Source organism: Pseudomonas sp. W17 (assembly GCF_040268305.1).
Lineage (GTDB): Bacteria > Pseudomonadota > Gammaproteobacteria > Pseudomonadales > Pseudomonadaceae > Aquipseudomonas > Aquipseudomonas protegens.
Map to the genome: position 1 here is coordinate 2,488,883 of NZ_CP158490.1, position 57,671 is coordinate 2,546,553.

The window sequence follows — 57,671 nt, forward strand, 5'->3', positions numbered from 1 at the left end:
CAGCGCGCCAACCAGTTGGCCCATTACCTGCGCGAGCAGGGTGTGGGGCCGGATGTGCGAGTCGGGCTCTGCGTGCAGCGCAGCCCGGAACTGCTGATCGGCCTGTTGGGCATCCTCAAGGCCGGCGGTGCCTATGTGCCCCTGGACCCGGACTACCCGCTGGAGCGCCTGCGCTACCTGGTGCAGGACAGCCAGCCGCTGGCGGTGCTGGTGCACCAGCCGACCCGCGAGCTGCTGGGCCCGCTGCCCCTGTCGCTGGTCGACTTCGACCGCAGTGCCTGGGAGCAGGCGCCGCAGCATGATCCCGTGGTGGCAGGGCTGACGGTTTCGCACCTGGCCTACGTGATCTATACCTCGGGTTCCACCGGTACACCCAAGGGGGTGATGGTGGAGCACCGCGGCCTGGGCAACCTGATGCACTGGAGTTCGCAGCTGTGTGGCGAGCGGGCCCGGGGCACCCTGCTGCAAAAGGCGCCATTCAGTTTCGACGGCTCGGTCTGGGAGCTGTTCTGGCCGCTGGTCACGGGCATGCGCCTATTGCTGGCGCGGCCCGACGGCCAGCGCGATCCGTTGTATCTGGCGCAATTGGTGCGCGAGGAGCAGGTGAGCATGATCAAGTTCGTGCCGGCCATGCTCCTGCAATTTCTGCAGCTGGAAGAGGCCGGCCAGTGCCACAGCCTGACCGATGTGTTCTGCGGCGGCGGCGAGCTGACCGAGGCGATTGCCCGGCTGTTCCGCCAGCGCCTGCCCGGAGCCCGTTTGCACAACGTCTACGGCCCCACCGAGGCCACCGTGGACAGCAGCGCCTGGACCCTGGAGCCCGGGGCAGCGGTGCCGCCGGTACAACTGCCGATCGGCAAGGCCATCACCAACACCCGGCTGTATGTGCTGGATGCCCATGACCAGCCGGTGCCCCAGGGCGTCAGCGGCCAGCTGCACATTGGCGGGGTCGGGGTTGCCCGGGGTTACCTGGGCTTGCCGCAGTTGCAGGCCGAGCGCTTTATCGACAGCCCCTTCGTCGCTGGCGACCGGCTGTACCGCAGCGGTGACCGGGTGCGCTACAACGCTGACGGCGACCTGGAGTTCCTCGGGCGCAACGACTTCCAGGTCAAGCTGCGGGGCCTGCGCCTGGAGCTGGGGGAAATCGAGGCGCGGCTGGCCAGCCACCCGGCCCTGCGCGAGGTGGCGGTGCTGATGCGTGGCGAGCGCCTGGTGGCCTATTTCAGCCTGCACCCCGGGGTGGCGGCGCCGGGGATCGAGGCGCTGCGGGCCCATGTCCTGGAGCGTCTGCCGGAGTACATGGTGCCGGCAGCCTATGTGCAACTGGCGGCGCTGCCCCTGAGCGCCAACGGCAAGCTGGCGCGCGATGCACTGCCAGAGCCGGGCCTGGAAGCGGTGCTGAGCCGCGATTTCGAGCCGCCCCAGGGGCCGCTTGAAACCACCCTGGCGCGGCTCTGGGCCGAGGTGCTGCAAGTGGAGCGGGTAGGGCGCCACGACCACTTCTTCGAACTGGGCGGGCATTCCCTGCTGGCGGTCAGCCTGGTGGCGCGGATGCGCCAGGAAGGCCTGCACGCCGATGCCCGCCTGTTGTTCAGCCAGCCGACCCTGGCCGCGCTGGCGGCCCATACCCTGGGCCAGTTGCAGCGCCTGGAAATCCCCGCCACCACCATCCCCCAGCTCAAGCGCCAGCGGCGTCTCTGAGGCCGCTGCAAGTGCTTTTCCCCGCGCCGGCCCCAGGGCCGGCGCGGGCCGTGGTACCTCAGCGGGACAGGCCCCGCGCCATGTCCCGGCTTCCCATGTCAGCCCCGCTGCGGCGGATGTTTTAGCGTCTGCGAGCTGCCAGCAAGCCTGGCGGGCTCACTGTCCCTGGTGCTTTTTGCGCAACGGCGCGACAGCCCCGCGCGGTGCCTGGCAGCGGCGCTTGTCGCCCGTCCGGGCAGCGGGGCGCCGGTGAAAGGTTGCATCTGAAACAAGGACGTTCTCTTCAACCGTTTCCGAATTCTCAGGCAGGTTACAAGATGCAGTTCAGCGAATTGATGGCAGTGCTTTCGACCCTGGCGATCCGTCTTCAACGGGAACAGGAGGACCTGCTCGTCCAGGGCGATGACGAGGCGCTGGACGACGGGCTCTGGGACAGCCTGGTGCAGCACAAGGCCCGGCTCCTGGAACTGCTCGACGGCCAGGGCGGCAGCTGGCTGAGCCCGGCTTTCAGGATCACCCCGGACATGCTGCCCCTGGTGCAGCTGGACCCGCCCGCCATCGAGCGTATCGTCGCCGCAGTGCCCGGTGGCGCCGCCAACGTGCAGGACATCTACCCCCTGGCGCCGCTGCAGGAAGGCATGCTCTATCACCATTTGTCCGCCGCCCAGGGCGACCCCTATGTGCTGCAGGCGCGCTTCGCCTTTGCCAGTGCCGAGCGACGGCAAGCCTTCGCCGAAGCCTTGCAATGGGTCATCGAGCGCCACGACATCCTGCGTACCGCCATCGCCTGGGAAAGCCTGGATGAGCCGTTGCAGGTGGTCTGGCGCCAGGCGCCGCTGGTGATCGAGGCCGTGGCGCTGGACCCGGCCGACGGCGATGTGCTCGGCCAGTTGCAGGCCCGCTACGACTCCCGGCACTTTCGCCTGGACCTGCGTCAGGCGCCGCTGCTGCGCCTGGTGCACGCCGAGGACCCGGCCAACCAGCGCCAGGTGGCGCTGCTGCTGTTCCATCACCTGGCCCTGGACCACTCCGCGCTGGACCTGGTACGCCAGGAAATCCACGCCCGCCTGCAAGGGCACAGCGAGCGCCTGCCGGCCCCGGTACCGTTTCGCAACCATCTGGCCCAGGCCCTGGCAAGCCGCAGCGAGGCGGCCCACGAACGCTTCTTTTGCGAGATGCTCGGCGATATCGACGAGCCGACCCTGCCGTGCGGCCTGGGGGATGTGCAGGGCGCCGGGCGGGTGATCGAAGAGGCCCGGCTGACCCTGGACCGCGAGCTCAGCCAGCGCCTGCGGGCCCAGGCCCGGCAGCTGGGGGTGAGCAGCGCCAGCCTGATGCACCTGGCCCTGGCCCGGGTGCTGGGCCAGCTGTCGGGGCGCGAAACGGTGGTGTTCGGCACCGTGCTGCTGGGCCGCATGGAGGCCGGCGAAGGCGGCGAGCGGGCCCTGGGCATGTTCATCAACACCTTGCCGCTGCGGGTGGATGTCGGCGCCCAGGGCGTGCGCGCCGGGGTCCTGGCCACCCATCAGCGGCTCAGTGCCTTGCTCGCCCATGAGCATGCGTCCCTGGCCCTGGCCCAGCGCTGCAGCGGGGTCAGTGCGCCGACGCCGCTGTTCAGCGCCATGCTCAACTACCGCCACAGCCACGCCGCCGATGGCGCCCAGGTGCAGGAGGTGGCCGCGGGCATCCAGGTGCTGGGCGCCGAAGAACGCACCAACTACCCGCTGACCATCAACATCGATGACCTGGGAGAGGATTTTTGCATCACCGCCCTGGTGGATCGGCAACTGGGCGCCGAGCGCATCGCCGGCTACCTGCTGACCGCCCTGGAGAGCCTGGCCCTGGCCTTGCAGAGCACTCCGCAGGCACCGCTGTACAGCCTGGAGATGCTCCCGGCCAGCGAGCGCCGCTACCTGTTGCAGGGCCTGAACACGCCGCTGGGGCACTACCCGGACAGCCCGCTGATCCACCAGCAGGTGGAAGCCCAGGCCCGGGTCCAGCCCGAGGCCCCGGCGCTGCTGTTCGGCGAGCTGCGGTTGAGCTACGGCGAGCTCAACCGGCGCGCCAACCAGGTGGCCCACCGTTTGCTGGCGCTGAGCGTACGCCCGGACCAGCGTGTGGCGATCTGTGTCGAGCGCGGCGTGGAAATGATCGTCGGCCTGCTGGGCATCCTCAAGGCCGGCGGTGCCTACGTGCCCATCGACCCGGCCTACCCCCGCGAGCGCATCGCCTACACCCTGCAGGACAGCGACCCGGTGGCGCTGCTGGTGCAGGCCGGCACCCAGTCCCTGGTGGCCGACCTGCGGGTGCCGCTGATCGACCTCGACAGCCGCACCCTGGCCCATGAAGCCCAGGACGACCCCGAAGTGCCGGGGCTGACCCCGGCCCACCTGGCCTATGTGATCTACACCTCGGGCTCCACCGGCCTGCCCAAGGGGGTGATGGTGGAGCACCGCAACGTGGCCCGGCTGTTCAGCGCCACCCGCGACTGGTTCGACTTCAACTGGCGGGACGTGTGGGCGCTGTTCCACTCCTTCGCCTTCGATTTCTCGGTGTGGGAGATCTGGGGGGCGCTGGTGCATGGCGGCCAGTTGCTGGTGGTGCCCCAGGCCGTCAGCCGTTCGCCGGATGACTGCTACCGGCTGCTCTGCGAAGCCCGGGTGAGCATCCTCAACCAGACCCCCAGCGCCTTCCGTTCGCTGATCGCGGCCCAGGACCAGAGCCCCCTCAAGCACTCCCTGCGCCAGGTGATCTTCGGCGGCGAGGCCCTGGAACCGGGGATGCTCAAGCCCTGGTATGCCCACCTGGAAAACGTCGGCACCCAGCTGGTGAACATGTATGGCATCACCGAAACCACGGTGCACGTGACCTATCGCCCGTTGCAGGCGGCGGACGCCCAGCTGGTGGGCAGCAGCCCCATCGGCCGGCGCATTCCCGACCTGCAACTGTATGTGCTCGATGCCCACCGCGAGCCGCTGCCCAGCGGCGTGGAGGGTGAGTTGTATGTGGGCGGCGCCGGGGTTGCCCGGGGCTACCTCAACCGCGATCAGCTGACCGCCGAGCGCTTTATCGCCGACCCCTTCAGCCACGAGCCGGGGGCGCGGCTGTACAAGACCGGCGACCTGGCGCGCTGGCGCAGCGACGGCAGCCTGGAGTACCTGGGGCGCAACGATGACCAGGTGAAGATCCGCGGCTTTCGCATCGAGCTGGGGGAGATCGAGGCCCGCCTGGCGGCCTGCGACGGGGTGCGCGAAGCGGTAGTGATCGCCCGGGAAGACACCCCGGGGGACAAGCGCCTGGTGGCCTATGTGATCCCCCGGCTGGGGGCCGCTGCCAGCGCCGCGCAACTGCGCGAGCAACTGCAACAGAGCCTGGCCGAGCACATGCTGCCCAGCGCCTTCGTGACGTTGCAGGCCTGGCCCCTGACCCCCAACGGCAAGCTCGACCGCAAGGCCCTGCCGGCGCCGGACAGCCAGGCCCTGGCCCGGCGTGAATATGCAGCGCCCCAGGGCGAGGTGGAACAGGCCATCGCGACGATCTGGCAAGAGCTGCTGGGCTTGCCGCAGGTCGGGCGCCAGGACAACTTCTTCGAGCTGGGCGGGCACTCGCTGCTGGCGGTCAAGCTGATGGAGCGCATGCGCCAGGTGGACCTGTGCGCCGATGTGCGGGTGCTGTTCGGCCAGCCGACCCTGGCCGCCCTGGCGGCGACCGTGGGCGGGCAGCGCGAGGTGCAGGTGCCGGCCAACCGCATCGCCGCCGATTGCCACCAAATTACCCCGGACCTGCTGCCCCTGGCGGACCTCGATCAGGCCGCCATCGACCGGCTGCTGGCGCGGGTGCCCGGCGGCGCCGCCAACGTCCAGGATATCTATGCCCTGGCGCCCTTGCAGGCGGGGATCCTCTATCACCACCTGAGCAGCGCCGAGGGCGATCCCTATGTGCTCCAGGTGCAGTTCGAATTTGCCGGCGAAGACGCCCTGCAAACCTTCACCCTGGCCTTGCAGCAGGTCATCGCGCGCCACGACATCCTGCGCAGCAGCATGGCCTGGGAAGGCCTGGAACAGCCGGTGCAGGTGGTCTGGCGCCAGGCGCCCCTGGACATTCAGGTGGTCGAGGCGGACCCGGCCCAGGGCCCGGTGCTGGAGCAACTGCAGGCGCGTTTCGACCCCCGTCACTACCGCCTGGACCTGAGCCGGGCGCCGCTGCTGCAACTGGCCTGCGCCGCGGACCCGGGGCAGCAGCGCTGGCTGGGCCTGCTGTTGTTCCACCACCTGGCCCTGGACCACAGCTCCCTGGAGGTGTTGGTGGAGGAGATCAGCGCGGTGCTGCAGGGGACCGCCGGGCAGTTGCCGGCGCCGGCACCGTACCGCAACTATGTGGCCCAGGCGCGCCTGGGCCATGGCGAGGAGCAGCACCAGGCGTTCTTCCGCGAGATGCTGGCGGACATCGACGAGCCGACCCTGGCCTTCGGCCTGCAGGACGTGCAGCGCGACGGCAGCGGCATCCGGGAACGTCAACGGCGCCTCGACCCGGCGCTGTGCCGGCGCCTGCGAGAGCAGGCGCGGCACCTGGGAGTGAGCCTGGCCAGCCTGCTGCACCTGGCCTGGGGCCGGGTGCTGGGGCAACTGGCGGGTCGCGATGACGTGGTGTTCGGCACCGTGCTGCTGGGAAGGATGCAGGGCGGCGCCGGTGCCGACCGGGCCCTGGGCATGTTCATCAACACCTTGCCGTTGCGGGTCAGTGTCGGGGAACAGGGTGTGGCCGAGGCCTTGCGCGCCACCCACGCCCGGCTGGCCCGATTGCTGGGCCACGAGCACGCCTCCCTGGCCCTGGCCCAGCGCTGCAGCGGCGTGCCGGCATCGCTGCCCCTGTTCAACAGCCTGCTCAACTACCGTCACAGCGCTGCCGACACCGCGCAGCAGGGGCCGGCGAGCTGGGAGGGGATCCGCGTGCTCGACTCCCGGGAGCGCAGCAATTACCCCCTGGCGCTGAATATCGACGATGACGCCCAGGGCCTGCGCCTGACCGTGCAGGCCGTGGCGCAGGTGGACGGCGATCGGGTCTGTGGCTACCTGCAGTGCGTGCTGGAACACCTCGCCCAGGCTTTGGAGCAGACCCCGGCCCTGGCCCTGGAGGACATCCCGGTACTGCCGGCGGCCGAGCGCCGCCAGGTATTGCTGGAGTTCAATGCCAGCGCCCGCGACTACCAGCGCCAGCACACCGTGCACCGGCTGTTCGAGGCACAGGCCCAGGCCCACCCGCAGCGGGTGGCGGCGGTCGAAGGCCAGGCGCAGCTCAGCTACGGCGAGCTCAATACCCGGGCCAACCAGTTGGCCTGGCACCTGCTGGAGCTCGGGCTGCAGCCCGGCGACCGGGTGGCGATCCTGCTGCCCCGGTCCCTGGACCTGCTGGTGAGCCAACTGGCCGTCTGCAAATGCGCCGCGGCCTATGTGCCCCTGGATATCAACGCCCCGGCCCAGCGCCAGGCCTTCATGGTGCAAGACAGCGCCAGCGTGCTGCTGCTCAGCCGCAGCGACCAGGTGCTTGCGTGCCCGGCCAGAAGGGTCGACCTGGACCGCCTGCAACTGGCGCCATTGCCCGGGCACAACCCGGACCTGGCGCAGTCGTCCGAGGCCGTGGCCTACATCATGTACACCTCCGGCTCCACCGGCGTGCCCAAGGGCGTGCGGGTGCCGCACCGGGCCATCAACCGCCTGGTGCTCAACAACGGCTATGCCGACTTCAACCCCGAGGACCGGGTGGCCTTCGCCTCCAACCCAGCCTTCGACGCCAGCACCATGGATGTCTGGGGCGCCTTGCTCAATGGCGGCCGGGTGCTGGTGATCGATCACTACACCCTGCTGGAACCTGCGCGTTTCGGCCGGGCCCTGAGCACGGCCGGGGCCACGGTGCTGTTTGTCACCACGGCGCTGTTCAACCAGTACGTGCAACTGATTCCCGAGGCCCTCAAGGGCCTGCGGATTCTCCTCTGCGGCGGCGAGCGTGCCGACCCGGCGGCCTTTCGCCGCCTGCTGGCGCTGGCGCCGCGGCTGCGCCTGGTGCACTGCTACGGCCCCACCGAAACCACCACTTACGCCACCACCCATGAAGTCACCGCCCTGGCCGATGACGCCGAGCACGTGCCCATCGGCCGGCCGATCGGCAACACCCGGGTGTATGTCCTGGACGCCCAGCAGCGGCCGCTGCCCATCGGTGCCCCGGGGGAGATCGTGATCGGCGGCGACGGCGTGGCCCTGGGTTATCTCAACCGCCCCGAACTCAACGCCGAGAAATTTATCCGCGACCCTTTCAGCGAACAGCCCGAGGCCTTGCTGTACCGCACTGGGGACATTGGCCGCTGGTTGGGCAACGGCCTGCTCGAATGCCTGGGGCGCAACGACGATCAGGTGAAGATCCGTGGCCTGCGCATCGAGCTGGGGGAAATCGAGGCGCGCCTCACTGCCTGCGCCGGGGTCAAGGAGGCCGTGGTCCTGGCCCGGGAAGACGAGCCCGGGGACAAGCGCCTGGTGGCCTACTACACCCTGCAGGCGGACGCCGCGCCGCTGCCGGCCGAAGCCCTGCGCGCAGCCTTGCAGCAGCAACTGCCGGACTACATGGTGCCCCTGGCCTACGTGCAGTTGCAGGCCTTGCCCCTGACCAACAACGGCAAGCTGGACCGCAAGGCGCTGCCGGCGCCGGCCCCGTCGGCCCTGCTCAGCCGTGAATTCGTCGCGCCCCGGGGCGAGGTGGAAATCGCCCTGGCGCGGATCTGGAGCGAGCTGCTCAAGGTGGAGCAGGTGGGGCGCCACGACCACTTCTTCGAACTGGGCGGGCACTCGCTGCTGGCGGTGAGCCTGATCGAGCGCATGCGCCAGATCGGCCTGAGCGCCGATGTGCGGGTGCTGTTCAGCCAGCCGACCCTGGCCGCCCTGGCCGATGCCGTGGGCAGCGGCCGGGAAGTGCAGGTGCCGGCCAACCTCATCAGCGCTGATTGCCCGCGCATCACCCCGGACCTGCTGCCCCTGGTGGAACTGGACCAGGAGGCCATCGACCGAGTGCTGGCCAGCGTGCCGGGCGGTGTGGCCAATGTGCAGGACATCTACCCCCTGGCGCCGTTGCAGGAGGGCATTCTCTATCACCACCTGAGCGCCGGGCAGGGCGATCCCTACCTGCTGCAATCGCGCCTGGCCTTCGACAGCCTGGAGCGCCTGCAGCGTTTCGCCGGTGCCCTGCAGCAGGTCATCACGCGCCACGACATCCTGCGCACCGCGGTGCTCTGGGAAGGCCTGCCGCAACCGCTGCAAGTGGTCTGGCGCCATGCCGAGCTCCGGGTCGAGGAACAGCATCTGGACCCGGCCGGGGGCGACCTGCTGGCGCAGTTGCAGCAGCGCTTCGACGCCCGTCACTGGCGCCTGGACCTGGCCCAGGCGCCGCTGATCCGCCTGGTCTATGCGCGAGAGCCCGGGCAGCAGCGGGTGCCGGCGATCCTGCTGTTCCACCACCTGGCCCTGGATCATACCGCCATGGAGGTGATCGGCGAGGAAATGCGCGACCTGCTGTTCGACCGCGCGCAGCACCTGGGCACACCGGTGCCGTACCGCAACTATGTGGCTCAGGCACGCCTGGGTGCCGGGCAGGCGGAACACGAGGCGTTCTTTCGCGACATGCTCGGGGACATCGACGAGCCGACTCTGGCCTTCGGTGTAGAGGACGTACAGGGTGACGGCCTGGGTATCGAAGAGGCCGAGCTGGCGCTGCCCGAGGCCCTGAGCCGGCGCCTGCGGCAACAAGCGCGGCACCTGGGGGTGAGCGCCGCGGCCCTGATGCACCTGGCTTGGGGCCTGGTGCTGGGGCAGTTGGCCAACCGTCGCCAGGTGGTGTTCGGCACCGTGCTGATGGGCCGCATGCAGGGCGGCGCGGGCGCCGACCGCGCCCTGGGGGTGTTCATCAATACCCTGCCGCTGCGGGTCGATGTGCAGGGCAGCGTGCGTGCCGCGGTCAAGGCCACCCACGCCCGGCTCAGCGCCTTGCTCGGCCATGAGCACGCCTCTCTGGCCCTGGCCCAGCGCTGCAGCGCGGTGGCGGCTGGCGCGCCGCTGTTCAACGCCTTGCTCAACTACCGCCACAGCGTGCCGAACACGGCGGCGCCGGACGGCCTGGATATCTGGCAGGGCGTCGAACTGCTGGGGGGCGAGGAGCGCAGCAACTACCCCCTGAGCCTCAGCGTCGATGACCTGGGCGAAGGCTTCAGCCTGGCGCTGCTGGCCCAGGCCGGAATCGGTGCGCAGCGTGTCGGCGCTTATATGCAAGGTGCCCTGGAGCAACTGGCCCAGGCCCTGGAACACAACCCGCAGGCGGCCCTCGAACAGTGCTCGGTGCTGCCGCCACAAGAGCGCGAGCAACTGCTGGAGGGCTGCAATGCCAGCACCGCCGACTACCCCCGCGGGCAGACCCTGCACGGGCTGTTCGAGGCGCGAGCGGCAGAGGCTCCCGACGCCGTGGCGCTGGTGCAGGGGCCGTTGCGCCTGAGCTACCGCCAGCTCAACCAGCAGGCCAATCAGCTGGCCCGGCAACTGCTGGAGTTGGGCGTGCACCCAGACGATCGCGTGGCCCTGTGCCTGCAACGCGGGCCGCACTTGTTGCGGGGCATGCTGGCGGTCCTCAAGGCCGGGGCGGCCTATGTGCCCATCGACCCGAGCCTGCCGGCCGAACGCATCGCCTACCTGCTGCAGGACAGCGCGCCGCTGGCGGTGCTGGTACAAAGCGCCACCTGCGAGCTGCCGGGCAGCCTTGCGGTGGTGTCGATCGATCTCGATGGGGTTGCCTGGCAGGAGGCCGAGCAGGGCAACCCGCTGCTGCCGCACCTGACCCCGGCGCACCTGGCCTATGTGATCTACACCTCCGGTTCCACTGGCCTGCCCAAGGGCGTGATGGTGGAACACCAGAGCCTGGAAAACCTGGTGCACTGGCACTGCGCGAGTTTCGACCTGGGCCCGGGGCGGCATAGCTCCAGCGTCGCCGGCCTGGGCTTCGACGCCATGGCCTGGGAGGTCTGGTCGACCCTGTGCAGCGGCGCGACCCTGCACCTGCCGCCCGCCGAAGTGGGTAGCCAGGATATCGAAGCGCTGCTGCACTGGTGGCGCGCCCAGCCCCTGGATGTCAGCTTCCTGCCGACCCCGGTGGCCGAATACGCCTTCAGCCAGGGGCTCGGCCACCCCACACTGGACACCTTGCTGATCGGTGGCGACCGCCTGCGCCAGTTCGCCGCCGACCCGGGTTTTGCAGTGATCAACAACTACGGCCCCACCGAAGCCACGGTGGTGGCCAGCTCCGGGCGGATCGAGGCCGGTGGCGCCCTGCATATCGGCCGGCCCGTGGCCAATGCGCGGCTCTACCTGCTGGACGAACTGCAGCGCCCGGTGCCCCAGGGGGTCAGTGGCGAGCTGTATGTGGCCGGCGCCGGGGTGGCCCGGGGTTACCTCAATCGCCCGCAAATGACCGCTGAACGCTTTCTCAACGACCCCTTCAGCGCCGAGCCCGAGGCACGCATGTACCGCACCGGTGACCTGGCCCGCTGGCGCGCGGACGGCAACCTCGACTACCTGGGGCGCAACGACGACCAGGTGAAGGTGCGCGGCATGCGCATCGAACCTGGGGAAATCGAGGCGGCGCTGCTCACCCATCCGGCCCTCAAGGAAGCCCTGGTGCTGGTCCGCGAGGGGCGCCTGCTGGCCTATTTCACTTCCCGTACCGAGGGCGTGCAAGCCGCCGCCGAAGACCTGCGCGACCACCTGCAAGGCCGGCTGCCGGACTACATGCTGCCGGTGGCCTATGTGCGCCTGCCGGCCATGCCCCTGACCGCCAACGGCAAGCTCGACCGCAAGGCCCTGCCACCGCCGGGGGAAGAGGCCTGGCTGAACCGGGAATTCGTGGCCCCCGAAGGCGAGGTGGAACAGGCCCTGGCGCGGATCTGGAGCGAGGTGCTGCAGGTGGAGGCGGTGGGGCGCCATGATCACTTCTTCGAACTGGGCGGGCATTCGCTGCTGGCGGTGAGCCTGATCGAACGCATGCGCCAGATCGGCCTGGACGCCGACGTGCGGGTGCTGTTCGGCCAGCCGACCCTGGCTGCGCTGGCGGCTGCGGTGGGCAGTGGCCGCGAGGTCGCGGTCCCGGCCAACCGGATCACCGCGGATTGCCCGCGCATCACCCCGGACCTGCTGCCGCTGGTGGAACTGGAGCAGGAAGCCATCGACCGAGTGGTGGCCAGCGTGCCCGGCGGCGTGGCCAACGTGCAGGACATCTACCCCCTGGCGCCGTTGCAGGAGGGCATCCTCTATCACCACCTGAGTGCCCGGCAGGGCGACCCCTACCTGCTGCAATCGCAGCTGGCCTTCGCCAGTCGGCAACGCCTGGATGATTTCGCCGCAGCCCTGCAGCGGGTGGTCGAGCGCCACGACATCCTGCGCACCGCGGTGCTCTGGGAAGGCCTGAAGCAGCCGCTGCAAGTGGTCTGGCGCCAGGCACGGGTGCAGGTGCAAGAGGTGCAAGCGAACCCCGCCCAGGGCGAGGTCCTGGAGCAACTGCAGGCGCGCTTCGATGCCCGGCACCTGCGCCTGGACCTGACCCGGGCGCCGCTGATGCGCCTGGTGTATGCCCAAGACCCGGCCCGCCAGCGCATCGTCGCCATCCTGCTGTTCCATCACATGGCCCTGGACCACACCGCCCTGGAGGTGGTGCGCGAGGAAATCCAGGCCTGCCTGCTGGGGCAGTCGCCCGCGGGCACGGCGATTCCCTATCGCAACTACGTGGCCCAGGCGCGCCTGGGTGTGAGCCGTGAAGAGCACGAGGCATTCTTTCGCGAGATGCTCGGCGATATCGATGAGCCGACCCTGCCGTTCGGCCTGCAGGACGTGCAGGGCGATGGCGATGCCATCGAAGAGCGCCAGCAGGCCCTGGAGCCGTCACTGAGTGCGCGCCTGCGAACCCAGGCCCGGTTGCTGGGGGTGAGTGCGGCGAGCCTGTTCCACCTGGCCTGGGCCCGGGTCCTGAGCGTCACCTCGGGCCAGGACCGGGTGGTGTTCGGCACCGTGCTGCTGGGGCGCCTGAGCGCCGGGCAGGGCGCCGACCGGGCCCTGGGCATGTTCATCAACACCTTGCCGCTGCGGGTCGACCTGGATGCGCGTGGCAGCCGTGCCGCGGTCAAGGACACCCACGCCCGGCTCAGTGCCCTGCTGGGTCATGAACACGCCTCCCTGGCCCTGGCCCAGCGTTGCAGCGGGGTGGCCGCGCCGCTGCCGCTGTTCAGTGCCATGCTCAACTACCGCCACGGCAGCGACGGGGTGCCGAGCCAGGCCGTGCAACAGGCCTGGCAGGGCATCGAGACCCTGCACAGCGAGGAGCGCACCAACTACCCCCTGAGCCTCAACGTCGACGACCTGGGCCAGGGGTTCCGTCTCACCGCCATGACCCTGGCGCGGATCGGTGCCGAGCGTATCTGCGGCTACATGCAGCAGGCCCTGCTGGCCCTGGTGGAGAACCTGGAGACGGCGCCGCAGCGGCCCCTGCGCGAGGTGCCGATCCTGCCGCCGCAGGAGCGTCAGCACCTGCTGCAAGGGTTCAACGCCACGGCCGTGGATTACCCCCTGGAGCAGACCCTGCACGGGCTGTTCGAGGCCCAGGTACGGCGCAGCCCCGAGGCCACTGCGGTGCAGGCCGGCGAGCAGCAGCTGAGCTACGGCGAACTCAACCGGCGCGCCAACCAGCTGGCCGGGCACCTGCTGCACCTGGGCGTCGGCCCCGACAGCCGGGTGGCGATCTGTGTCGAGCGCGGGCTGGAAATGGTGGTCGGCCTGCTGGCGATCCTCAAGGCCGGCGGCGCCTATGTGCCCATCGACCCGGGCTACCCCGCCGAACGCATCGCCTACATGCTCGACGACAGCGCGCCCCTGGCGGTGCTGGCCCAGGGCACGACCCGGGCATTGCTCGGCGAACTGGCGCGGCCCCTGGTGGACCTCGACCAGCTGGCCTGGAGCGGGCCGGCGCCGGGCAATCCGCAAGTAGAGGGGCTGACCCCGGGGCACCTGGCCTATGTGATCTACACCTCCGGTTCCACCGGCCAGCCCAAGGGCGCGATGAACGAGCACCGGGCCGTGGTCAACCGCCTGTTGTGGATGCAGGCGCAGTACCGCCTTGTCACCGAGGACGCGGTGTTGCAGAAGACCCCGTTCAGTTTCGACGTCTCGGTCTGGGAGTTCTTCTGGCCGCTGTTCACCGGCGCGCGCCTGGTGATGGCGCGCCCCGGTGGGCACAAGGACCCGGCCTACCTGCGCCAGGTGATCCGTGATGAACGCATCAGCACCTTGCACTTCGTGCCCTCGATGCTCGATGTGTTCCTGGCCCAGGGCGAGGGCGCCGAGGACCTGGGCCTGCGCCAGGTGATGTGCAGCGGCGAGGCGCTGCCGGGCAGCCTGGTGCGGCGCTTCAAGCAGCAACTGCCACAGGTGGCATTGCACAACCTCTACGGCCCCACGGAGGCCGCGGTGGACGTGACTGCCTGGGATTGCAGCGGCCCGCTGGCCGATACCCCGGACCACACGCCCATCGGCAAGCCCATCGCCAATACCTGCATCTACCTGCTGGACGCGCAGATGCAGCCGGTGCCCCTGGGGGTGGTGGGCGAGCTGTACATCGGCGGGGTGCAGGTGGCCCGGGGTTACCTGAACCGCGAGCAGTTGAGCGCCGAACGTTTCCTCAAGGACCCGTTCAGCCAGGAACCGGGGGCGCGCCTGTACCGCACCGGCGACCTCGGGCGCTATCAGGCCGACGGCACTATCGAATACCTGGGGCGCAACGACGACCAGGTGAAGATCCGCGGCCTGCGCATCGAACTGGGGGAAATCCAGGCGCGCCTGACCCAGCTGGAGGAGGTCAAGGAGGCGGTGGTACTGGCCCGCGAGGATGTGCCCGGCGACCAGCGCCTGGTGGCCTACTACACCACCCACGACAGCGCCCGGCGCCTGCCCGTCGAGCACCTGCGCACGCAACTGCTGCAGCACCTGCCGGAGTTCATGGTGCCGGCGCTGTTCGTGCACCTGGCGGCGCTGCCCCTGAGCGCCAACGGCAAGCTGGCGCGCAAGGAACTGCCGGCCCCGGGGCTGGAGGCGGCCCAGGTGCGCGAGTACGAGGCCCCGGTGGGCGACACCGAAATCGCCCTGGCGCGGCTGTGGGCCGAACTGCTCAATGTCGAGCGGGTGGGGCGTCACGATCATTTCTTTGAACTGGGTGGGCACTCACTGCTGGCGGTCAGCCTGATCAGCCGCATGCGTGAGCTAGGTATGGAAGCCGATGTCCGGGCGTTGTTCGAACAGCCGACCCTGGCGGCCTACGCGGCCATGACCGAACGAATGGAGATCGTCCTGTGAGCGTGATCGAACTGTTGGCGACACTGAAGGAAAAGGATGTGCAACTGGTGCTCAAGGACGACCAGCTGGTGGTCCAGGGCAACAAGCAGGCCCTGAGCGAACCGCAGCTACTGGCCCGCTTGCGCGAGCACAAGCCGGAGCTGATCGAGCTGATCCGCGCCGGCCAGTATTCGCCGAGCAAGGCCGGGCAGGTGCAGGTGCCGGCCAATGGCATCACCCCTGGCATCAGCCGCATCACCCCGGCGATGCTGCCCCTGGCCAACCTCGACCAGGAGGCCATCGAGCGCATTGTCGCCAGCGTTCCGGGCGGGGTCGCCAACGTGCAAGACATCTATCCCCTGGCGCCCCTGCAGGAGGGCATTCTCTACCATCACGTCAGTGCGCAGCAGGGCGACCCCTATGTGATGCAGGCGCAGTTCGCCTTCGCCAGCGAGGAACGCCTGGAAGCCTTTGCCGAGGCCCTGCGCGGGGTCATTGCGCGGCACGACATCCTGCGCACCGCGGTGCTCTGGGATGGCCTGGAGCAGCCGATGCAGGTGGTCTGGCGCGAGGCCGGGCTGGAGCTGCAAGAGGTCGAGACCGACCCTGCGGCCGGTGAGGTTCTGGCCCAGTTGCAGGCGCGTTTCGACGCCCGCCACTATCGCCTGGACGTCAGCCAGGCGCCGCTGTTGCGCCTGGTGCATGCCCGGGATGACGCCGGGCAGCGCATCGTCGCCATGCTGCTGTTTCACCACATGGCTCTGGACCACAGCGCCCTGGATGTGGTGCGCCACGAGATGCAGGCCTTCCTTACCGGGCAGGCCGAGCGCCTGGGGCCGGCCATGCCGTTTCGCAACTACGTGGCCCAGGCGCGGCTGGGCATCAGCGAACAGGAGCACGAAGCGTTCTTCCGCCAGATGCTCGGCGATATCGACGAGCCGACCCTGCCTTACGGCCTGCAGGATGTGCAGGGCGATGGCCGGGCCATCGAGGAATACACCCAGGCCCTGCCAACCGAGTTGAGCCAGCGCCTGCGGACCCGGGCCCGGCTGGCCGGGGTCAGCGCGGCCAGCCTGTTCCACCTGGCCTGGGGCCGGGTGCTGGGCACCCTGGCGGGCAAGCACAAGGTGGTGTTCGGCACTGTGCTGATGGGCCGCTTGCAAGGCGCCGAAGCCACCGAGCGGGCCCTGGGGATCTTCATCAACACCTTGCCGTTTCGCCTTGATGTGGACAGCCAGGGCCTGGGCGAGGCCCTCAAGGCCACCCATGCCCGGCTCACCACCTTGCTGCGCCACGAACACGCGGCCCTGGCCCTGGCCCAGCGTTGCAGCGGCGTGAGCGCACCGACCCCGCTGTTCAGCGCCTTGCTCAACTACCGGCACAGTGCTACCGGGGCCAGTGCCGCGGCCCAGGCCGCCTGGGCCGGGATCAGCACCCTGAGCTCCGAGGAACGCACCAACTACCCCCTGACCCTGAGCGTCGACGACCTCGGGCAGGATTTCAGCCTGACCCTGCTGGCCAGCACCCAGGTCGACCCGCGGCGCATCCTCGGCTACCTGCTGTGCACCCTTAAGAACCTGGCCCAGGCCCTGGAGCAGACGCCGCAACTGGCCCTGGAGCAGTTGCCGATCCTGCCGGTGGCGGAGCGCGAGCAGGTGCTGGAAGGCTTTAACCGCAGCGCGGTGGACTACCCCCCGGGGCAGGCTATCCATGGCCGCATCGAGGCCCAGGCGCAGCGCACCCCAGACGCCCTGGCGGCCTGCTACCAGGGCCGCTCGCTGAGCTATGCCGAGCTCAACCAACAGGCCAATGTCCTGGCCCGGCAACTGCGCGGGCTGGGGGTGCAGCCCGATGACCGGGTGGCCATCGTTGCCCGGCGCAGCCTGGAAACGGTGGTGGGCCTATTGGCGATTCTCAAGGCCGGGGCCTGCTATGTGCCCATCGACCCGGCCCACCCGGCCGAGCGTCTGAACTACCTGCTCCAGGACAGCGGCCCGCGGGCGGTGCTGACCCAGGCCGAGCTGCTGGGGCGCCTGCCGGCCCTGACGGTGCCGGTGATCGAACTCAACCAGCGGTTGTGGCTCGATCAGACGGCGGACAATGCCCAGGTGCCGGGGCTGAGCGCGGCCAACCTGGCCTATGTGATCTACACCTCCGGCTCCACCGGCCTGCCCAAGGGGGTGATGGTGGAGCACCGGACCCTGGGCAACCTGGTGGACTGGCACTGCCAGGCCTTCGACCTGCGTCCCGGTAGCCAGGCCTCGTGCCTGGCCGGCTTCGGTTTCGATGCCATGGCCTGGGAGGTCTGGCCGGCGCTGTGTGTGGGCGCGACCCTGCACCTGGCACCGGCCCAGGACGGCAGCGAGGACCTGGATGCCTTGCTCGCCTGGTGGCGTGCCCAGCCCCTGGACGTGAGCTTCCTGCCGACCCCGGTGGCCGAGTACGCCTTCAGCCAGGAGCAGGGCCACCCGAGCCTGCGCACCCTGCTGATCGGCGGCGACCGCCTGCGCCAGTTCAGCCACGACCAGGGCTTTGCCCTGATCAACAACTACGGCCCCACCGAAGCCACGGTGGTGGCCAGTTCCGGGCCGATCCACGCCGGTGGCGAGCTGGACATCGGCCGGCCGGTGGCCAACGCGCGCATTTACCTGCTGGATTCCCAGCAGCGCCCGGTGCCCATCGGCGTCGCCGGTGAGCTGTATGTGGGCGGCGCCGGGGTAGCCCGGGGGTACCTCAACCGCCCGCAATTGACCGCCGAACGCTTTCTCGACGATCCCTTCAGCGACCAGCCTGGGGCGCGCATGTACCGCAGCGGCGACCTGGCGCGCTGGCTGGCGGACGGGCGCATCGACTACCTGGGGCGCAACGACGATCAGGTGAAGATCCGCGGCGTGCGTATCGAGCTGGGGGAAATCGAGACCCGTCTCTGCCAGTTCCCCGGTATCCAGGAAGCCGTGCTGCTGGCCCGCGAGGATCAGCCGGGCAACCCGCGGCTGGTGGCCTATTTCACCCAGCAGCAGGACGTCGCCCTGGACGTGGCGCAGTTGCGCGCCCACCTGCTGGCGCAGTTGCCTGACTACATGGTGCCGGTGGCTTATGTACGGCTCGACGCCTTGCCCCTGACCGCCAACGGCAAGCTCGACCGCAAGGCCCTGCCGGCGCCGGATCAGGCGGCGCTGTTTGGCCGTGAATACCAGGCCCCGCAAGGCGTCACCGAAACCACCCTGGCCGCGATCTGGCAGGAGGTGCTGCACCTGCCGCGGGTCGGGCGCCACGATCACTTCTTCGAACTGGGCGGCCATTCGCTGCTGGCCATGCGCATGGTGTCCCAGGTACGCCAGCGCCTGGGGGTGGAACTGGCCCTGGGCGAGCTGTTCGCCAATGCCGAGCTGAGCGCGGTGGCCGCGGTGCTGGAGCGCGCCGGGCGCAGCCATCTGCCGGAGATCTTCCCGGCGGTGCAGGATCACGACCTGCCGCTGTCCTTCGCCCAGCAGCGCCTGTGGTTTCTGGCGCAGATGGACGGTGCCGCCAGCGCCTACAACATTCCCATCGGCCTGGGCCTGCGCGGGCAGCTCGATCGCTCGGCGCTGCGCCAGGCGCTGCAGGCCATCGTCAGCCGCCACGCCACCTTGCGCAGCCGTTTCGTGCGCGTCGAAGACCAGCCCCAGGTGCTGATCGGGCCCCTGGACAGCGCTCTGGAACTGCACGAGGAAGACCTGCGCCAGGCGCCGCTGACCCTGGCCGGGCGGGTGCGTGCCGAAGCCGCCCAGGCCTTCGACCTGGAGCAGGGGCCGGTGATCCGCGCGCGCCTGCTGGCCCTGGCGGACGATCACCATGTGCTGCTCCTGACCCTGCACCACATCGTTGCCGATGGTTGGTCCATGGGCGTGCTGACCCGCGAGCTGGTGGCCCTGTACGAGGCCTTCAGCCAGGGCCGGCCCGATCCCTTGGCGCCGCTGGCGGTGCAGTACAGCGACTTTGCCCTGTGGCAACGGCGCTGGCTCAGCGGCGAGGTGCTGCAGCAGCAGAGCGACTACTGGCGCCAGGCCCTGGCCGGCGCGCCCAGCCTGCTGATGCTGCCCACCGACCGGCCGCGGCCGCAGCAGCAGGATTTCAGCGGTGGCAGCATCGAGCTGCTGCTGGACCGGGCCCTGAGCGACCAGCTCAAGGCCCTGAGCCAGCGCCATGGCTGTACCCTCTACATGACCCTGCTGGCCGGCTGGGGGCTGCTGCTGAGCCGCCTTTCGGGGCAGGACGATCTGCTGATCGGCAGCCCGGTGGCCAACCGCATGCGCGCCGAGGTGGAAGGGCTGATCGGGCTCTTCGTCAACACCCTGGCCCTGCGCCTGGACCTGGACCCGGGGCAGAGCGTGAGCGGGTTGCTGGCCCAGGTCCGCGCCCGCAGCCTGGAGGCCCAGGCGCACCAGGACCTGCCGTTCGAGCAGGTGGTGGAAATCGTCCGGCCCCAGCGCAGCCTGTCCCACAGCCCGCTGTTCCAGGTGGTGCTGACCTGGGTCGACAACTTCGCCCAGGACCTGCAACTGGGGGACCTGAAGCTCGAAGGTGTGGCCGGGGCCAGCGCGGTGGCCAAGTTCGACCTGACCCTGAGCCTGGGAGAAAGCCAGGGGCAGATCCGCGGAACCCTGGACTACGCCACCGCGCTGTTCGATGAGGCCACGGTGCAGCGCTATGCCGCCTACCTGGTGCAGGTGCTGCGGGCCATGGTGGCCGACGATCAGCAATGCCTGGCCCAGGTGCAGTGGCTGGATGAGACCGAGCGCCGGCAACTGCTGGAGGATTTCAACGCCAGCGCCGTGGACTACCCACGGGGCCGGACCCTGGCCCAGCGCTTCGAGGCCTTTGCCGCTCGGCAGCCCGAGGCCACGGCCCTGCAGGTGGGCGCGCAGCGCCTGAGCTATGGCCAGTTGAATGCCCGGGCCAACCAACTGGCCTGGCACTTGCGGGCGCTGGGGGTGGGCCCGGATCAGCGGGTGGCGATCTGCGTCGAGCGCGGGCCGGGGATGGTGATCGGCCTGCTGGGGATTCTCAAGGCCGGTGGCGCCTATGTGCCCATCGACCCGGGGCACCCCGCGGAACGCATCGCCTACCTGCTGCAGGACAGCGCACCGCTGGCGCTGCTGGTGCAGGGCAGCACCCGGGCCCTGGTGGGCCAACCGGCCATGGCCCGAGTGGACCTCGACCAGCCCGAGTGGCAGGCCCGGCCCGAGAGCAACCTGCAGGTACCGGGCATGAGCTGCGCGCACCTGGCCTATGTGATCTACACCTCCGGTTCCACCGGCCTGCCCAAGGGCGTGATGGTGGAGCATGCCAGCCTGGAAAACCTGCTGGACTGGCATTGCCAGGCCTTCGACCTGGGGCCGGGGCGACATGCCTCCAGCGTCGCCGGTTTCGGCTTCGACGCCATGGCCTGGGAGCTCTGGCCGACGCTCTGCGGCGGCGCCACCCTGCACCTGCCGCCGGCCGGTATCGGCCACCAGGACCTCGACCAACTGCTGCACTGGTGGCAGGCCCAGCCCCTGGACCTGAGCTTTTTGCCGACCCCGGTGGCCGAATACGCCTTCAGCCAGGGCCTGGGCCACCCGACCTTGCGCACCCTGCTGATCGGCGGCGACCGCCTGCGCCAGTTCAGCCAGGAGCCGAGCTTTGCCGTGGTCAACAACTACGGCCCCACCGAAACCACGGTGGTGGCCAGCTCCGGGCGGCTGCTGGCCGGCGGGCCCCTGGACATCGGCCGGCCCATCGCCAATGCACGGATCTACCTGCTGGACCCGCAGCAGCGGCCGGTGCCCATCGGCGTCGCCGGTGAGCTGTATGTGGGCGGCGCCGGGGTGGCCCGGGGTTACCTCAACCGCCCGGAGCTGACGGCCGAACGCTTTCTTGAAGACCCCTTCAGCACCGTGCCGGGCGCACGCATGTACCGCAGCGGCGACCTGGCGCGCTGGCGGGCGGACGGGCGCATCGACTACCTGGGGCGCAACGACGACCAGGTGAAGGTGCGTGGCGTGCGCATCGAGCTGGGGGAGATCGAGACCTGCCTCAACCGCCTTCCGGGCATCCGCGAGGCGGTGCTGCTGGCCCGCGAAGACCAGCCGGGGCAGACCCGGCTGGTGGCCTATTTCAGTGCAACCCCCGGCGCCGAGCCGAGCCCGGCCGAGCTGCGCAGGCGCCTGCTGGAGCAACTGCCGGAGTACATGGTGCCGGCGGCCTATGTGCACCTCGCTGCCTTGCCCCTGACCGCCAACGGCAAGCTCGACCGCCGGGCGTTGCCGCAACCGCCGCTGGAGGCGCTGCTGGGCCGGGACTATGTGGCCCCCGAGGGCGACAGCGAGATCGCCCTGGCGCAGATCTGGAGCGAGCTGCTGCAGGTCGAGCGGGTAGGGCGCCACGATCACTTCTTCGAACTGGGCGGCCATTCGCTGCTGGCCATGCGCATGCTGTCCCAGGTGCGGCAGCGCCTGGGGGTGGAGCTGGCCCTGGGCGAGCTGTTCGCCAATGCCGAACTGTGCGCCGTGGCTGCGGCCCTGGCCCGGGCCGAGCGCAGCAGCCTGCCGGACCTGCTGCCGGCGCCGCGCAACCAGCCGCTGGCGCTGTCCTTCGCCCAGCAGCGCCTGTGGTTCCTGGCGCAGATGGAAGGGGCCAACACCGCCTACAACATTCCCATCGGCCTGCGCCTGCGCGGGCCACTGGACGGCGCGGCCCTGCAGCAGGCCCTGGAGCGCATCGTCGCGCGCCATGAAACCTTGCGCAGCCGCTTTGCCCAGTACGGTGACGAAGCCCAGGTGCTGATCGCCCCGGCCGAATCCGGGCTGGAGCTGCTGCTGGAAAACCTGCGGGGCCACCCCCAGGCCAGCGACGCCTTGCAGGCCCTGGTGCAGGGCGAGGCCTCGGCGCCGTTCGACCTGCAACGCGGGCCGCTGATCCGCGGGCGCCTGGTCAGCCTGGCGGACGACCACCATGTGCTGTTGCTGACCCTGCACCATATCGTCAGCGACGGCTGGTCCATGGGCGTGCTGACCCGGGAACTGGTGGCGCTGTACCAGGCCTTCAGCCGTGGCCTGCCCGACCCCCTGGCGCCCCTGGCGGTGCAGTACAGCGACTTTGCCCACTGGCAGCGGCACTGGCTCAGTGGCGCGGTGCTGGAGCAGCAGGCGCAGTACTGGCGCCAGGCCCTGGAGGGGGCGCCGCCGTTGCTCATGCTGCCCACCGACCGGCCAAGGCCGGCCCAGCAGGACTACGCCGGCAGCAGCGTCGAGGTGCGCCTGGATGCGCAATTGACCGCCGGCCTGCGGGCCCTGAGCCAGCGCCACGGCACCACCTTGTACATGACCCTGATGGGCGCCTGGGCGCTGCTGCTGGGGCGGCTCTCGGGGCAGTCCGAGGTGGTGATCGGCACCCCGGTGGCCAACCGCATGCGCGCCGAGGTGGAAGGGTTGATCGGGCTGTTCGTCAACACCCTGGCCCTGCGCCTGGACCTGGAGGCGGCGCCCCGGGTCCAGGCGCTGCTGGCCCAGGTCCGCGCCCGCACCCTGGAGGCCCAGGCTCACCAGCACCTGCCGTTCGAGCAGGTGGTGGAGATCCTGCGGCCGTTGCGCAGCCTGTCCCACAGCCCGCTGTTCCAGACCCTGTTCACCTGGCAGAACGGCGACGGCCCGCAGCTGGAGCTGGGGGACCTGCAACTGGAGGGCATCCACGAGGCCAGCCACTTCGCCAAGTTCGACCTGTCCCTGAGCCTGGGGGAGGTGCAGGACCGCATCGAAGGCAGCCTGGAATACGCCACGGCGCTGTTCGATGAAACCACCATGCTGCGGTATGCAGGCTACCTGCAGCGGGTGCTGCAGGCCATGGTGGCCGATGAACAGATGCTGCTGGCACAGGTGCCGTTGCTGGATGCCGCCGAGCGCGAACAGCTGCTGCACGGCTTCAATGCCACCGCCCGCGACTACCCCCTGGAACAGACCCTGCACGGGCTGTTCGAGACCCAGGTGCTGCGCAGCCCCGAGGCCATCGCCGTGCAGGCCGGCGAGCAGCAGTTGAGCTACCGCGAGCTCAACCAGCAGGCCAACCAGCTGGCCGGGCACCTGCTGCACCTGGGCGTCGGCCCCTACAGCCGGGTGGCGATCTGCGTCGAGCGCGGGTTGCCCATGGTGGTGGGCCTGCTGGGCATCCTCAAGGCCGGCGGCGCCTACGTGCCCATCGACCCGGCGTACCCCGCCGAACGCATCGCCTACATGCTCGACGACAGCGCGCCCCTGGCGGTGCTGGCCGATAGCGCGACCCGGCCGCTGCTGGGCAACCTGGCGCTGCCCCTGGTGGATCTCGACCAGCCGCAATGGCACCGCCAGCCCCGGGTCAACCCGCGGCTCAACGGCCTGACCCCGAGCCACCTGGCCTATGTGATCTATACCTCCGGTTCCACCGGCCGGCCCAAGGGCGCGATGAACGAGCACCGGGCCGTGGTCAACCGCCTGCTGTGGATGCAGGAGCAGTACCGTCTCACGGCCGAGGACGCGGTATTGCAGAAGACCCCGTTCAGTTTCGACGTCTCGGTCTGGGAGTTTTTCTGGCCGCTGTTCACCGGCGCACGGCTGGTGATGGCGCGCCCCGATGGGCACAAGGACCCGGCCTACCTGCGCCAGGTGATCCGTGATGAACGCATCAGCACCTTGCACTTCGTGCCCTCGATGCTCGATGTATTCCTGGCCTATGGCGACACCCGCGAATGCGCCGGCCTGCGCCAGGTGATGTGCAGCGGCGAGGCGCTGCCGGGCAGCCTGGTGCGGCGCTTCAAGCAGCAGTTGCCGCAGGTGGCGCTGCACAACCTCTACGGCCCCACGGAAGCGGCGGTGGATGTCACCGCCTGGGATTGCGCCGGCCCACTGGCACAGACCCCGGACAACACCCCCATCGGCAAGCCCATCGCCAATACCCGCATCTACCTGCTGGACGGGCAGATGCAGCCGGTGCCCCGGGGCGTGGTGGGCGAGCTGTACATCGGTGGGGTGCAGGTGGCCCGGGGTTACCTGAACCGCGAACAACTGAGCGCCGAACGCTTCCTCAAGGACCCGTTCAGCCAGGAACCGGGGGCGCGCCTGTACCGCACCGGCGACCTGGCCCGCTACCTGGCCGACGGCACTATCGAGTACCTGGGGCGCAACGACGACCAGGTGAAGATCCGTGGCCTGCGCATCGAGCTGGGGGAAATCCAGGCGCGCCTGACCCAGCTCGAAGGGGTCAAGGAAGCGGTGGTGCTGGCCCGGGAAGATGTGCCGGGCGACCAGCGCCTGGTGGCCTACTACACCACCGTTGCCGGGCAGCCGGCCCTGGCGGTGGAGCAACTGCGCCGGGCGCTGCTGGAACACCTGCCGGAGTTCATGGTGCCGGCGCTGTTCGTGCACCTGGCGGCGCTGCCCCTGAGCCCCAATGGCAAGCTGGAACGCAAGGCCCTGCCGGCCCCGGGGCTGGAGGCGGCCCAGGTGCGCGAATACGAGGCCCCGGTGGGCGACACCGAGATCCTCCTGGCGCAACTCTGGGCCGAACTGCTCAAGGTCGAGCGGGTGGGGCGCCACGACCACTTCTTCGAACTGGGCGGCCATTCGCTGCTGGCGGTGAGCCTGATCGGCCGCATGCGTCGGGCCGGGCTCTCGGCGGATGTGCGGGTGCTGTTCGGCCAGCCGACCCTGGCGGCCCTGGCCGCTGCCGTGGGCCGCGGTCGCGAGGTGCAGGTACCGGCCAACCTGATCTACCGCGACTGCCCGCGCATCACCCCGGACCTGCTGCCGCTGCTGGCCCTGGATCAGGCCGCCATCGACCGGGTGGTGGCCACGGTGCCCGGCGGTACCGCCAATGTGCAGGACATTTACCCGCTGGCGCCGTTGCAGGCCGGCATCCTGTTCCACCATCTGGCGGCTGGAGCGGGTGACCCCTACGTGTTGCAGGCGCAGTTCGCCTTTGCCAGCACCGAGCGCTTGCAGGCCTTCGCCCAGGCCTTGCAGGGGGTGATCGAACGCAATGACATCCTGCGCAGCGCGGTGCTCTGGGAAGGCCTGGAGCAGCCGCTGCAAGTGGTCTGGCGCCAGGCGCCGCTGTGCTGCGAAGAGATCGCCCTGGAGCCTGGCGACGGCGAGGTGCTGGGCCAGTTGCAGGCGCGCTTCGACAGTCGTCGCTACCGCCTGGACATCGCCCAGGCGCCGCTGCTGCGCCTGGTGCATGCCGCCGACCCGGTGAACCAGCGAGTGGTGGCCCTGCTGCTGTTCCATCACCTGGTGATGGACCACGTGGCCCTGGAGGTGCTGCAGCACGAACTGCAAGCCTTCCTCCTGGGCCAGCAGCGCCTGGGGGAAGCGGTGCCGTACCGCAACTACGTGGCCCAGGCACGCCTGGGCATCGGCGAGGCCGAGCATGAGGCGTTCTTTTGCCAGATGCTCGGCGATATCGACCAGCCGACCCTGCCGCTGGGCCTGCAGGAGGTACCGGGAGGCAGCGCCGAACTCAGCGAAGCGCGCCAGCCCCTGGACCGCCTGCTGAGCCGGCGCCTGCGCTTGCAGGCGCGGCAACTGGGGGTCAGTGCCGCAAGCCTGATGCACCTGGCCTGGGGCCGGGTGCTGGGCAGCCTGGCGGGGCAGCAGCAGGTGGTGTTCGGCACCGTGCTGCTGGGGCGGATGCAGGGCGGCGAGGGCGCCGAACGGGCCCTGGGAGTGTTTATCAACACCTTGCCGCTGCGGGTCGATCTGGGCGAGTTGCCGGTGCGCGAGGCCCTGTTGGCCACCCATGAGCGGCTGGCGCAGCTGCTTGGCCACGAACAGGCGCCGCTGGCCCTGGTCCAGCGTTGCAGTGGGGTGGAGCCGGGTACACCGTTGTTCAGCAGCCTGCTCAACTACCGCCACAGTGCCCCGGCGGCAAACCAGGCGGGGCAGGCCGGCAGTGCCTGGGAGGGCATGCAGTTGCTCAATGCCCAGGAGCGCAGCAACTACCCGCTGACCCTGAGCATCGACGACCTGGGGGACGGCTTCATGCTCACCGCCGTGGCCGCCGGGATCGACGCCCGGCGCATCTGCGACTACCTGCACGGCACCCTGGAACAGCTGCTGCTGGCCCTGGAGCAGCAACCGGAACAGGCCATCGGCCAGGTGCCGGTGCTGCCGCAGGCCGAGCGCCGACAGGTACTGGAGGGCTTCAACGCCACGGTGCGCGACTACCCGCGCGAGCAGGCCCTGCACCAGTGTTTCGAGGAGCAGGTGCTGGCCCGGCCGCAGCAGGTGGCGGCGGTGCAGGGCGCCGAACAGCTCAGCTATATCCAGCTCAACACCCGGGCCAACCAGCTGGCCCAGCATCTGCTGCAACTGGGGGTGCAGCCCGGGGATCACGTGGCGCTGCTGCTGCCGCGCTCCCTGGACCTGCTGGTGAGCCAACTGGCGGTGAGCAAGTGCGGCGCCGCCTATGTACCGCTGGACGTCAATGCCCCGGCCGAGCGCCTGGGGTTCATGCTGGCCGACAGCGGGGCGCCGGTGCTGCTCAGCCACAGCGAGCGAGTGCTGGACGCCGCGGTGCAACGGGTCGACCTGGACCGTCTGCGCTTCGACCGGCTGGCCGGGCACAACCCGAACCTGGCGCTGTCGTCCGAGGCGGTGGCCTACGTCATGTACACCTCCGGTTCCACTGGAGCGCCCAAGGGCGTGCGGGTGCCGCACCGGGCCATCACCCGGCTGGTGATCAACAACGGCTATGCCGATTTCAACCCCGAGGACCGGGTGGCCTTCGCCTCCAACCCGGCCTTCGACGCCAGCACCCTGGAGGTCTGGGGGCCGCTGCTCAACGGTGGTCGGGTCGTGGTGGTGGACCACGCGACATTGCTGGACCCGCACGCCTTTGGCTCGCTGCTGGAACGCACCGGGGTCAGCCTGCTGTTCCTCACCACCAGCCTGTTCAACCAGTACGTGCAACTGATTCCCCAGGCCTTCAAGGGGCTGCGCATGCTGCTCTGTGGCGGCGAACGGGCGGATGCCACGGCCTTCCGGCGGATCCAGGCCGAGCTGCCGCAGTTGCGCCTGGTCAACGGCTACGGGCCCACCGAGACCACCACCTTTGCCGTGACCCATGAGCCCGGTGAGCTGGCGGCGGATGCCGACAGCGTGCCCATTGGCCGGCCGCTGTCCAACACCCGGGTGTACGTGCTCGATGCCCTGGGCCAGCCGCTGCCGGTGGGGGTGGTGGGGGAGCTGTACATCGGGGGTGATGGCGTGGCCCTGGGCTACCTCAACCGTCCGGACCTGTCGGCGCAGAAGTTCCTCATCGACCCGTTTCACCAGCAAACCCACGGCACCGCCGCGCCGGCCCTGATGTACCGCACCGGCGACCTGGGCCGCTGGCTGGAAAATGGTCTTCTGGAATGCATCGGGCGCAATGACGAGCAGGTGAAGATCCGCGGCCTGCGCATCGAACCCGGGGAAATCCAGGCGCAGTTGGCCCGCTTCCCCGGCCTGCGGGATGGCGTGGTCGTGGTGCGTGAAGACAGCCCCGGGGACAAGCGCCTGGTGGCCTACTACACCCTGCACGAGCACACCCCGGCGCCGGACGCCGAGCAACTGCGCAGCCACCTGCAACAGCAGTTGCCGGACTACATGGTGCCCCTGGCCTATGTGCACATGCAGGCCTTGCCCCTGACCCGCAACGGCAAGCTGGACCGCCGTGCGCTGCCGGCGCCCGGCAGCGCGGCCCAGCTCGCCAAGGCCTATGCCGCGCCCCAGGGCGCGCTGGAGCAGGCCCTGGCCGGGCATTGGGCGGCGGTGCTGAAGCTCGAGCAAGTAGGGCGCCACGACCACTTCTTCGAACAGGGCGGGCATTCGCTCTCGGCCATCCAGTTGCTCAACCGCCTGCAACAGGCGGCGTTCGATGTGACCCTGGCGGAGCTGTTCCAGCACGCTACGGTGGCGGCCATGGCGCGCCTGTTGAGCGAGCGCACGGCCGCGCCGCGCTCCACCGAGCTGATCCCGGTGCGCACCGGCGGCAGTGGCCCGGCGCTGTTCCTGGTCCATGAGTTCACCGGGCTGGACGTGTATTTCCCGGCCCTGGGCCAGCACCTGGAAGGCGATTTCCCGATCTACGGCCTTCCCGGCGTGGCGGTCGGCGAGCCGCAGTTGCGCACCCTGGAATGCCTGGCCACACGCTTGCTTGACGTGATGCGCAAGGCCCAGCCGCAGGGGCCATATCGCCTGGCCGGCTGGTCCTTCGGTGGGGTCCTGGCCTATGAGATCGCCCAGCAGTTGCTGGGCCTGGACCAGGAGGTGGAGTTCCTCGGCCTGATCGACAGCTACGTGCCGCGCCTGACCGACCAGGGCAAGGCTCGCTGGTCTGGCGAGCACGCACACAAGCGCCACCTGCTGTTGCAGTGCCGCGCCTACTGGAGCGCCCAGGGCGCGGCCGGGGTGCAGCCCCTGGCGCACCTGGAACAACTGGAGGCGCTGCTGGAGCCACTGGACTTTGCCGACCTGCTGCAACGCTGCCGCGACCAGGGGCTGCTGTTCGAGCAACTGGCCACGGCGCCGCCGCAAGCGCTCGGCCATTACCTGGACCGCGAGGTCGCCCACGGCCATGCCCTGGCCCATTACCGGGTCCATCCCCTGGGCATGCCGGTGCATCTGTTCTGCGCCGCCGAACGGCCCACCGAGCTGTCCCGGCGCAGCCCGACCCTGGGCTGGGGCGAGATCCTGCCGGCGGGCGAACTGCACTGCATCAGCGTACCCGGGGACCACCTGAGCATGATGAAGGCGCCGCATATCCAGGCCCTGGGGCACGCCCTGGGCCAGGCCCTGGCGGCGGCCAGGGCCAAGGGCGCGGTGAGCGCTGCGCCGCACCAGCCCTTGCTGCGGATCCAGAGCGGGCGCCCCGGGCACACGCCGATCTTCTGCGTGCCCGGGGCCGGTGACAGCATCACCGGCTTTATCGGCCTGAGCGAGGCCCTGGGGGCCGAATGGCCGATCCTCGGCCTGCAGGCCCGGGGCCTGGACGGCTGCGGGGTGCCCCATGGCCAGGTCGAAGTGGCGGCCCGGCATTACCTGGAGGCCATCACCGCCGAGTACCCCGACGAGCCGCTGCACCTGATCGGCCATTCCTTCGGCGGCTGGGTGGCATTCGAGATGGCCGGGGCCCTGCAGGCCGCCGGTCGCGAAGTGTTGTCGCTGACCCTGATCGACAGTGAGGCCCCCGGAGGCAATGGCGCGCTAGGGCGGCCCTATACCACCACCGCGGCGCTGTGGCGCTTGATCGAATCCATGCAACTGGCTGCAGGCCAGGACATGGGTATCGACCCCGAGCGCTTCGCCACCGAGGACGACGGCATGCAGATGCACCTGCTGCATGCCGGCATGGTACGGGTCGGGCTGTTGTCCCCGCGCGCCGACCCGCGGGCCATGCACGGCCCGGCGCGAACCTTCGCCAGCGCCCTGCGCACCCGCTACCAGCCTCGGCGCCCGTACCAGGGCAAGGTACGCCTGGTGCTGGCGGATGACCCGAGCCTGGACGCCGCCGGCAACCGCCGGGAGCAGCAGGGGATGGTCCAGGGCTGGCGCCGGCAGGCTGCGCACCTGCAGGTGTGGTACGGCCCGGGCAACCACTTCAGCTTGCTCAAGGCGCCCAACGTCTACCACCTGGCGGCCTGGTGGCATGACGGCCTGGCGCTGCCTCAGGGGGAGCTCATGTCATAGGGCGCGGGGCAACACAGGCGCTGGCCCTGCCGGCGCCTGGACACCCGGTTTCATTCATCTGGAACACCGCTCACTACGGCAGCACGGTGTTCTGTAAGGGGGCTCGCCGCTGGCCGGTGCAGCCCGCCCTCAACGGACTTGTGGTCATCTATGGAAAAGTCGAAGTTTCGCAAAATCGGTATGGGGCTGTTGCTGGTGGTTGTGGCCGGGTTGATTTTCTATACGGTGCAGGCGCCGGCGGAGCCGCCGCAGTACCTGACCGCCAAGGTCGAACGGGGGGATATCGAGAACGCGGTCCTGGCCTCGGGCCTGCTCGAAGGCATCAAGCAGGTGGATGTCGGGGCCCAGGTCTCCGGGCAGTTGAAGTCGCTCAAGGTCAAGGTCGGGGACAAGGTGAAAAAGGGCCAGTGGCTGGCGGAAATCGACCCGCTGGTGCTGCAGAACACCCTGCGCCAGGCCCAGGTGGACGAGGAGAACCTGCAGGCCCAGCGCCGCGCCACCGCGGCCCAGCTCAAGGAAACCAAGGCCATCTACGAGCGCTACCGTGACTTGCAGTCCGACGCCTCGATTTCCCAGCAGGATTACGAGACCGCCGAATCCAACTACGAGGTGCAGCGGGCCAACCTGCTGTCCCTGGACGCGCAGATCAAGAGCGCGCACATCCAGATCGACACCGCCAAGGTCAACCTGGCCTACACCCGCATCGTCGCGCCGATCGATGGCGATGTGGTGGGGGTGGTGACCCAGGAAGGCCAGACGGTGATCGCCAACCAGCTGGCGCCGGTGCTGCTCAAACTGGCGGACCTGGACACCATGACCGTCAAGGCCCAGGTCTCGGAGGCCGATGTGATCCATATCGCCCCCGGCCAACAGGTGTACTTCACCATCCTCGGCGAGGCGGAAAAACGCTACTACGCCAAACTGCGGGGCACTGAGCCGGCGCCGCAGAACTTCCTCGAAACCCAGACCGCCGGCACCCCCAAGCAGAACACCGCGGTGTTCTACAACGCGCTGTTCGACGTGCCCAACCCGGACCACCGGCTGCGCATTTCCATGACTGCCCAGGTGCGCATCGTGCTGGATACCGCCAAGGACGTGCTGATGGTACCGGTGGCGGCCCTGGGCCCGCGCAATGCCGACGGCAGCTTCGCGGTGCGGGTGCTGGACGCCAAGGGCCATGCCCAGGCGCGCAACGTCAGCACTGGGATCAACAACAACGTCAAGGTGCAGATCAAGGACGGCCTGGCGGAGGGTGACCGGGTGGTGATCGGTGATCCGCTGCCCGGCACGGCAGGGGCCTGAGCATGAGCGAGCCCCTGCTGCACCTCACCGGCATCAGCCGCAGCTTCACCGCCGGGGATCGGGAGTTCCTGGCCCTCAAGCACATCGACCTGAGCATCCAGGCCGGGGAAATGGTGGCGATCACCGGGGCCTCGGGGTCGGGCAAGTCGACCCTGATGAACATCCTCGGCTGCCTGGACTACGCCACCGCCGGCAGCTACAAGGTCAACGGCCGGGAAACCCGCGACCTCGACGACCAGGCCCTGGCGGAACTGCGCCGCGACTACTTCGGCTTCATCTTCCAGCGCTACCACTTGCTGCCGCACCTGAGCGCCATGCACAACGTCGAGATGCCGGCAATCTACGCCGGTACCCCGCAAGTCAGGCGCCATGGCCGGGCCCGGGAACTGCTGGCGCGCCTGGGTTTGTCCGGGCACCTGGGCCACCGGCCCAACCAGCTCTCCGGCGGCCAGCAGCAGCGAGTGAGCATCGCCCGGGCGCTGATGAACGGCGGCGAAGTGATACTCGCCGACGAACCCACCGGTGCCCTGGACACCGCCAGCGGCAAGGAGGTGATGAACATCCTCCAGGAACTGCACGGCCTGGGGCACACGGTGATCATCGTCACCCACGACCCCAAGGTGGCGGCCAACGCCCAGCGCATCATCGAAGTGCGCGACGGCGAGATCGTCAGCGACCGGGCCAACCCGCGCCCGGCGGACGAGGCGCCGAGCGAGCCACCGGTCAGCGTGCGGCCCGCCGGTGCGCGGCGCCTGGTGGCCAGCCTGGGGCTGTTCAAGGAGGCCTTCGTGATGGCCTGGGTGGCGCTGGTCTCGCACCGCATGCGCACCCTGCTGACCATGCTCGGGATCGTCATCGGCATCACCTCGGTGGTGTCCATCGTGGCCATCGGCGAGGGCGCCAAGCGCTACGTGCTCAAGGACATCCAGGCCATTGGCAGCAACACCATCGACATCTTCCCCGGGGCCAGTTTCGGCGACAGCCGGGCGGCGGCGATCCAGACCCTGATGCCCGCCGACGTGACGGCCCTGAACCAGCTGTACTACGTCGACAGTGCCACGCCCATGGTCGGCCGCAGCCTGTTGCTGCGCTACGGCAACATCGACCTCAACGCCACGGTCAACGGCGTCAGCCACCTGTATTTCCAGGTTCGCGACATCAAGCTGGCCAGCGGCATTTCCTTCAGCGAGAACGACGCGCGGCGCCAGGCCCAGGTGGTGGTGATCGACCACAACACCCGCAACCGCCTGTTCGGCCCGGATGTCGACCCGCTGGGGCAGGTGATCCTGGTGGGCAACCTGCCGTGCACGGTGATCGGCGTGACCCGGGAGAACAAGAACATGTTCGCCGCCAGCAACCTGCTGAACGTCTGGCTGCCCTACGAGACCGCCGCCGGGCGGGTGCTCGGCCAGCGCCACCTGGACAGCATCAGCGTGCGGATCAAGGACGGCCAGCCGAGCAAAGTGGTGGAGGAGCATGTGAAGAAACTGATGGAGCAGCGCCACGGCACCAAGGATTTCTTCACCAACAACCTCGACAGCATCATGCAGACGGTGCAGCGCACCAGCCGCTCCCTGGCCCTGCTGCTGTCGCTGATCGCGGTGATTTCCCTGGTGGTGGGGGGAATCGGGGTGATGAACATCATGCTGGTGTCGGTCACCGAGCGGACCCGGGAGATCGGCATCCGCATGGCGGTGGGGGCCCGGCAGTCGGATATCCGCCAGCAGTTCCTGGTGGAGGCGGTGATGGTCTGCCTGATCGGCGGGGCCATCGGCATCAGCCTGTCGTTCGCCATCGGCTACCTGTTCACCCTGTTCATCAAGGAGTGGGAGATGGTGTTTTCCATGGGATCGATCATTACCGCGTTCGCGTGTTCGACCCTGATCGGCATCGTCTTCGGCTTCGTTCCGGCGCGCAACGCCGCGCGCCTGGATCCCATCGAAGCCCTGGCCCGGGATTGACAGGCCGTAGACCGAACCGCCGGCGCTGGGGCCGGCGGGGGTTACAGGGCCAAGGCTGGATCAGGCCGTCGGGGTTTCGCTGCCGTGCGGCGCTTGTTCCTCGGGCGAGTACATCCAGCGCAGCAGCGAGTGCCGGCCACTGATGCCGAGCTTGATGGCGGCGCGCTTCAAGTAGCTTTCGACGGTATTGACCTTGAGCTTGAGCTGCTCGGCCAACTGCGGTGCGGTGCGCCCGGCCAGCAGCCCGACACAGACCTCCAGCTCGCGGTTGGACAGGCGCAGCCCGGACTGTTCCAGGCGCGCGGCAAAGCGCAGGCGCAGGCTTGCCAGGCCCTCGATGGCGGCACTGTCCTGCTCGGCGGCATCGCCCCGGGGCTGCAGGGCGCTGATGTGTTTTTCCACCATGGGCAGCAGCAACGGCGAGATGTCCTCCAGCAGCAGGCGTTCCTGGGGGGAAAAGCTCTGGTCCTGGCTGCTGCGGTACACCGAGAGCACGTAGTGGTAGGAGTCCTTGCGCCCGGTCAGGTGCAGTTGTGCCGGGTCCGCGTGGCCGCGCTGGCGTTGCAGCGACGGGCCCGGGGCCGGTTCGCCGGGTTGTTCGGGAAAGCCGGTGAGCAGCAGCGGGTCATTGCTGGCATGGGCATCGCTGTACAGCGGGTGGCGGGTCTGCATCAGGGTGTTGCCGGTTCTGCCGACGGCCTGTTCCGGGTCGGCCCGCAGTTGGGTGATATGGGTGGCGTCCACAGCCAGCTGGGTGAGTATCAGGTCGTGCAGCATGCGCGGAAAGTTGCGGCTGCCGGTGCTGGCGATGACCTTACCAATGTGTGGAAACAGTATTTGTGAGTTCATCATTTCATCCATGAATGTGAAGGTGTGGAGGGGGGCTGCCTTATAGCAACGAGTTTGGGTCAGGGTTGATTTACCTCCTGTTTGCTCTGGGCGACAAAGGGTCGCCTCGTATCCTAGTACAAGGTTTTGTTGGTCGTTTGGTGAAAATGGTCAAATAGTCGATTTTTCAAGCATCGACTTTGCTTTTTTGAGGGGCTGGTTAAAGAAGGATCGCACCATCAATCGCTGTAGAGGGGGAGCAGCTTGAAATCGGTCTGGACCACAATACATCGATGGCCTCATTCCTCTGGTCCTAGCTGGGCCAATGAGGCTGATAGTGTTCTGCTCATCACATTCTCAGGCGCCAGTACTGGGTTTTTTCCAGAAGTGATAAAAAGGTTCGATCTTCTGAATCTGAAATTCGCATTTCTGGTAAAGCCCACATGCGGACAGGTTGTTCTTTTGGGTAACAACCTGACATTGCTTGAAACCTCGGTCCTGGAACCATTGTTGAGCGTGTCTGACCAGCGTTTGACCATGTCCTTGTCCGCGAACTGATGAATCAACGGCGAGTAGCCCTATGTCTGCAATGCCGTTCTTTGTGCCAGCGGTCAACATCGCCACTATTTTAGTGTTACTGCGTATCACAAATACCTCGAGAGCGATTTCCTTGACTGCTGACCTTCTGGCCCAGATGCTGTAGAGCTCATGGAATTTTTCCAGGTCGATATTAGGGTCAACTGAAAACCTTGAGTACTCGCCGCTTTGAACAGCGAGGTCGATCAACTCTTCAACTTTCATTGATGGATGGTAGGTTTCCACCAGTGACGAATATCTCTTGCCCTTGGTGGTGGCGAGGTTGGTGATGAACGTAGCCTTAAGATCTACTAGGCTGCCTTTCATGGGGAGTGAGTCCAGCTCACTCAGCTCTTTTTCTGATTGCCAGTAAACTAAGCTGGCACCTAGTTTTAGCGCCTTACTTAACTGCTCTTGCAGATGTGCCTTCGAAAGTGTGGGGTTGCTGATTCGATAGACTGGGGTCTGAAAAAAATCGGTGTCCCACTCAAGCTTTTCTATATCCATTGCTCTCTCGATGTTTAAGTTGATTGCTGTTTTACAAAGAGATAAGTATTAAGAGTTCAAGGGGGTGTCAGGGTTTTCCCTGAACACGTAGTACTTGCATGCGAGAAAACTGTACGCCGCTAATAATATTATGGCCGATGCTTGGACTATTTCATGTGGATAGTGGAGTTGGTCGAAAAATACATACAGTAATATCAGGTTTATTACATAGCCTGATACATGCATTTGTATGTAGCGAAATGGTGCGCCAGCTCGCCCGCTTTTTTTGAAAGTCCAACGGTAGTTGACAGAATAGCTGTAGGTGGCTCCTGCCAAATACATAAGCGTCATAGATAATTTTTCTCCACAACCGGCATACACGATCAGTAAGTAACCAGCGTAAGCCAAGGCATTGCTGGTTACGCCAATAATTCCGTAGCGAATCAGCTGAATGATGGTATGGGTAGGGATAGTGTTCACTATGGCATTCTATTTGGCTTTGGAGTTGAAGGGGTAGTGGAACTGCCAGTATTCAGGCTAGAAGGTTTTTCGTCCGACGATATAAAGCGGACGCTTTTTAGTCTCGTCGAATGTCTTGCCTATATATATGCCGACTACGCCTTGAATGGAGATGACAATTCCGCCAATGAAGAAAATAGATACCATGAGGCTGGTCCAACCTTGTACTACCGTGCCATGAAAGTAGGTGGTGATCATAAGGTAGATGCCATAGATGAATGAAAGTGAGGCCATTGTAAAGCCGAGCTTTACTGCAAGCCTAAGTGGTTTGTCCGAATAGGCGATAATGGTATCCATGGCCAGACTCCAGAGTTTGGAGAAAGTGTAAGTGCTTTTGCCGTGGCCTCGTTCGCAGTGCTCGACATCAATGCCGGTGCTGGTAAAGCCCATCCAGTGGACCAAGGCGCCAAAAAAGCGCAACTGTTCACGCATTTGGCACAGATTGTCAGTAACTTGGCGGGAAATTATTCGAAAGTTACCGCTATTCCCGTCATACTCAAAGTCGGCAAGATAACTGAACGTCTTGTAAAAAAACCACGAGCCTAGGCGCTTTATTGCAGAGTCTTTTCTTAAACCTCGTAGAGCCAGGACAATGTCGTACCCTTCCTGTGCCTTGGCATATAGCCGGGGAATTTCTTCAGGACGATCCTGTAGGTCGCAGTCCATGACCACAACCCAATCTCCTCGGGAACTATCGAGACCCGCAGTGATGCCGTAATGCTGGCCGAAGTTCCGGCTTAGCTGAATTCCCCGCACTCTTGGATCGACCTTTGCCAACTGTTTTATTAAATCCCAGGAGCGATCACCGCCGCAGTCCTCAATCAACAGGATTTCAAAATTTGGTGTGATCTCTTCCAGCGATGTTTTCAATCGCGCATAAAGCTCCATCAGCGAATTTTCAGCCTTGTAAACAGGTACGACGACAGAAATGTGAGGTTTTTCTTTTGGATTTTCCACTGTGCTTATCATTTATAGGTTTAAAGGGGAGTTCGGGATTTACCAGAATTTTTGATAGCGAAAACAGAGCTCTAGGAAGTAGTAGAGTGCTCCGAATGCAGTGTGTGCGAAAAACAAGATGACGCAGCGTTTATATTTTTTTACGTTGCTTATTGTTGCTGTAAAAGCTTCTTTGTTTTTTAGCAGGAATGCCGCAGAGAAAAGAAAGCTCAAATATAGGCCAATCTGACCGCTCCACCAAAAATTTCCGGCATACATCCGGTAGCCACTTTCAGAAAAGAAGTAAGTCAAAGTTAGCCCCATCAAGAGACAGAGCGATGCGAGAAGCAGTGCCTTGTCTTTGATGAACTCTTTAGGGTAGTAGCAGAGTACAAGAAGTGGGAATGCGATAGATAGAATCAGCTTGATGAACAAGTATTTTGAGTAGTGGGCCATGCTTTCAAAAGGCAGAAATAGAACGTGGCTTTCCTCATTTGCGGTTTCTATTGAAAGGCTTTGGTAGAAGTAGGTGTGCAGAAACTGAAGACTGAGCACGAATACTGTCGGCAGGAAAAAAGCCCAGTAAATATATGCGCTTTTCAGGCTGCTTTTCAGTTGCTGGGTTGCGATGAGAAACAAAATCAGTGCTGGCAAAATGATAATAAGGAAATTTGGCTTTGATATTCCGCAGAAAAAAATTGAAATTGCCAGTAGCGTGCCTCTTGAGAGTGTATTGCCTGAGGTTTCGGTGAAAGATTTTAATGTGTAGCAAAAAGCGATGAGGGCTAGTGGCTTGAGCAGGAGCATTGTTGGACTATGATAAATCGTAAGCCCCACATAGCCAAAATAGAAATGATGGTCAAATACCGCAAGGATCTGGAGGGGGCTGGCCACTAGTAAACATACTGACACAAGCGTGGCTGTTTTAGCTGAGGTGTACCGGCTGAGGACTTTATAGTTTAAGATCGCCAGCAGGTAAATGGCGGAAACTATGATGATGGTGGAGGCTATGGCGTAATTGACACTTAGAATATTTTTAGTGAGGATCGTGAGTAGATGGTATAGCGGGTGCGGCAGCATGAGAGTGCCGTTATCTTCCATATCGCTCGCCCATTTCAGGTGTGCAATATAGTCGCCGCCAATTGTTGAGAGCTTATATATAAGGGGGGTGAAGGTGATGAAAATAAATGCAAATAGTATGAAGTAGGCGCGAGTGTGGTGTTGGCGGTTTTTATCTGGTGCTGGATATGTTTCGCTTATGTTGTCGTCTGTCATTCGCTCTCGCCTATTTTATTCTGGTTTTTACAGGAATCTATTCTTAGAGTGGTTTTGGTGTTCTATTTAATTTTGTCGGAATGAGTTGGTCTTTGGGTTGGTCTATGTTTTTTGCATATGTTTAAGTGATAAAGTAATTCTGGGTTGCACTGAGTCAATGGTTTTATTTACGACGATGATGTTTTGATTTTCGTGTTCAGAATCTGTTCCTGTTTTAGTTTCTGTTTTAGGTTCAAGAGCATCGTCCTGCTGCCGGACCTTATAGGCCCAAGTCCCCGTCAAGCTAAGGGGCGAGAGGTAAATTTGGCGGCGAGTATACCCTCAGTCCCTCTAGGGAGTCCTCTATTGTTGGCCCATGAGGGCTGTTTTCGGAGCGAAACAGCAAACTAATCTGGTCTTCGTCCTCATTGGTCGCAGGAATATCCGCTTCCGACAATTGGTTTGGCTGCTACATCCGCAACGGATTGACCTCCCCGGGAAGCCACCCAGAACTTCCTGAAGGAGGGCAATGTTGGTAGTCAGGTGGGCCAGGGTTACTGGCGCTTCTCGCAATTGACCATCCATGGCACACCAAAGCGGTCCACCAGCATGCCGAAGCGCTCGGCCCAGAAGGTGGCTTCCAGGGGCATCTGCACGTTGCCCTGTTCGGCCAGGGCGGCGAATACCCGTTCGGCTTCGGTGGCGTTGTCGATGTTCAGCGAGATCGAACAGCCGTGGATGCCCAGGTAGGGCAGCTCCGGGGTGGTGTCCGAGCCCATCAGCACCTGGTCGCCGACGCTCAGGCGGGTGTGCATGATGCGTTCGTGACAGTCGGCAGAGATGTGATCACGGGCCGGGCTTTCACCGAAGGTCATCATCATTTCCAGGGTGCCGTTCAGGCATTGGGCATAGAAGGTGAAGGCGGCCTTGCAGGTGCCGTTGAACACCAGGTAGGGGTTGATTTTCATGCTGTGCTCCGGTCGCAGGTAACGGGCAGGCACGCGGGCCTGTGGTCGAACTTCCATAGCAAAGCCGCTATCGGCCCTGCGCGGAGGTTTTTTTATAGATGGTTTTTCCATGCTCGCCCGTGGCGATATAACCGTCGCCGCGCCATTGGGGGCGCGGCGGCGGTGCGGGCGGGGGTTACAGGCGCGGCTGCTCCTGGGGCGTGCCGAGCAACCGGTGCAGGGTGTTGATCAGCGCCTGCTGGCGCAGCCGGTCTTCCTGGTGCCGGGCTTCGGCGGCGGCGACATCGGCGTTGCAGTGCGGGCAGGTGCTTTCATGGGCGAGGATGTACTCCAGGCAACTGCGACACAGGGCCAGGCGCGGCGGGATGCGGCCTTCCTCGGGCGACGCCTGGCCCTGGTTGACCCAGGCCAGCTTGATCACCTGGCCGCTGTCGTTGACGCTCGATACCGCCTCGCCGGTGTCGATGCGTTCGGTGATCAGGTCGAAACGGCCCACCGAGAACGACGCCGGGCCGGCGTCTTCGAGCTTGACGATGCGTTCGCGCAGGCCCTTTTTCGCCAGGTCCAGGGTCCGGTAGTGGCAGTAGGGATTGTTCCCCGGCTTGCCCAGCAGCGAGTGCGAGGTCCAGGTGCAGCCGCCGCGACAGACATCGTTGTAGTAACAGGTGCGGCAGTAGCCCCACAGGTCGTCCACCGAGCGCAGGCGGCCGAAGTGGATGCCTTCGCTGTAGTGCCAGATGTCGTGCAGGCTCATGCTGCGCACGTTGCCACCGGAGAAACCCACGGTGGCCAGGGACGGGCAGCCCTTGACCGTGCCGTCGGCCTCCAGGGCCAGGACCGTCTGCCCGGCGGCGCAGCCGCTCCAGTGCACGCGGTCGTCGCCGAAGCCGCGCCACATGTGCTCGTAGGGGCCGTAGTAGCCGATGTTGTTGCCCACATTCATCAGCAGCCCGCGCTCGGCGCCTTCGCGGTACAGGCGCGCCAGCAGCGGCATCACCTCCAGCAACTGGTAGGGCTGCAGCAGCAGCTCGGGGTGATCCACCGCATTGCCCATAGCCACGGTCAGCTGGATCTGCCAGTGACTGGCGCCGGCGTCGATGATCAGCTCCATCAGGGCCGGCAGGTCGGGCAGGGTGGCGGCGCCGATCTGGGTGTTGACGCTGACCTTGAGGCCGGCCTGCTTGGCCCGGCGCAGGGTATCCAGGGCTTTGTCGAAGGAGCCGGGCACGTTGCGCACCGCGTCATGCAGCGGCGCCAGGCCATCCAGAGAGACGCCGACGCCATTGAGCCCGGCGTCCACCGCGGCCTGCATCTTGGCCGGGGTCAGGTTGCGCCCGCCGGTCTGGATCGCCACGTACATGCCGTGGTCGTGGATGGCCTGGATCAGCCGCGTCCAGTCCTTGCGCAGATAGGCTTCGCCACCGATCAGGGTGACTTCCCGGGTGCCCAGGGCGGCGATCGAATCGATCACCGACAGGCATTCCTGGGTATTGAGTTCGCCCGGGCGCCGATGCCCGGCGCGGGAGCCGCAATGCAGGCACTTGAGGTCGCAGGCGAGGGTGATTTCCCAGACCACGTGCACCGGGACAAAGCGCTTGAGGTCGGTTTCGCTGAGGTAGCGGGCGGGGAGACGGTCTGACATGAGAGTTCCTTTCGCACCCGGCGGTGCGCGGCTCCAACCCATCGAAATAGGCGCGCCTTCCTTGTGTCGCAATGGCGCGCTCGTTTTGTGGCAGCCCCCGGGGCCGCGGCGGGCGGCTCCGGGTGCTGGTGGTCAGCGCTGTTCCAGGCGGCTGATTTCTGCCTGCAACTGCTGCACCGCCTGGGTCAGGTTGTCAGCGTTGGCCAGTTGCTGCTCGCCCTGGGCCACCAGTGCCTTGAGCCGCGCCAGGTCGCCGCTGGCCTGGGCCTGCTGCAGCGCCACGGCATACAGCGGGTGGCGCACTTCGGCGGCCGGGCCGGCCTGGCTGGCGTAGTCCGCCGCCTGCGCCTGCTCCACCGGGGCCGGGCTCACGGCGGCGTGTTGCACCACGTGCCAGTGCCCCTGGAACTGGTACTTGTAGCTGGCGAAGCCGCTGGCCCAGTCCAGGCCGAGGATGCCCTGCAGGTGGAAGGTCTCGGCGATCTGGCTGGTGGGGCCGCTGGGGTTGCCGGCCAGGCTGAGGATGATGTGCCCCTCGCTGGAGGGGTCGAGCTTGACCTGGGAGTAGTCGCCCCACACGTCGGCATGGAACTGCACCGGTGGCGAGGTGCTCTGGGTCACGCGGGCAACGCCGCTGACACGTTTCTTCGGGGTATCGACCAGCAGGTCGAGGGTCAGCACCGGCCCACCGATCACGGGGTTGGCGACGATGAGGCGGGTATGGAACAGTCCGATTGTCATGCTGCAACTCCTTATCTTCTTGAAGACATCAGGTTCGATGGACGGCCGGGCTCAGCGCCGCTCCTGCTGGCTGATCTCGGCCTTGGCGGCCACCAGTGCGGTGCGGATCAGCGGCAGCTGTTCCAGTTGCTGGGTGGCGACCTTGTGCAGCCTATTCATCTGCGCCAGGTCACCGCTGGCGATTGCACCGTGGATCGGCGCCCCGTACAGCGCCGAGATCGGCGGCAGCGGATGGTTGGGCTGGCTGCGGTGCAAAGGGGCCGACAGGGTGCTGGACTGCACGATTTCCTGCAGGTGGGCGGGCACCTGGTTGACCGTCACCCAGCTGTGGCCGTTGTAGTATTGATAGTTGGCTACGCCTTCCTTCCAGTCATCGCTGACCACCAGGTGCAGCTTGAAGTTGATCACCGAGTTCGACCCCGGGCTGCCCTGGTTGCCCTGGGCCGTGATGAGGATCTTGCTGGTGCTGGGCGGCATGACGGTGAGGTAGGTGTACTGGCCCCAGACATCGCTGTGCAGGTCCAGGGGCGGGTTGACCGCCTGGGTGATGCTGGAAGTGCCGCGCACACTGTGTTCCGGGGTATAGACCAGCAGGTTGAGGATCAGGGTGGGTGCGCCGGGTTGCGAGGTGCCGATGCGGTAGCTCAGGGGGAACAGGCCTTCGGCTTGCGAATAGTTGCCGGACATTTGCTTTGCCTCCATTCAATGACAGGGGAACCGCGATCAGCGGCGTTCCAGGCGGGCGACTTCCTTGGCCAGCTGTTCGTAGGCGTCGTGCAGATCCTTGGGTTCGTTCCTGGCCGGATCGCGCTTGGCCAGCAGGGCTTTCATCTGGGGCAGCTTGCCTTCGCTGATGGCCGACTGGATGGCGACTCCGTAGGGGGGGATCACATGTTGGGATGCATTGCTCATGGCGTTTGCCTTCCGTGGGTGTGGATGGGGTGCTGCGCTACTTGGCAGCTTTTGCAGTTAAGCAGCGCGGGTGGAGTTGGCAGGGTAATGGCACATTGATTTTGTGGGTTTCCGACCGGTGGATTCACGGTCGGTAAAGGGTTGATTTTGGAGACATTCCAAAGGGCGATATGCAGGCGGGAGGTGATTGCGGATGGCGATAGAGGGGTGGTTTTTTTCGGGGCGGGAGGGGGCCTGAAGATCAAGAGCCAAGCGCTTTTACGCGCTGGTCGTAGGAGCCGGCTTGCCGGCGAAGAGGCCCGCAAGTCATGCCGCGCCTGGGCGGACGCCTTCGCTGGCAAGCCAGCTCCTCCGGGGCAAGCGCCCCTCTCAAACCAGCCCCAACTCCTCTAGCTGGCGCCGGGTCTCAGCCGCCGTCACATGATGAATCGCATGCCACCCCAGCGCCGTTGCGGCGACGATATTGGGCGCATGGTCGTCAATGAACACCAGTTCCTCGGGGGCCACCCCCGGCAAATGCGCACGAATGCGCTCCAGGGTCGTGTGATAGATCTCGGCATCCGGCTTGATCTGCCGCTCTTGCCCCGACACCACGATGTCGCGAAAGCGCTGCAGAAACGGGTAATTGTCCCAGGCATAGGGAAAGGTTTCCCGGGACCAGTTGGTCAGCCCGAACAGGGGCACCTGCGCCTGGTGCAGTTCTTCCAGCAGGGCTACGCCCTGATCCAGTGGCCCCTTGAGCATTTCCGGCCAGCGCCCGTAATAGGCCTCGATCAAGGGGGCATGGTCGGGGTGCTCGGCCACCAGGCTGCGGGTCGCCTCGGCCAGGCTGCGGCCGGCGTCCTGCCGGGTATTCCAGGCCTGGGTGCAGATGGTGTCGAGGAACCACTGGCGGCGCTCATCGTCGGGGATCAGCTGGCGGTACAGGTGGTGCGGGCTCCAGTCGAACAGCACGCCACCAAAATCGAAAACCACGGCACGAATCGTCATGAACACGTCCTTTTGAGCGGTTATGGGCCAGGCGCCATCCTGCGACGCCCGGCAGCACAATGCAATTTGCCGCTGGCCGCTGGCCGCTGGTCCGCTCGGCGGCACCCTGGCCACGAATCGTGATCCAAGCTCTGTATCCGGCCTTTTCCAGGCTGGCACAGGAGCTGCCCATGACTGCCAAGAACCCCACGGGGCCGCGCTCGTCCGAGCATGCCTCGAATCATCATGACCCGGGTTTCGACCCCGATTCGCCAGACCTGGCCGACCCCCAGGTCGACCCGGTAGGCCCGGCCAGGGCACCCCTGGACCGCCCTGAACCCGAGCATCGGCGCAAGCGTTCGCGGGCCTACGATCCCCTGGCCAACCTGAAGAAGTGACCCGGCGCGCCGACATGCGGCAGTCGCCGGGCGGTGTGGCGGGTGTAAGGTAAAACGCCCAAGCCCCAGGCTCGCCGAGGAAAAAGGAGGTGTCCATGAGCACGCCGCTGCTGAGCAAACTGCAGATCAACGGCTATCAGGTCTTGAGCGTCAACCACGGGCCCTGGAAGGTCTGCACGCCGGGTGACCGGCTTGCTACCTTCGGCACCCGGGAAGAGGCCATGGCCTTTGCCGCCGCCCTGCCGGCGCGCAGGCAACGACCGGCCGCCACCGGTGGCTAGCGCCCAGGCAGGAAAAAAGCCCCGACCGGTTCGGGGCTTTTTTATGCCCGGCCGGGGGCATGGCCGGACGGGGCGAGGGCGCAGCGGGGCGCAATTACGGCTGCATGAAACTCAGCAGCGGGAGGATGAAGGCTGCTGCCAGGGCCAGTGCCCACAGGGTCTGCAGAAACAGCTCATCGGCGTTGTCGGCGGCGGGCCGCGGGGCGAGGCGGCGGCGCCAGTAGAAGTACAGGCCGCTGACCACGAACACACAGGTGATGCCCATCATGTACTCCAGCTCCCACTTCTGGGGGCTGATGGCCAGGCTGCCGTCCTGGTCATCCGGGTAGTCGAGCCGCCACCAGGCGCCCAGCAGCAGCGGCACCAGCCCGGCCATCAGCCAGGCCATGCGCGCGCCGGGCATCCGGGTCAGCAGGGTCACGGCCAGGCCGATCAGGCACAGCACCCAGACAAAGAGGTACAGCTGAAAGCCCATGGCCCCACCGAATAGCGTGCTGCTGACATCCCGCGGCTGCCTCATCTGCACGTCGCACAGCAGCATCAGCGACAAGGGCGCGGCAACGACGATCCAGCACAGAGGGCGGTAGAGCCACAACCACAGGGTAAACAGGCGAGACATGGGCACACTCATCAAGGTCGAGAAAAGGAGGAATGAAGTCAGGGGGACGCTCAGTCGACAATCACCCGGGTGCCAGGGCCCAGGCATATGCTCAACTGATTGCCGGCCCGGTCGAAGGCGCAATAGGGCAGGGGCTTGCGGGTGATGGCCTGCAGCGGTGGAAGGATGAAGGCCGCCCCCAGCACCAGGGCCCACAGGGTCCGCAGCAACAGCAGCTTGCGATGGGCGGGCGGACGCGGTTTGAGCCGCTGCTGGCGCAACAGGTAGACCCCGCTGTAGATCAGGGCAAAACCGAAGACGATCACGTAGTCCAGCTCCCGGGCCTGGATGCTGAAGATCAGGTTGCCGTCGAAATCATCCGGGTAGTTGATCCGCCACCACAGGCCCAGCAGCAACTGCACCAGCCCGGCGACGATCCAGGCCAGGCGCGCGCCGGGTACCCGGGTCAGCAGCGCCAGCAACAGGCCCAGGACGCTGAGGGCCCAGCCGCCCAGGTACATCAGAAAACCCATGGAACCGCCGAACAGGGTGCCGCCGACGTCCCGGGGGACGATCAGGTTCAGGTTGCAATGGATCATGGTGGCCGTGGGCGCGGCGACGGCGATCCAGCACAGCGGGTAGTAGAGCCGGGACCAGAGGGTGTACAGGCGGGACATGGGCAAACTCGAAGTGGGTGATTTGCCCCGGGCCATGGCCGGGGGCTGTGGGACTCATGGATGTCGGCCAGGGCCAGGGCTGCTGCGCAATGGGTGTCAGTCAGCTGAAAAGCAGCAGGGTGCCCGCACTGAACAGCACCAGCGCCAGGCTAATGCCCGCCAGGGGAATGCGAAACCAGTAACGAATCGCCAGCACCCACAGGCTGGCGAGAAACCCCAGGCCGATCAGCAGCAAGCCACGGGCCTCCAGCAGCAGGGCCGGGTGCAGCCAGGCGAGGTAGCCATAGACCAGGCCGAACAGCATGGCGCCCAGGCTGTGGCTGGCGTTGAAGCCGACCCAGGCCCGCCACAGGCTGGTCTGGCGGGTGATCATCGGTGACACCTGGCGCATGCGTTCGGCCAGGGCCGGGTCACGGGGCTGGAATTTGTCGGTGGCGAAGGTGTAGATCAGGTGCAGGGTGCCGAGCAGCAGCACGATGGCTGAGCTGGCGATGATCAGGGCGGGGGCCAACACGTTTCTTCCTTGGGCGGTGCTCGGGTGCGCGGAGTATGCCGGGCCGCCCGGGGTTTTGCACCTGCGGGCGGCGGTTTTTTGCCAGCACGGGGCGGGGCGCCGGGCGCCCTGCCCAGGGGCTCAGAAGTGCTCGGCGTCGAGGCCGAACAAGGAGGCGCTGCCGGCGCGGATGCTCTGCTCCAGGCTGAGGATGCGCGGCAGCAGGCGGCTGAAGTAGAAGCGCGCGGTGGCCAGCTTGGCACCGTAGAAACCGTCGTCCTCGGAACGCTTGTGCTCGGCCACCTGGGCCATGCGCGCCCACAGGTAGGCGTAGGCCACGTAGCCGAACAGCTGCAGGTATTCGACGCAGGCGCTGCCCAATGCGTGGGGGTTCTGCGCCGCCTGTTCACGCAGCCAGTCGCTGAGGTCTTCCAGGCGCTGCACCGCATCCAGCAGCTCGGCGGCGTAGGCGGCGCCGGGCAGGTAGGCGTAGTCGCGGATCTCGCCGGTGAACAGGCGCAGGGCCACGCCGCCGTTGCCCACCACCTTGCGCCCCAACAGGTCCAGGGCCTGGATGCCGTTGGTGCCTTCGTAGATCTGGGCGATGCGTACATCCCGCACCAGTTGCTCCTGGCCCCATTCGCGGATGTAGCCGTGGCCGCCGAAGATCTGCTGGCCCAGGACGCAACTGTCCAGGCCGGTGTCGGTGAAGAACGCCTTGGCCACCGGGGTCAGCAGCGCCACCAGGGCCTCGGCGTTGTGCCGCTCATGGGGCTGGTCGGCGAACTTGGCCAGGTCCAGCTGCTGGCCGACGTAGCTGGCGAAGGCCCGGCCGCCTTCGGTCATGGCCTTCATGGTCAGCAGCATGCGCCGCACATCGGGGTGGACGATGATCGGGTCGGCGATCTTGTCCTTGGCCACCGGGCCGGCCGGGGAGCGGCTCTGGATGCGCTCGCGGGCGTAGGTGCGGGCGTTCTGGTAGGAGTTCTCGGCGCAGCCGATACCCTGGATGCCGATGGACAGGCGCTCGTAGTTCATCATGGTGAACATCGCCGCCAGGCCCTTGTTGGCCTCGCCGATCAGCCAGCCGGTGGCGCCGTCGAAGTTCAGCACGCAGGTGGCCGAGGCCTTGATGCCCATCTTGTGCTCGATGGAACCGCAGCTCACCGCGTTGGCCGCGCCGAGATTGCCGTTGGCGTCCACATGAATCTTTGGCACCAGGAACAGCGAGATGCCCTTGGGCCCGGCCGGGGCGTCCGGCAGCTTGGCCAGCACCAGGTGGATGATGTTCTCGGTCAGGTCCTGCTCGCCGCCGGTGATGAAGATCTTGCTGCCGCTGATGCGGTAGCTGCCGTCGGCCTGGGGTTCGGCGCGGGTGCGGATGATCCCCAGGTCGGTGCCGGCGTGGGCCTCGGTGAGGCACATGGAGCCGGCCCAGCGGCCTTCGTACATCGGCGGCAGGTACAGCTGTTTCAGCGCTTCACTGGCGTGGGCATCGATGGCCAGGCAGGCCCCGGAACTCAGGGCCGAGTACAGGGCGAAACTGGAATTGGCGGCGTAGAGCATTTCCTCGAACTGCACCGCGAGCATCTTCGGCATGCCCATGCCGCCGTAGGCCGGGTTGCCGCTCAGGCCGACCCAACCGCCCTGGATATAGGTGCTGTAGGCCTCCTTGAAACCGGCCGGGGTGCGCACCTGCCCGGCGTGCCAGCTGGCGCCTTCCTCGTCGCCGCTGCGGTTGAGCGGGGCGATCAGGTTGCCGGTGACCTTGGCCGCTTCTTCGAGAATGGCGTCGGCGGTGTCGCCGTCCACGGTATCGGCCAGGGCTGGCAGGCGCGCCCAGAGCTTGGGTGCGTTGAACACTTCATGCAGGACAAAGCGCATGTCGCGCAGCGGAGCGTTGAATTCGGGCATTGCAGGAACCTCGGGTAAAAGTGGAGGTTGAGCGGCCTCGGCCGCATGAATCGACAACGAAAACCCCGCCACCATGTAGGAGCCGGCTTGCCGGCGAAGAGGCCCGCAAGCCATGCATCGCCCTGGCCGAGGCCTTCGCTGGCAAGCGAAGCGCCGCCCGGCCAGCTCCTACAAGGGCTGGGTAGGTGTAGTCAGGCTAGAGGTTTTTCGCCATGTCGCGCAGGACGAACTTCTGGATCTTGCCGGTGGAGGTCTTGGGCAACGGGCTGAAGACCACGGTACGCGGCACCTTGAAGCCTGCCAGGTGCTCGCGACAGAAGGCGATGATCTCGGCTTCGCGCACCTGCTGGTGGTCGGCCTTGAGGGTGATGAAGGCACAGGGCGTCTCACCCCATTTTTCATCGGGCCGGGCCACCACCGCGGCTTCCAGCACTGCCGGGTGGCGATAGAGCACGCCTTCCAGTTCGATGGTGGAAATGTTCTCGCCGCCGGAAATGATGATGTCCTTGAGCCGGTCGCGGATCTCCACGTAGCCGTCCGGGTGGGTCACCCCCAGGTCGCCGGTGTGGAACCAGCCGCCCTCGAAGGCTTCGGCGGTGGCCGTGGGGTTCTTCAGGTAGCCCTTCATCACGGTGTTGCCGCGCATGAAGATCTCGCCGATGGTCTGGCCGTCCCGGGGCGTGGGTTCGAGGGTTTTCGGGTCGGCCACCATCACCCCTTCCAGGGTCGGGTAGCGCACGCCCTGGCGCGACTTGATCTGCGCCCGTTGCTCCAGGGGCAGTTCATCCCAGGCGGCGTGCCAGGCGCATAGGGTCACCGGGCCATAGACCTCGGTCAGGCCGTAGACGTGGGTCACCTTGATGCCCATTTCCTCCACTGCGCCGATCACCTTGGCCGGCGGCGCGGCCCCGGCCACCATGGCGTTGACCGGGTGGTCGATGGCCGCCTTGGCGGTGTCGGGCATGTTCACCAGGGCATTGAGCACGATGGGCGCGCCGCACAGGTGCGTGACCTGGTGCTCGCGGATCAGGTCGAGGATCTTCTGCGGGTCGACCCGGCGCAAAAACACGTGCACCCCGGCCAGGGCGGTGACGGTCCAGGGGTAGCACCAGCCGTTGCAGTGGAACATCGGCAGGGTCCACAGGTACACCGGGTGGTTGCCCATGGCCCAGGTCATCTGGTTGCCCAGGGCGTTGAGGTAGGCGCCGCGGTGGTGGTAGACCACGCCCTTGGGGTTGCCGGTGGTGCCCGAGGTGTAGTTCAGGGCGATGGCCTGCCACTCGTCATCGGGCCACTGCCAGGCAAACTCGGGATCGCCCTCGGCCAGGAACGCTTCGTAGTCCAGGTCGCTGACCGGCTGGCCCTCGCCGTACTCCGGGTCGTCGAGGTCGATCACCAGGGGCGGGTGATCGAGCATGGCCACGGCGGCGTGGATCACCTCATGGAACTCGCGGTCGGCGATCAGCACCTTGGCTTCGCCGTGGGCCAGCATGAAGGCGATGGCCTCGGCGTCCAGGCGCACATTGAGGGCATTGAGCACGGCGCCGATCATCGGCACGCCGAAGTGTGCTTCGAGCATTGCCGGGATGTTGGGCAGCATTACCGCCACCGTGTCGTTCTTGCCGATGCCGCGCCCGGCCAGGGCCGAGGCCAGGCGCCGGCAGCGGCTGTAGGTCTGGGCCCAGGTGCGACGGATCGAACCGTGGATCACCGCCGGGTAATCGGGGTAAACCGCAGCGGTACGCTCGATGAAGCTCAAGGGGGAGAGGGCGATATGGTTGACGGCAGTCGGCGCCAGGCCTTGCTCGTAGATGGACATGGTTCGGGTACCCGGTGGCTGATTATTAGCTCTATTGGCCGAGGCTTGGAGGGCGTGCGCTGTGTACCTGGGGCACCCACTGTAGGAGCTGGCTTGCCGGCGAAGGCGATCTCACGGGCCTCTTCGCTGGCAAGCCAGCTCCTACGTTCGGCGTTCCTTACAGGTACGCAGCACACCCAGCGAAAGCTCGGTGACTTATCCGGGGTCTTTTATATACTGTTTGTCGATTGATATGGAAGTACTACCTGAGTTGTATAGTAGTTGTACTATAAAAAGAACCTACCCTTCCGGCCGCGAGACTGATCGACCATGCCCGACTCTACCCATCTGCGTCACTGGCTGCGCTTGCAGCGTGAAGGCCAGTTGCCGGACTCGCCCTGGCTCGGCCACGACCCGCAACCCAGCCTGCTGCTGGACGCCCAGGCGCAGCCGCTGGACCTCAACCCGGCGCTGCGCCAGTGGCTGGACGATGCGGCTACTGGCGATCTCGCGGCCCTGCTGCCGGTCAACCACCCGGCCCTGGTGCGGGCCTGCCTGGAACAGCAGCGGGCCATCGAGCAGGTGGAAGCCCAGTGGGGCGAGCGCATCCTGCTCTGGAGCTTTATCCCCGATCCGCATCGCCAGCGGGTGCTGGCGCGCTGCCAGGAAGCCACGGCCCAGGTCCGGGCCGAGCGCGAGTCGGCCAAGGCCCGGCGCCTGTACCGCCTGATCACCGAAAACACCACTGACCTGATTTCCCGGCACACCCCGGACGGCAGCTTCCTCGATGCCTCACCGGCCTCCTGGACCCTGCTCGGCTACTGGCCCGAGCAACTGCGCGGGCGCCTGGCCCGCAGCCTGTTCCACAGCCAGGATCTGGCCGGGCTGATGCAGCGCACCCGCGATGCCCTGGAGCAGGACGGCTACCACACCATGACCTACCGCATCCGCCATCGCGACGGCCACTACCTGTGGTTCGAAACCGCCTGCCGCGGCATTCGCGACACCTACACCGGCACCGTGGTGGAAGTGGTGGCGGTGTCCCGGGACATCACCGCCCGGGTCCAGGCCGAAGAGAACAAGCGGCGCCTGGCAGAAGTGGTGGAGGCCAACCCCGACCCGGTGCTGTTCATCCAGCCCGGCGGCGCGGTCACCTACCTCAACCCGGCGGCGCGGCGCACCCTGGGGCTCGGCGACGGGCAGGCAATGCCGCCACTGGCGGCCATTCTCAGCGCTGCGGTACTCGACAGCCTGCAACGCGAAGGCTGGGACCGCGCTGAACACAGCGGCCGCTGGAGCATCGAGGCGCGCCTGCAGCCGCCGGCCGGCGGCGCCTCGGTGCCGGTCTCGCTGATGCTCCTGGCCCACCGCGCGGCCAGTGGCGAGCGTTTCTATTCCCTGGTGGCCCACGACCAGAGCGAGCGCGAACTGCGCGAGGCCCAGCAGCGCCATCACCAGGACGAGCTGGCCCACACCGCGCGCCTGGTGACCCTGGGCGAACTGGCCTCGGGTATCGCCCACGAGATCAACCAGCCGCTGGCCGCAGTGGTCAACTACGCCAATGCCAGCCAGCGCTACTTGCAAGCCCTGGGCACCCAGCCCGAGGCCGCCCGCAAGGTGGCCCAGGGCCTGGAACGGATTGCCGAGCAGGCGACCCACGCCGCCGAAGTGATCAAGCGCCTGCGGGCCTTTTTGCGCAAGGGCGGGCGCCGGGTGCAGGCCCTGGACATCGCCGAAGTGGCCCGGGAAACCGTGCGCCTGTGTGCCTGGGAAGCCCAGGCCAGCCAGGTGACGATCGACTTGCAACTGGCGGATAATCTGCCGCCGGTGTACGCCGACCGGGTGCTGCTGGAGCAGGTGCTGCTGAACCTGCTGCGCAACGCCATCGAGGCCAACCGTGAAGTGCATGGGCAGCAGGGCTCGCACATTGTGCTGGCCGCCGAGGCGACGGCCGAAGGCGGGGGGCAGATCAGCGTCAGCGACCAGGGCCCCGGTGTCTGCGCCGAGCAACTGCCGCAGCTGTTCACCCCGTTCTACACCAGCAAGGCCAATGGCCTGGGGCTCGGGCTGTCCATGAGCCGCAGCATTGTCGAGGGCTTTGGCGGCGACTTGCAGGCCCAGCCCCAGGCCGTCGGCCTGCGCATGTGCTGCCGGCTGCCGGCCAGTGCCCCGGCCGACCCCTCGGCAACGTCCCAGACAACTTCCCCCGCAACGACAGGAGCAAGGCAATGACGAGTGTGGCGCAGCAACTGGTGTACGTGGTCGACGACGACCCGGGCATGCTCGACTCCACCGTCTGGCTCCTGGAGTCGGTGGGGCTCAAGGCGGTGCCCTTCACCAGTGGCCGCGAGTTTCTCGAACACTGCGACCCGAGCCTGAACGCCTGCGTGCTGCTGGATGTGCGCATGCCCGGCATGGGCGGGCTGAACGTCCAGGAAGAGCTGCGACAGCGCGATATTCGCTTGCCGCTGATCTTTGTCAGCGGCCACGCCGACGTGCCCATTGTGGTCCGCGCGTTCAAGGCCGGGGCGGTGGACTTCATCGAAAAGCCCTACAACGAACAGCTGTTGCTGGACAGCGTGCAGCAGGCCCTGAACCGCGCCGACCGCCATCAGAGCCAGAGTGCCGGGCAGGCCCGGGTGCAGGCGTTGCTGGAGAACCTGACGCCACGGGAGAAAGACGTGTTGCTGCCGCTGGTGCAGGGCTACACCAACCGCGAGATTGCCGAGCAGCTGGGGGTCAGCATCAAGACCATCGACCTGTATCGCTCACGGGTGATGAAACGCATGCAGGCCGAACACCTGCCGGAACTGGTGGGCATGGCCATTGCCGCCGGGCTGGTAGACCCGCTGCACCTGCGCTGAGGCTCAGGCCACCGCGCTGCGCACGGGCACGCCGCCCAGCAGCCGCTCGATGGCGCCGCTCAGCAGGTTTTCCAACAGGGCTTCGCGTTCACGCTCGGCCAGGGGTTGTTCGCTGAACCAGCTGGGGGCGCTGTTGAGCAGGTTGGCCAAAGCATGGGCCGCGGCGCGCTGCGCCTGTGGGCCAAGGCCGGTCGGGGTGCCCAGCAACTGCACCAGCTGTTGTTCGTAGCGTTCGCGCAATTGCCCGACCCGCAGTTGCTGGTCGGGATTGAGGCAGCCGCTGTCGCGCTCCACCAGGCGGAAATGCCGCGGCAATTCCCGATGCAGCTTCAGGTGGGCGCGGATCAGCGCCGGCAGGCAGTCGCCCTGCAACTTGCGCCGTTGCAGGCGCTTGAGGGTGCTGTGCAGCTCATCGAAGAACTCTTCGATCAGGTCCAGCAATAGGTGCTGCTTGCTCGGGTAATGGTGGTACAGCGAGCCCGGGGTCAGCCCCAGATGGCTCGCCAGCTCACGCATGCCGACCTGGCCGAAGCCCTTGCTGGCGAACAGCTCCAGGGCCTTGTCGCGGCTTTCGGCAAAGCGTGAGCAGCGCTCAGCCATAGTGATGGAAACCCCGACCGGTCTTGCGCCCCAGGTAGCCGGCGGCAACCATTTCCTTGAGCAGCGGCGCGGGGCGGTACTTGCTGTCGTTGAAGCCGTCGTAGAAGGCTTCAAGGATCGCCAGCAGGGTGTCCAGGCCGATCAGGTCGGCCAGGGCCAGCGGGCCGATGGGCTGGTTGCAGCCCAGGCGCATGCCGGCGTCGATGTCCTCGGCGCTGGCCAGGCCTTCCTGGAACACCAGGATCGCCTCGTTGATCATCGGCACCAGGATGCGGTTGACCACAAAACCCGGGCGGTTGCCGGCGGTGATCGCGGTCTTGCCCAGGCGCTGGGCCATATTCATGGCCAGGGCGTGGGTCGCGTCGCTGGTCTGCAGGCCGCGGATCACTTCGATCAGGCCCATCACCGGCACCGGGTTGAAGAAGTGCAGGCCGATGAACCGCTCGGGCGCGCTGACGCTGGCGGCCAGTTGGGTGATCGACAGCGACGAGGTGTTGGAGGCGATCACGCACTCGGCACTGACCTGGGCGGCGATCTGCTGCAGCACCTTGAGCTTGAGGTCGAGGTTCTCGGTGGCGGCTTCGATCACCAGTTGCGCATCCTTGAGCACGCCGTAGTCGGTGCTGATGCGGATCCGGCCCAGGGCGGCGAGCTTGTCGTCTTCGCCGAGGGTGCCCTTGCTCACCTGGCGGTCGAGGTTCTTGCCGATGGTGGCCAGGGCCTTTTCCAGGGCGCCCTGGGCGATGTCCAGCAGGGTCACGTCAAAGCCCGCCTGGGCGCAGACCTGGGCGATGCCGTTCCCCATGGTGCCGGCGCCGATCACCCCGATATTCGCAAGATTCATCTTCAGCTCTTCCTTTGTTCATTGCCTTCGCGGAGCATGGCGCGGTTGCCTTGCACAGCGCGTTATCCAGCGCGAGTCTAGAGCCCGGCGCGGTGGCCGGCCTATGCCGAAAGCGGTCAAGCGTGCTGGCGTTTTTTGCCATAGGTCCAGCTACGGGAGCACAGCCTCTACATGCGTGAATCGGATTCGGTCGCGGTCTACTTTGTCCGGGTGATGACCCACGCCCTGCGCCAGCAGCCGGCGCGGCTGGCGGCCGTGCTGCGCGAGGCCGGTATCGATCCGGCGTTGCTCGACCAGCCCCGGGCGCGGGTGCCCGGCAGTGCCTTTGCCGCCCTGTGGCTGATCCAGATCCGCGAGTTGCAGGACGAATTCTTCCAGCTCGACTCCCGGGGCATGCCGCCGGGGGCCTTTGCCCTGATCTGCCGCGGGCTGATCCAGGAGCCCAACCTGGAAAAAGCCCTGCGCCAGTGCCTGAACAACTTCGGCCTGTTCCTGCGGGACGTCGGTGCCAGCCTCAGCCTGCGGGGCAAGCGTGCGGTGATCAGCCTCGACAGCCGCTGCGCCGACCCGCTGCGCAGCCACTATGCCGAGGAAACCCTGCTGGTGCTGGTTATCAGCCTGCTGTGCTGGCTGGGCGGGCGACGGATTCCCATCGACCGCGCCGACTTTCGCCACTCGCGCCTGAGCCTCAGCGACGATGCGCTGCTGTGGGGCAGCAACCTGAGCTGGAACGCCGGGCGCACCGAGATCGAATTCGCCAGCCGCTTCCTGCGCCTGCCGGTGGTCCAGGACCTGGCCTCGCTCAAGGTTTTCCTGCGCAGCGCGCCGCAGTGGCTGGTGATCCGCTTTCGCAACCAGCACGGGCTGACCACCCAGGTGCACCAGCGCCTGCGGGGCAGCCACTACAGCCAGTGGCCGACCCTGGAAGCCTTCGCCCGCGAAGTGCAGATGAGCGCCAGCACCCTGCGCCGGCGCCTGGAGCGCGAAGGCGGCTCCTATCAAGAGATCAAGGACGAAGTACGCCGCGGTGTCGCCGTCGAGCTGCTACGCCGCTCGGCGGCCAGCATCAGCGAGATTGCCGAACTCACCGGCTTCCAGGAACCCAGCGCCTTCCACCGCGCGTTCAAGAAATGGACCGGCGAAAGCCCCGGGCGCTACCGCGCCCGCTTCCAACCAGCCCCCGCCTGATTCCACGACATCCCGGCTCCTACGGATTTCGTCCCGTCACACAGCCCCCCCGTAGGAGCTGGCTTGCCAGCGAAGGCGCCCGCAAGATCACCGCCCCATCCGAGGGCCCATTCGCCGGCAAGCCGGCTCCTACGGATTTCGCCAAATCACGCAGTCCCTTGTAGGAGCTGGCTTGCCAGCGAAGGCGCCCGCAAGATCACCGCCCCATCCAAGGGCCCATTCGCCGGCAAGCCGGCTCCTACGGATTTCGCCACATCACGCAGTCCGTTGTAGGAGCTGGCTTGCCAGCGAAGGCGCCCGCAAGATCGCCGCCCCATCCAAGGGCCCATTCGCCGGCAAGCCGGCTCCTACGGATTTCGCCACATCACGCAGTCCCTTGTAGGAGCTGGCTTGCCAGCGAAGGCGCCCGCAAGATCACCGCCTAATCCGAGGGCCCATTCGCCGGCAAGCCGGCTCCTACGGATTTCGCCACATCACGCAGTCCGTTGTAGGAGCTGGCTTGCCAGCGAAGGCGCCCGCAAGATCACCGCCCCATCCGAGGGCCTGTTCGCCGGCAAGCCGGCGCCTACGGTCGGTGTGGGTCAGGCCGGGCTGCGGCCGGGCATCTGGATGCCGTGCTGCTGCACGCGGCGGTACAGGGTGGCGCGGGAAATGCCCAGGGCCTTGGCTGCCGCCACGGGTTTCCAGCGGTGGCGCACCAGGGCGTCCAGCAGGGCCTGGCGCTCGGGGCTGGTGGCGGTTTCCAGGGCGGGCAGGGCGCCTTCGGCCTCGGCGCCGCGCAGTTGTTCGGGCAAATCATGCAGTTGGATCAGCGGCCCTTCGCACACGGCGCAGGCGTAGCGCAGCACATGGCGCAATTGCCGCACGTTGCCCGGCCAGCGGTAGCCCAGCAGGCATTCCAGTGCCGCATTGCCCAGTTGCACCGGCGCACCGCAGCGCTTGGATTCCTCTTCGACAATCCGGGTGATCAGCGCCAGCCGGTCGCTGCGCTCGCGCAGCGGTGGTAACTGAAAACGCGCGCCCCCCAGGCGGAAATACAGGTCTTCGCGAAAGCTGCCCTCGGCCACCAGCGCCTCCAGATCGCGGTGGGTGGCGCAGATCACCTGGATATCCACCGCCTTGCGTTGCGCGGCCCCCAGGGGCGCCACTTCACCCTCGGCCAGCACCCGCAGCAGGCGGGTCTGCAAGGCCAGGGGCATGTCGCCGATCTCATCGAGGAACAGGGTGCCGCCATCGGCCTGTTGCAGCAGGCCCTGCATGCCCTTGTTCGAAGCGCCGGTAAAGGCCCCGGCGACGTAGCCGAACAGTTCGCTTTCGATCAGGCTCTCCGGGATAGCCGCGCAGTTCACCGCGACGAAGGGCCGGTCCCGGCGCTGGCTGGCCTGGTGCAGCTGGCGAGCGAAGACTTCCTTGCCGGAACCGGTCTCGCCCTGGATCAGTACCGGCAGGTGGCGGTCCTTGACCCGCACCGCCAGGCGCAGGCTCTGTTCCACTCGCGGGTCCAGCGGTTCGCCGGCCAGGCTCAGGCGCGGGCGCTGTGCCGGGCGCCTTGGCGCTTGCAGGCGGCCGTGGAGGTTATCGGAAAGGGGGCACAGGGCTTCGTCGCGGGCGCGCTGCAACAGCTGCGGGTCGAACACCTGGGCGATGTGCTGCGGCAAGCGGCCATAGCGGCGCAGCAGGTAATGGCGCGCCGCCGGGTTGAGCGCGCGCAGGCAACCGTCGTCGTCCCAGGCCAGCAGGTAATCCGGCTGGCTGTCGACATAGCCGGGGCTCGCATGGGCCCGCAGCACCCAGTAGCCCTGGGCGCTGTTCATGAAGAATGCCTGTTCGATCTCCCGCGCGCTCTGCACCACCATCTGCCGGATCAGGTGCTGGGAGCGGCGGTCGTCCGGGGAACGCACCGCCGACACGTCCAGCACCCCCAGCAACTCGCCCTGGGGGTCGAACACCGGGGCGGCGGAGCAGGTCAGGCCGATGAACGCGGCGCGAAAGTGGTCGCGCTTGTGCACGGTGATCGGCGTGCGCGCGGTAAGCACCGCCGCCACGCCGCAGGTGCCTTCTTCACCCTCCGACCAGCAGGTGCCCAGGTACAGCCCGGCCTTGCGGCAGTCGTTGCGCAGGGTGGATTCCACTCGGTAGTCGATGGTCTGGCCCTGGGCGTCGGTGAGCAGTACGCAGTAGTCGGCGTCACGCACCCGGCCATGCAGGCGGGCCACTTCTTCGCTGGCGATGCGCAGGAACAGCTCGGAACGCTCGCGGCATTCCTTGAGCAGGTTTTCGCAGAGGATGCGCGGCCCTTGCAGCGAGCCGGGGTCCAGCTGGTGCTGCTCCATGGAGCGGCGCCAGGAATCGAGGATCAGGCTCGGCACCGGCGCCTGGGGCAGGTGCGCGGCATTTTTCAGGACCCGGCTGACGCAGTCCACGTGGGCTTTGGAGTGTGCGGAAAGCATGAAGGCCTCCGGTTGCAGCTTCTTATCGTTGTGGGCGCATTAAGCGCCGATCCGCGGCTCCCGACAAGCACCGGGCGGCGCCGTGGGGGCGGTGAGACGCAACGTCTCAGGGTCTCGCCAAGGCCCCGTGCAGCCTGACATGCAACGTCTCACAGAAGGCTGGCTTCAAGGCGCCGCAGAAAACCTGTCAGCCGCTCTGGAACGGCCTTTTTCGCAGATTTTCCGACAACTGGCACCGGCCTTGCTCTGACTCTGTTCAACCAGCGTCGACTGGCCCATCGAAGAATAAGAACGAGGTGCCCGATGTTTTCTCCTGCCTGTGCTCCGCCCGCGGTGAGCCCATGAGCCGCCGCCCCCTGACCGTCGGCATTATCGCCAACCCGGCTTCGGGCCGTGATGTGCGCCGCCTCACCGCCAACGCCGGCCTGTTCTCCAGTACCGACAAGGTCTCGGTGATCCAGCGCCTGCTGGCGGCCTTTGGCGCCACCGGCATCGAGCAGGTGCTGATGCCCACCGACATGACCGGCATCGCCGCCGCGGTGCAGAAGAACAGCCGCAGCCGCCAGGCCCGGGAGCAGCACTGGCCGGCCCTGGAGTTCCTCGACCTGACCCTGCGCCAGAGCGTCGAGGATACCCGCCAGGCGGCGCGCT

General features: G+C 66.7%; 30 protein-coding genes (2 of these 30 running past the window's edge). 11 read left to right on the forward strand and 19 right to left on the reverse strand.

Annotated elements, in window-relative coordinates:
- From ofaA to ABCR88_RS11715, 5 genes are all read left to right on the forward strand, one after another.
- Positions 1-1,701: the end of an orfamide A non-ribosomal peptide synthetase OfaA gene (gene ofaA, locus ABCR88_RS11695; RefSeq protein WP_350404578.1), read on the forward strand. It extends 4,665 nt beyond the left edge of the window; 1,701 of the gene's 6,366 nt are visible here — the last part of the coding sequence; its start codon lies beyond the left edge, outside the window; it ends in the stop codon at positions 1,699-1,701.
- Between the two features lie 317 nt (positions 1,702-2,018).
- On the forward strand, positions 2,019-15,122 hold the full coding sequence (gene ofaB, locus ABCR88_RS11700) for an orfamide A non-ribosomal peptide synthetase OfaB (RefSeq protein WP_350404579.1): 13,104 nt from the start codon (positions 2,019-2,021) through the stop codon (positions 15,120-15,122).
- On the forward strand, positions 15,119-29,821 hold the full coding sequence (gene ofaC / locus ABCR88_RS11705; protein ID WP_350404581.1) for an orfamide A non-ribosomal peptide synthetase OfaC: 14,703 nt from the start codon (positions 15,119-15,121) through the stop codon (positions 29,819-29,821). Before ofaB ends, ofaC begins: the two co-directional genes overlap by 4 nt.
- A 150-nt stretch (positions 29,822-29,971) precedes the next feature.
- Positions 29,972-31,123 (forward strand): macrolide transporter subunit MacA, encoded by a 1,152-nt coding sequence (macA, locus tag ABCR88_RS11710; RefSeq protein WP_041117090.1) that lies wholly within the window; start codon positions 29,972-29,974, stop codon positions 31,121-31,123.
- Between the two features lie 2 nt (positions 31,124-31,125).
- Positions 31,126-33,084, forward strand: a complete 1,959-nt coding sequence (locus tag ABCR88_RS11715; RefSeq protein ID WP_041117091.1) for a MacB family efflux pump subunit — start codon at positions 31,126-31,128, stop codon at positions 33,082-33,084.
- 60 nt (positions 33,085-33,144) lie between these two features.
- Here ABCR88_RS11715 and ABCR88_RS11720 read toward each other — a convergent pair whose 3' ends face one another.
- The 11 genes from ABCR88_RS11720 to ABCR88_RS11770 all read right to left on the reverse strand — a co-directional run bounded on the left by ABCR88_RS11720 (position 33,145) and on the right by ABCR88_RS11770 (position 42,936).
- Positions 33,145-33,933, reverse strand: a complete 789-nt coding sequence (locus tag ABCR88_RS11720) for a LuxR C-terminal-related transcriptional regulator (protein ID WP_350023860.1) — start codon at positions 33,931-33,933, stop codon at positions 33,145-33,147.
- A 336-nt stretch (positions 33,934-34,269) separates the two neighbouring features.
- On the reverse strand, positions 34,270-34,995 hold the full coding sequence (locus ABCR88_RS11725; RefSeq protein ID WP_350404582.1) for a GNAT family N-acetyltransferase: 726 nt from the start codon (positions 34,993-34,995) through the stop codon (positions 34,270-34,272).
- 48 nt (positions 34,996-35,043) lie between these two features.
- Positions 35,044-35,454 carry a GtrA family protein gene (locus ABCR88_RS11730; protein WP_185057764.1) on the reverse strand — a complete coding sequence of 137 codons (411 nt, stop codon included), beginning with the start codon at positions 35,452-35,454 and terminating at the stop codon, positions 35,044-35,046.
- A 57-nt stretch (positions 35,455-35,511) separates the two neighbouring features.
- A complete protein-coding gene (locus ABCR88_RS11735) occupies positions 35,512-36,450 on the reverse strand; it encodes a glycosyltransferase family 2 protein (RefSeq protein WP_197731928.1) in 939 nt (312 codons plus the stop codon).
- A 39-nt stretch (positions 36,451-36,489) separates the two neighbouring features.
- Positions 36,490-37,704, reverse strand: a complete 1,215-nt coding sequence (locus ABCR88_RS11740; RefSeq protein WP_041117104.1) for a hypothetical protein — start codon at positions 37,702-37,704, stop codon at positions 36,490-36,492.
- A 533-nt stretch (positions 37,705-38,237) separates the two neighbouring features.
- Complete coding sequence (locus ABCR88_RS11745; RefSeq protein WP_350404584.1) at positions 38,238-38,651, reverse strand: VOC family protein; 414 nt, start codon at positions 38,649-38,651, stop codon at positions 38,238-38,240.
- Between the two features lie 175 nt (positions 38,652-38,826).
- Positions 38,827-40,293 (reverse strand): GDL motif peptide-associated radical SAM/SPASM maturase, encoded by a 1,467-nt coding sequence (locus ABCR88_RS11750; protein ID WP_350023863.1) that lies wholly within the window; start codon positions 40,291-40,293, stop codon positions 38,827-38,829.
- Positions 40,294-40,425: 132 nt separating this feature from the next.
- The gene (locus ABCR88_RS11755; RefSeq protein WP_011060454.1) at positions 40,426-41,034 is read right to left on the reverse strand and encodes a DUF1842 domain-containing protein; all 609 of its coding nucleotides are present in this window, start codon (positions 41,032-41,034) and stop codon (positions 40,426-40,428) included.
- Positions 41,035-41,085: 51 nt separating this feature from the next.
- Complete coding sequence (locus tag ABCR88_RS11760) at positions 41,086-41,721, reverse strand: DUF1842 domain-containing protein (protein ID WP_350404586.1); 636 nt, start codon at positions 41,719-41,721, stop codon at positions 41,086-41,088.
- A gap of 36 nt (positions 41,722-41,757) precedes the next feature.
- Positions 41,758-41,946: a DUF1843 domain-containing protein gene (locus tag ABCR88_RS11765; RefSeq protein WP_041117111.1), complete on the reverse strand. Its 189-nt coding sequence runs from the start codon at positions 41,944-41,946 to the stop codon at positions 41,758-41,760.
- A 369-nt stretch (positions 41,947-42,315) separates the two neighbouring features.
- Positions 42,316-42,936: an HAD family phosphatase gene (locus tag ABCR88_RS11770; protein WP_041117113.1), complete on the reverse strand. Its 621-nt coding sequence runs from the start codon at positions 42,934-42,936 to the stop codon at positions 42,316-42,318.
- A 170-nt stretch (positions 42,937-43,106) separates the two neighbouring features.
- Between ABCR88_RS11770 and ABCR88_RS11775 the strand changes: the two genes are divergently transcribed.
- Together ABCR88_RS11775 and ABCR88_RS11780 are read left to right on the forward strand one after the other, a co-directional pair.
- On the forward strand, positions 43,107-43,313 hold the full coding sequence (locus tag ABCR88_RS11775; RefSeq protein ID WP_015634945.1) for a DUF6021 family protein: 207 nt from the start codon (positions 43,107-43,109) through the stop codon (positions 43,311-43,313).
- Between the two features lie 95 nt (positions 43,314-43,408).
- Positions 43,409-43,594 carry a DUF2188 domain-containing protein gene (locus ABCR88_RS11780; protein WP_041117115.1) on the forward strand — a complete coding sequence of 62 codons (186 nt, stop codon included), beginning with the start codon at positions 43,409-43,411 and terminating at the stop codon, positions 43,592-43,594.
- A 94-nt stretch (positions 43,595-43,688) separates the two neighbouring features.
- Here the strand turns inward: ABCR88_RS11780 and ABCR88_RS11785 are convergent, their stop codons facing one another.
- From ABCR88_RS11785 to ABCR88_RS11805, 5 genes are all read right to left on the reverse strand, one after another.
- On the reverse strand, positions 43,689-44,213 hold the full coding sequence (locus ABCR88_RS11785) for a hypothetical protein (protein ID WP_350404587.1): 525 nt from the start codon (positions 44,211-44,213) through the stop codon (positions 43,689-43,691).
- A 50-nt stretch (positions 44,214-44,263) separates the two neighbouring features.
- Positions 44,264-44,869, reverse strand: a complete 606-nt coding sequence (locus tag ABCR88_RS11790; RefSeq protein WP_350023866.1) for a hypothetical protein — start codon at positions 44,867-44,869, stop codon at positions 44,264-44,266.
- Between the two features lie 100 nt (positions 44,870-44,969).
- Positions 44,970-45,383, reverse strand: a complete 414-nt coding sequence (locus ABCR88_RS11795) for a hypothetical protein (protein WP_169893976.1) — start codon at positions 45,381-45,383, stop codon at positions 44,970-44,972.
- A 120-nt stretch (positions 45,384-45,503) separates the two neighbouring features.
- Positions 45,504-47,276: an acyl-CoA dehydrogenase C-terminal domain-containing protein gene (locus ABCR88_RS11800; RefSeq protein WP_350404588.1), complete on the reverse strand. Its 1,773-nt coding sequence runs from the start codon at positions 47,274-47,276 to the stop codon at positions 45,504-45,506.
- 196 nt (positions 47,277-47,472) lie between these two features.
- A complete protein-coding gene (locus tag ABCR88_RS11805; RefSeq protein ID WP_103291321.1) occupies positions 47,473-49,095 on the reverse strand; it encodes an acyl-CoA synthetase in 1,623 nt (540 codons plus the stop codon).
- Positions 49,096-49,404: 309 nt separating this feature from the next.
- Between ABCR88_RS11805 and ABCR88_RS11810 the strand changes: the two genes are divergently transcribed.
- Both ABCR88_RS11810 and ABCR88_RS11815 read left to right on the forward strand, forming a co-directional pair.
- The gene (locus ABCR88_RS11810; RefSeq protein ID WP_350404589.1) at positions 49,405-51,306 is read left to right on the forward strand and encodes a PAS domain S-box protein; all 1,902 of its coding nucleotides are present in this window, start codon (positions 49,405-49,407) and stop codon (positions 51,304-51,306) included.
- Positions 51,303-51,938 (forward strand): response regulator transcription factor, encoded by a 636-nt coding sequence (locus tag ABCR88_RS11815; protein WP_041117127.1) that lies wholly within the window; start codon positions 51,303-51,305, stop codon positions 51,936-51,938. The genes ABCR88_RS11810 and ABCR88_RS11815 overlap by 4 nt, the downstream gene beginning before the upstream one ends.
- 3 nt (positions 51,939-51,941) lie before the next feature.
- Here ABCR88_RS11815 and ABCR88_RS11820 read toward each other — a convergent pair whose 3' ends face one another.
- Both ABCR88_RS11820 and ABCR88_RS11825 read right to left on the reverse strand, forming a co-directional pair.
- Complete coding sequence (locus ABCR88_RS11820; RefSeq protein WP_011060465.1) at positions 51,942-52,538, reverse strand: TetR/AcrR family transcriptional regulator; 597 nt, start codon at positions 52,536-52,538, stop codon at positions 51,942-51,944.
- Positions 52,531-53,382 (reverse strand): 3-hydroxybutyryl-CoA dehydrogenase, encoded by an 852-nt coding sequence (locus ABCR88_RS11825; RefSeq protein WP_015634954.1) that lies wholly within the window; start codon positions 53,380-53,382, stop codon positions 52,531-52,533. The genes ABCR88_RS11820 and ABCR88_RS11825 overlap by 8 nt, the downstream gene beginning before the upstream one ends.
- Before the next feature lie 171 nt (positions 53,383-53,553).
- On the opposite strand from ABCR88_RS11825, the gene ABCR88_RS11830 reads away from it, so the two are divergent.
- Positions 53,554-54,570: an AraC family transcriptional regulator gene (locus ABCR88_RS11830; protein ID WP_015634955.1), complete on the forward strand. Its 1,017-nt coding sequence runs from the start codon at positions 53,554-53,556 to the stop codon at positions 54,568-54,570.
- 581 nt (positions 54,571-55,151) lie between these two features.
- On the opposite strand, the gene ABCR88_RS11835 is transcribed toward ABCR88_RS11830, so the two are convergent.
- Complete coding sequence (locus tag ABCR88_RS11835) at positions 55,152-57,020, reverse strand: sigma-54-dependent Fis family transcriptional regulator (protein ID WP_350404590.1); 1,869 nt, start codon at positions 57,018-57,020, stop codon at positions 55,152-55,154.
- Positions 57,021-57,361: 341 nt separating this feature from the next.
- Between ABCR88_RS11835 and ABCR88_RS11840 the strand changes: the two genes are divergently transcribed.
- Positions 57,362-57,671: the beginning of an NAD(+)/NADH kinase gene (locus tag ABCR88_RS11840; protein ID WP_350404591.1), read on the forward strand. 791 nt of this gene lie beyond the right edge of the window; 310 of the gene's 1,101 nt are visible here — the first part of the coding sequence; its start codon is at positions 57,362-57,364; its stop codon lies beyond the right edge, outside the window.

Excerpts from the sequence above, each read along its gene's own strand:
- ABCR88_RS11740 (WP_041117104.1), bottom strand. The coding sequence starts at position 37,704 with ATGACAGACGACAACATAAGCGAAACATATCCAGCACCAGATAAAAAC.
- ABCR88_RS11835 (WP_350404590.1), bottom strand. The coding sequence starts at position 57,020 with ATGCTTTCCGCACACTCCAAAGCCCACGTGGACTGCGTCAGCCGGGTC.
- ABCR88_RS11785 (WP_350404587.1), bottom strand. The coding sequence starts at position 44,213 with ATGTCTCGCCTGTTTACCCTGTGGTTGTGGCTCTACCGCCCTCTGTGC.
- ABCR88_RS11765 (WP_041117111.1), bottom strand. The coding sequence starts at position 41,946 with ATGAGCAATGCATCCCAACATGTGATCCCCCCCTACGGAGTCGCCATC.
- ABCR88_RS11805 (WP_103291321.1), bottom strand. The coding sequence starts at position 49,095 with ATGTCCATCTACGAGCAAGGCCTGGCGCCGACTGCCGTCAACCATATC.
- ABCR88_RS11810 (WP_350404589.1), top strand. The coding sequence starts at position 49,405 with ATGCCCGACTCTACCCATCTGCGTCACTGGCTGCGCTTGCAGCGTGAA.
- ABCR88_RS11725 (WP_350404582.1), bottom strand. The coding sequence starts at position 34,995 with ATGGATATAGAAAAGCTTGAGTGGGACACCGATTTTTTTCAGACCCCA.
- ofaB (WP_350404579.1), top strand. The coding sequence starts at position 2,019 with ATGCAGTTCAGCGAATTGATGGCAGTGCTTTCGACCCTGGCGATCCGT.
- macA (WP_041117090.1), top strand. The coding sequence starts at position 29,972 with ATGGAAAAGTCGAAGTTTCGCAAAATCGGTATGGGGCTGTTGCTGGTG.
- ABCR88_RS11760 (WP_350404586.1), bottom strand. The coding sequence starts at position 41,721 with ATGTCCGGCAACTATTCGCAAGCCGAAGGCCTGTTCCCCCTGAGCTAC.
- ABCR88_RS11825 (WP_015634954.1), bottom strand. The coding sequence starts at position 53,382 with ATGAATCTTGCGAATATCGGGGTGATCGGCGCCGGCACCATGGGGAAC.
- ABCR88_RS11775 (WP_015634945.1), top strand. The coding sequence starts at position 43,107 with ATGACTGCCAAGAACCCCACGGGGCCGCGCTCGTCCGAGCATGCCTCG.
- ABCR88_RS11820 (WP_011060465.1), bottom strand. The coding sequence starts at position 52,538 with ATGGCTGAGCGCTGCTCACGCTTTGCCGAAAGCCGCGACAAGGCCCTG.
- ABCR88_RS11790 (WP_350023866.1), bottom strand. The coding sequence starts at position 44,869 with ATGTCCCGCCTGTACACCCTCTGGTCCCGGCTCTACTACCCGCTGTGC.
- ABCR88_RS11830 (WP_015634955.1), top strand. The coding sequence starts at position 53,554 with ATGCGTGAATCGGATTCGGTCGCGGTCTACTTTGTCCGGGTGATGACC.
- ABCR88_RS11770 (WP_041117113.1), bottom strand. The coding sequence starts at position 42,936 with ATGACGATTCGTGCCGTGGTTTTCGATTTTGGTGGCGTGCTGTTCGAC.
- ABCR88_RS11720 (WP_350023860.1), bottom strand. The coding sequence starts at position 33,933 with ATGAACTCACAAATACTGTTTCCACACATTGGTAAGGTCATCGCCAGC.
- ABCR88_RS11715 (WP_041117091.1), top strand. The coding sequence starts at position 31,126 with ATGAGCGAGCCCCTGCTGCACCTCACCGGCATCAGCCGCAGCTTCACC.
- ABCR88_RS11815 (WP_041117127.1), top strand. The coding sequence starts at position 51,303 with ATGACGAGTGTGGCGCAGCAACTGGTGTACGTGGTCGACGACGACCCG.
- ABCR88_RS11780 (WP_041117115.1), top strand. The coding sequence starts at position 43,409 with ATGAGCACGCCGCTGCTGAGCAAACTGCAGATCAACGGCTATCAGGTC.
- ABCR88_RS11745 (WP_350404584.1), bottom strand. The coding sequence starts at position 38,651 with ATGAAAATCAACCCCTACCTGGTGTTCAACGGCACCTGCAAGGCCGCC.
- ABCR88_RS11800 (WP_350404588.1), bottom strand. The coding sequence starts at position 47,276 with ATGCCCGAATTCAACGCTCCGCTGCGCGACATGCGCTTTGTCCTGCAT.
- ABCR88_RS11755 (WP_011060454.1), bottom strand. The coding sequence starts at position 41,034 with ATGACAATCGGACTGTTCCATACCCGCCTCATCGTCGCCAACCCCGTG.
- ABCR88_RS11750 (WP_350023863.1), bottom strand. The coding sequence starts at position 40,293 with ATGTCAGACCGTCTCCCCGCCCGCTACCTCAGCGAAACCGACCTCAAG.